This window comes from Wolbachia endosymbiont (group A) of Philonthus cognatus, assembly GCF_947251755.1.
Taxonomy (GTDB): Bacteria; Pseudomonadota; Alphaproteobacteria; order Rickettsiales; family Anaplasmataceae; genus Wolbachia; species Wolbachia pipientis.
In genome coordinates, this window is record NZ_OX366388.1 from 1,730,144 (window position 1) to 1,787,814 (window position 57,671).

General features: G+C 35.1%; 40 protein-coding genes and 15 pseudogenes (2 of these 55 running past the window's edge). 22 read left to right on the forward strand and 33 right to left on the reverse strand.

Annotation, left to right across the window (positions count from 1 at the left end; all coding sequences use genetic code 11):
• Positions 1–920 carry the 3' portion of a pyruvate dehydrogenase complex dihydrolipoamide acetyltransferase gene (locus OPR21_RS08080; protein ID WP_006280214.1) on the forward strand. The gene continues 445 nt to the left of window position 1, outside the view, so the window shows 920 of its 1,365 coding nt (coding positions 446–1,365); its start codon lies beyond the left edge, outside the window; the stop codon is at positions 918–920.
• A gap of 69 nt (positions 921–989) precedes the next feature.
• Complete coding sequence (locus OPR21_RS08085) at positions 990–1,814, forward strand: hypothetical protein (protein WP_007550761.1); 825 nt, start codon at positions 990–992, stop codon at positions 1,812–1,814.
• Positions 1,815–1,859: 45 nt separating this feature from the next.
• Here the strand turns inward: OPR21_RS08085 and OPR21_RS08090 are convergent, their stop codons facing one another.
• Together OPR21_RS08090 and recR are read right to left on the reverse strand one after the other, a co-directional pair.
• Positions 1,860–3,080 carry a KAP family P-loop NTPase fold protein gene (locus OPR21_RS08090; protein ID WP_077190565.1) on the reverse strand — a complete coding sequence of 407 codons (1,221 nt, stop codon included), beginning with the start codon at positions 3,078–3,080 and terminating at the stop codon, positions 1,860–1,862.
• A gap of 3 nt (positions 3,081–3,083) precedes the next feature.
• A complete protein-coding gene (recR, locus tag OPR21_RS08095) occupies positions 3,084–3,689 on the reverse strand; it encodes a recombination mediator RecR (RefSeq protein ID WP_010963080.1) in 606 nt (201 codons plus the stop codon).
• Positions 3,690–4,046: 357 nt separating this feature from the next.
• On the opposite strand from recR, the pseudogene OPR21_RS08100 reads away from it, so the two are divergent.
• Positions 4,047–4,898 (forward strand): annotated as a pseudogene (locus tag OPR21_RS08100) (IS630 family transposase).
• 28 nt (positions 4,899–4,926) lie between these two features.
• Here OPR21_RS08100 and OPR21_RS08105 read toward each other — a convergent pair.
• From OPR21_RS08105 to OPR21_RS08120, 4 genes and pseudogenes are all read right to left on the reverse strand, one after another.
• Positions 4,927–5,310: pseudogene (locus OPR21_RS08105) on the reverse strand (IS66 family transposase); the annotation flags it as partial.
• 205 nt (positions 5,311–5,515) lie between these two features.
• Positions 5,516–7,789, reverse strand: coding sequence for a polyribonucleotide nucleotidyltransferase (pnp, locus tag OPR21_RS08110; RefSeq protein ID WP_077188412.1), 2,274 nt, complete (start codon positions 7,787–7,789; stop codon positions 5,516–5,518).
• 14 nt (positions 7,790–7,803) lie between these two features.
• Entirely contained in the window at positions 7,804–8,076 is a 273-nt protein-coding gene (gene rpsO / locus OPR21_RS08115; protein WP_006279944.1) for a 30S ribosomal protein S15, read from the reverse strand.
• Between the two features lie 12 nt (positions 8,077–8,088).
• Positions 8,089–8,382: a hypothetical protein gene (locus OPR21_RS08120; protein WP_236718489.1), complete on the reverse strand. Its 294-nt coding sequence runs from the start codon at positions 8,380–8,382 to the stop codon at positions 8,089–8,091.
• Positions 8,383–8,490: 108 nt separating this feature from the next.
• Between OPR21_RS08120 and OPR21_RS08125 the strand changes: the two are divergent.
• Positions 8,491–9,472, forward strand: a pseudogene (locus tag OPR21_RS08125) (IS4 family transposase); the annotation flags it as partial.
• Between the two features lie 208 nt (positions 9,473–9,680).
• Here OPR21_RS08125 and OPR21_RS08130 read toward each other — a convergent pair.
• The gene (locus OPR21_RS08130) at positions 9,681–10,628 is read right to left on the reverse strand and encodes an IS110 family RNA-guided transposase (protein WP_209472550.1); all 948 of its coding nucleotides are present in this window, start codon (positions 10,626–10,628) and stop codon (positions 9,681–9,683) included.
• Between the two features lie 216 nt (positions 10,629–10,844).
• Here OPR21_RS08130 and OPR21_RS08135 point away from each other — a divergent pair.
• Positions 10,845–11,252 (forward strand): annotated as a pseudogene (locus tag OPR21_RS08135) (IS4 family transposase); the annotation flags it as partial.
• Between the two features lie 283 nt (positions 11,253–11,535).
• Here OPR21_RS08135 and OPR21_RS08140 read toward each other — a convergent pair.
• Positions 11,536–12,368, reverse strand: a protein-coding gene (locus OPR21_RS08140) for an IS5-like element ISWpi1 family transposase (protein ID WP_236514306.1) whose coding sequence is annotated in 2 segments (ribosomal slippage) — positions 11,536–11,999 and positions 11,999–12,368 — 834 coding nt in all. Because the reading frame shifts where the segments join, the coding sequence is not laid out codon by codon here.
• A 41-nt stretch (positions 12,369–12,409) separates the two neighbouring features.
• Between OPR21_RS08140 and OPR21_RS08145 the strand changes: the two genes are divergently transcribed.
• From OPR21_RS08145 to OPR21_RS08155, 3 genes are all read left to right on the forward strand, one after another.
• Positions 12,410–13,942 carry a hypothetical protein gene (locus OPR21_RS08145; protein WP_265029940.1) on the forward strand — a complete coding sequence of 511 codons (1,533 nt, stop codon included), beginning with the start codon at positions 12,410–12,412 and terminating at the stop codon, positions 13,940–13,942.
• Positions 13,943–14,119: 177 nt separating this feature from the next.
• The gene (locus OPR21_RS08150) at positions 14,120–14,467 is read left to right on the forward strand and encodes an IS630 transposase-related protein (protein WP_022626382.1); all 348 of its coding nucleotides are present in this window, start codon (positions 14,120–14,122) and stop codon (positions 14,465–14,467) included.
• A 167-nt stretch (positions 14,468–14,634) separates the two neighbouring features.
• Positions 14,635–14,970 carry a transposase gene (locus tag OPR21_RS08155; RefSeq protein WP_049973597.1) on the forward strand — a complete coding sequence of 112 codons (336 nt, stop codon included), beginning with the start codon at positions 14,635–14,637 and terminating at the stop codon, positions 14,968–14,970.
• Positions 14,971–15,386: 416 nt separating this feature from the next.
• Here OPR21_RS08155 and ubiB read toward each other — a convergent pair whose 3' ends face one another.
• Complete coding sequence (ubiB, locus tag OPR21_RS08160) at positions 15,387–16,817, reverse strand: 2-polyprenylphenol 6-hydroxylase (RefSeq protein ID WP_236514429.1); 1,431 nt, start codon at positions 16,815–16,817, stop codon at positions 15,387–15,389.
• Positions 16,814–17,554 carry a metal ABC transporter ATP-binding protein gene (locus OPR21_RS08165; protein WP_006279528.1) on the reverse strand — a complete coding sequence of 247 codons (741 nt, stop codon included), beginning with the start codon at positions 17,552–17,554 and terminating at the stop codon, positions 16,814–16,816. The genes ubiB and OPR21_RS08165 overlap by 4 nt, the downstream gene beginning before the upstream one ends.
• On the opposite strand from OPR21_RS08165, the gene OPR21_RS08170 reads away from it, so the two are divergent.
• Positions 17,546–18,427, forward strand: a complete 882-nt coding sequence (locus OPR21_RS08170) for a zinc ABC transporter substrate-binding protein (RefSeq protein WP_265029941.1) — start codon at positions 17,546–17,548, stop codon at positions 18,425–18,427. The two genes, OPR21_RS08165 and OPR21_RS08170, sit on opposite strands and share 9 nt — an antisense overlap.
• Before the next feature lie 56 nt (positions 18,428–18,483).
• Here the strand turns inward: OPR21_RS08170 and OPR21_RS08175 are convergent, their stop codons facing one another.
• Both OPR21_RS08175 and rpmG read right to left on the reverse strand, forming a co-directional pair.
• Positions 18,484–18,759 carry a helix-turn-helix domain-containing protein gene (locus OPR21_RS08175; RefSeq protein WP_236514428.1) on the reverse strand — a complete coding sequence of 92 codons (276 nt, stop codon included), beginning with the start codon at positions 18,757–18,759 and terminating at the stop codon, positions 18,484–18,486.
• Between the two features lie 25 nt (positions 18,760–18,784).
• Complete coding sequence (gene rpmG, locus OPR21_RS08180) at positions 18,785–18,985, reverse strand: 50S ribosomal protein L33 (protein ID WP_006279743.1); 201 nt, start codon at positions 18,983–18,985, stop codon at positions 18,785–18,787.
• A 149-nt stretch (positions 18,986–19,134) separates the two neighbouring features.
• Between rpmG and OPR21_RS08185 the strand changes: the two genes are divergently transcribed.
• From OPR21_RS08185 to murE, 5 genes and pseudogenes are all read left to right on the forward strand, one after another.
• Positions 19,135–20,898 carry an Rne/Rng family ribonuclease gene (locus tag OPR21_RS08185; RefSeq protein ID WP_077188334.1) on the forward strand — a complete coding sequence of 588 codons (1,764 nt, stop codon included), beginning with the start codon at positions 19,135–19,137 and terminating at the stop codon, positions 20,896–20,898.
• Between the two features lie 86 nt (positions 20,899–20,984).
• Entirely contained in the window at positions 20,985–22,907 is a 1,923-nt protein-coding gene (dnaK, locus tag OPR21_RS08190; protein WP_077188333.1) for a molecular chaperone DnaK, read from the forward strand.
• 70 nt (positions 22,908–22,977) lie between these two features.
• Positions 22,978–23,262: a BolA family protein gene (locus OPR21_RS08195; RefSeq protein WP_077188332.1), complete on the forward strand. Its 285-nt coding sequence runs from the start codon at positions 22,978–22,980 to the stop codon at positions 23,260–23,262.
• A 7-nt stretch (positions 23,263–23,269) separates the two neighbouring features.
• Positions 23,270–24,503: pseudogene (metC, locus tag OPR21_RS08200) on the forward strand (cystathionine beta-lyase).
• Positions 24,478–26,022: a UDP-N-acetylmuramoyl-L-alanyl-D-glutamate--2,6-diaminopimelate ligase gene (murE, locus tag OPR21_RS08205; protein WP_236515210.1), complete on the forward strand. Its 1,545-nt coding sequence runs from the start codon at positions 24,478–24,480 to the stop codon at positions 26,020–26,022. Before metC ends, murE begins: the two are co-directional and overlap by 26 nt.
• A gap of 1 nt (position 26,023) precedes the next feature.
• Here the strand turns inward: murE and OPR21_RS08210 are convergent, their stop codons facing one another.
• The 8 genes and pseudogenes from OPR21_RS08210 to OPR21_RS08700 all read right to left on the reverse strand — a co-directional run bounded on the left by OPR21_RS08210 (position 26,024) and on the right by OPR21_RS08700 (position 36,359).
• Positions 26,024–26,917, reverse strand: coding sequence for an ankyrin repeat domain-containing protein (locus OPR21_RS08210; RefSeq protein WP_265029942.1), 894 nt, complete (start codon positions 26,915–26,917; stop codon positions 26,024–26,026).
• 64 nt (positions 26,918–26,981) lie between these two features.
• Positions 26,982–27,449 (reverse strand): annotated as a pseudogene (locus tag OPR21_RS08215) (ComF family protein); the annotation flags it as partial.
• Positions 27,450–27,472: 23 nt separating this feature from the next.
• Positions 27,473–28,305, reverse strand: a protein-coding gene (locus OPR21_RS08220; RefSeq protein ID WP_236514306.1) for an IS5-like element ISWpi1 family transposase whose coding sequence is annotated in 2 segments (ribosomal slippage) — positions 27,473–27,936 and positions 27,936–28,305 — 834 coding nt in all. Because the reading frame shifts where the segments join, the coding sequence is not laid out codon by codon here.
• A gap of 60 nt (positions 28,306–28,365) precedes the next feature.
• Positions 28,366–28,626: pseudogene (locus tag OPR21_RS08225) on the reverse strand (double zinc ribbon domain-containing protein); the annotation flags it as partial.
• A 227-nt stretch (positions 28,627–28,853) separates the two neighbouring features.
• Entirely contained in the window at positions 28,854–29,168 is a 315-nt protein-coding gene (locus tag OPR21_RS08230; RefSeq protein ID WP_010082388.1) for a hypothetical protein, read from the reverse strand.
• Between the two features lie 54 nt (positions 29,169–29,222).
• Positions 29,223–32,018: an excinuclease ABC subunit UvrA gene (gene uvrA, locus OPR21_RS08235; RefSeq protein ID WP_006279734.1), complete on the reverse strand. Its 2,796-nt coding sequence runs from the start codon at positions 32,016–32,018 to the stop codon at positions 29,223–29,225.
• Between the two features lie 425 nt (positions 32,019–32,443).
• Positions 32,444–32,593, reverse strand: a complete 150-nt coding sequence (locus OPR21_RS08240) for a hypothetical protein (RefSeq protein WP_186809131.1) — start codon at positions 32,591–32,593, stop codon at positions 32,444–32,446.
• A gap of 658 nt (positions 32,594–33,251) precedes the next feature.
• Entirely contained in the window at positions 33,252–36,359 is a 3,108-nt protein-coding gene (locus OPR21_RS08700; protein ID WP_236514424.1) for an AIR synthase-related protein, read from the reverse strand.
• Between the two features lie 108 nt (positions 36,360–36,467).
• Between OPR21_RS08700 and OPR21_RS08250 the strand changes: the two are divergent.
• Positions 36,468–37,232 (forward strand): annotated as a pseudogene (locus tag OPR21_RS08250) (recombinase RecB); the annotation flags it as partial.
• A gap of 145 nt (positions 37,233–37,377) precedes the next feature.
• Here OPR21_RS08250 and OPR21_RS08255 read toward each other — a convergent pair.
• On the reverse strand, positions 37,378–38,334 hold the full coding sequence (locus OPR21_RS08255) for an IS5 family transposase (protein WP_265029893.1): 957 nt from the start codon (positions 38,332–38,334) through the stop codon (positions 37,378–37,380).
• Between the two features lie 147 nt (positions 38,335–38,481).
• Here OPR21_RS08255 and OPR21_RS08260 point away from each other — a divergent pair.
• Positions 38,482–40,383: pseudogene (locus OPR21_RS08260) on the forward strand (PD-(D/E)XK nuclease family protein); the annotation flags it as partial.
• 116 nt (positions 40,384–40,499) lie between these two features.
• Here OPR21_RS08260 and OPR21_RS08265 read toward each other — a convergent pair.
• Positions 40,500–40,858, reverse strand: a pseudogene (locus OPR21_RS08265) (IS5 family transposase); the annotation flags it as partial.
• Positions 40,859–40,938: 80 nt separating this feature from the next.
• Between OPR21_RS08265 and OPR21_RS08270 the strand changes: the two are divergent.
• Positions 40,939–42,225, forward strand: a pseudogene (locus OPR21_RS08270) (IS4 family transposase).
• Here the strand turns inward: OPR21_RS08270 and OPR21_RS08275 are convergent.
• The 3 genes and pseudogenes from OPR21_RS08275 to OPR21_RS08285 form a co-directional block, all read right to left on the reverse strand.
• Positions 42,221–42,517 (reverse strand): annotated as a pseudogene (locus OPR21_RS08275) (transposase); the annotation flags it as partial. The pseudogenes OPR21_RS08270 and OPR21_RS08275 overlap by 5 nt on opposite strands.
• A 22-nt stretch (positions 42,518–42,539) precedes the next feature.
• Positions 42,540–43,372 (reverse strand): IS5-like element ISWpi1 family transposase gene (locus OPR21_RS08280; RefSeq protein WP_236514306.1). Its coding sequence is split into 2 segments (ribosomal slippage): positions 42,540–43,003 and positions 43,003–43,372, totalling 834 coding nucleotides; the frame shifts between segments, so codons are not numbered across the junction.
• Positions 43,373–43,458: 86 nt separating this feature from the next.
• Positions 43,459–44,290, reverse strand: a pseudogene (locus OPR21_RS08285) (IS5 family transposase).
• 144 nt (positions 44,291–44,434) lie between these two features.
• Here OPR21_RS08285 and OPR21_RS08290 point away from each other — a divergent pair.
• The 3 genes and pseudogenes from OPR21_RS08290 to OPR21_RS08300 all read left to right on the forward strand — a co-directional run bounded on the left by OPR21_RS08290 (position 44,435) and on the right by OPR21_RS08300 (position 46,476).
• Positions 44,435–45,446 (forward strand): IS630 family transposase gene (locus OPR21_RS08290; RefSeq protein WP_265029945.1). Its coding sequence is split into 2 segments (ribosomal slippage): positions 44,435–44,896 and positions 44,898–45,446, totalling 1,011 coding nucleotides; the frame shifts between segments, so codons are not numbered across the junction.
• Positions 45,447–45,824: pseudogene (locus OPR21_RS08295) on the forward strand (phospholipase D family nuclease); the annotation flags it as partial. It abuts the gene before it with no gap.
• 109 nt (positions 45,825–45,933) lie between these two features.
• The gene (locus OPR21_RS08300) at positions 45,934–46,476 is read left to right on the forward strand and encodes a hypothetical protein (protein ID WP_006279913.1); all 543 of its coding nucleotides are present in this window, start codon (positions 45,934–45,936) and stop codon (positions 46,474–46,476) included.
• A gap of 153 nt (positions 46,477–46,629) precedes the next feature.
• On the opposite strand, the gene tnpC is transcribed toward OPR21_RS08300, so the two are convergent.
• From tnpC to OPR21_RS08665, 4 genes are all read right to left on the reverse strand, one after another.
• Positions 46,630–47,973, reverse strand: a complete 1,344-nt coding sequence (gene tnpC, locus OPR21_RS08305; protein WP_265022247.1) for an IS66 family transposase — start codon at positions 47,971–47,973, stop codon at positions 46,630–46,632.
• A 234-nt stretch (positions 47,974–48,207) separates the two neighbouring features.
• A complete protein-coding gene (locus tag OPR21_RS08310) occupies positions 48,208–50,232 on the reverse strand; it encodes a recombinase family protein (protein WP_265029946.1) in 2,025 nt (674 codons plus the stop codon).
• A complete protein-coding gene (locus OPR21_RS08315; RefSeq protein WP_265029628.1) occupies positions 50,186–50,359 on the reverse strand; it encodes a hypothetical protein in 174 nt (57 codons plus the stop codon). Before OPR21_RS08315 ends, OPR21_RS08310 begins: the two co-directional genes overlap by 47 nt.
• 91 nt (positions 50,360–50,450) lie before the next feature.
• Entirely contained in the window at positions 50,451–50,711 is a 261-nt protein-coding gene (locus OPR21_RS08665) for a Y4bD/Y4pK family protein (RefSeq protein ID WP_264329837.1), read from the reverse strand.
• 180 nt (positions 50,712–50,891) lie between these two features.
• Here OPR21_RS08665 and OPR21_RS08320 point away from each other — a divergent pair, with 180 nt between their 5' ends.
• A complete protein-coding gene (locus tag OPR21_RS08320; protein WP_077188389.1) occupies positions 50,892–51,599 on the forward strand; it encodes a uroporphyrinogen-III synthase in 708 nt (235 codons plus the stop codon).
• On the forward strand, positions 51,599–52,378 hold the full coding sequence (locus OPR21_RS08325; RefSeq protein ID WP_006279450.1) for an exodeoxyribonuclease III: 780 nt from the start codon (positions 51,599–51,601) through the stop codon (positions 52,376–52,378). Before OPR21_RS08320 ends, OPR21_RS08325 begins: the two co-directional genes overlap by 1 nt.
• Before the next feature lie 20 nt (positions 52,379–52,398).
• Here the strand turns inward: OPR21_RS08325 and OPR21_RS08330 are convergent, their stop codons facing one another.
• The 4 genes and pseudogenes from OPR21_RS08330 to OPR21_RS08360 all read right to left on the reverse strand — a co-directional run.
• Entirely contained in the window at positions 52,399–53,442 is a 1,044-nt protein-coding gene (locus tag OPR21_RS08330; RefSeq protein ID WP_077188387.1) for a hypothetical protein, read from the reverse strand.
• Positions 53,443–53,491: 49 nt separating this feature from the next.
• On the reverse strand, positions 53,492–56,068 hold the full coding sequence (polA, locus tag OPR21_RS08335; protein ID WP_236514385.1) for a DNA polymerase I: 2,577 nt from the start codon (positions 56,066–56,068) through the stop codon (positions 53,492–53,494).
• A 171-nt stretch (positions 56,069–56,239) separates the two neighbouring features.
• Positions 56,240–57,342 (reverse strand): annotated as a pseudogene (locus OPR21_RS08805) (IS3 family transposase).
• A gap of 232 nt (positions 57,343–57,574) precedes the next feature.
• Positions 57,575–57,671, reverse strand: the 3' portion of a protein-coding gene (locus OPR21_RS08360; protein WP_265029947.1) for an SDR family oxidoreductase. The gene runs 719 nt beyond the window's last position; only the last 97 of its 816 coding nucleotides appear in the window; its start codon lies beyond the right edge, outside the window; the stop codon is at positions 57,575–57,577.

Sequence of the window (57,671 nt, forward strand, 5' to 3'; positions counted from 1 at the left end):
CGCTGGGATCTAGAAAAGAAGAATGGATCCCAGTGTCAGCTACTCAGATGACAGAGGGTTATGCAGAAGGTAGAACAAAAATAAGCCCATTAGCTAAGAAAATAGCTCAAAATGAAGGGGTTAATGTGCAGCAATTAAAAGGTACAGGACCATATGGTCGCATAATTAAGGCTGATGTGTTGGAGTTTTTAGGCAGTGGTATACATACTGAAAGTCCTGAGAAAGATACCATAGTTGAAGTAAGCAACATGCGCCAAGTGATAGCACAGCGCCTGACTGAATCAAAACAGAATGTTCCACATTTTTATTTAACTGTAGATTGCCAGGTTGATAAGTTAATATCGTTAAAAAACGAGATTAACTCAGCAGATGAAAACAATAAAGTAACAATTAATGATCTAATCATAAAAGCTGCAGCTTTCAGCATGAAAAAATTTCCTGATATAAATTCTTCGTGGATAGATAATAAAATACTGAGATATTCAAATATAGATATTTCAATCGCTGTGGCACTTGAAGATGGGCTAATTACTCCTATAGTAAAAAATGCTGATAAAAAGGGTATTTTATCTATATCAAAAGAAGTGAAAGATTTAGTAAGCAGAGCAAGATCTGGAAAATTGAAACCTGAAGAGTTTCAAGGAGGAGGGTTTACTATCTCCAACTTAGGGATGTTTGGTATAAAAGCCTTCAGTGCTATAATCAATCCGCCGCAATCTTGCATTATGGCAGTTGGTGCATCTAAAAAACAACCAATTGTTATGAATGAGAAAATAGAAATAGCAGAAATAATGACAGTAACGCTCTCTGTTGACCATAGAGCAGTTGATGGGGCACTCGGAGCAAAGTTTTTAAATGCCTTTAAGCATTATATAGAGAATCCTCTGGTGATGCTTATTGAAACTGCGGTAATCTATTAGCATTGTTATTACAAAATTAATACCTCTAAGTTTATACTTTTATTAGTTAATAGGTTTAGAGGTAAAAAAATGAATACTACAGTAGAAAAAAATAATCCAAAAATTTTTCCTCAAAATGAAGGAAAGATTAACTCAAAAGGCATGGTTGCCCCACCTGTTCCTCCGAAATCTTCCCAAGCTAAATTTGCTGGAATAAAAGCAATTTTTGAGCGAAATGTACCTCATTCTCAAGCAAATGATAGTAATAAAACAGTGAGTAGCAATCTTGGAAGAACATTTGGCCCAACAATGCAAAAACTCATGGAAGACAACATTCATAGCACTCCTAACAAACAACGCCGCAATTCAGGGGATAGTGGTATCAGTGATATTAGTAGCAGCACTTCTGATGATGAGGATAGAACAATAAAAGATAAAATGATGGAAAATGTTAAGCAGGATAACCATCAAAAAAGCTTTGATTTACATAAAGTACAAGCAACTGATGAATTAGAAACCGTAAAATTTCTCAAAACGCTAAGCAAGAAAGAAAGAGAAAAACTTGGTTTTTCTCCTAAACAGCAAAATAACCAAAAGGTTGAGACTAGCAAAAAAACTTATAATCCACTTGATTGGAATCCAATCTATCAAGGTAAAAAGCTCTTTAGCTTAGGCAATATGTCGAGTAATTCGTCTTCATGTAGTGAAAAAAGCAATATTTCAGATGTAAGCGATAAGTCTAATAATTCAAACATTGTTAGATGTAATATTACTAGGAGTAACAGTAAGGAAGACCTTCGTAAACCTGATGCTTCACATAATGACAAATCTGCAGGTAAAAAATTATCTAATGTCAATGTAAGCGAATTAATCAGAAAGTTTGAACAAGGTAATGACATAGTAAAAGGGCGTTAATCAAATGTTACCCTATCTTTGTATATGTAAAGGTAGGGTATCTTTTCAAAATAGTATATCCTTTATAGCTTTGTTAATTTTTGACTCCCTCTCTGCAAAAGCAGTTTCTAGAGAGGTTTTAAGTTTTTCCCATTCTTCTTGACCATTTAGAACTAAAGATTTATATTCATTTTCAATTTTTTCCAATGCTCTTTGATATGAAAAACCTAATTCCTCATATATATCAATATTTATCGATTGCAGTATTACCAAAAATGAAAACAAATTCGGATCAGGTAATTCTTCTCTTGTGTGATTCAGAAGACACAGCTTTATTTTTTTTACGCAGTATTCTATTGTTTTTAACGATAGTGACAGGCTTTCTGTATAAAATATAAAACTATCTACAATCAAATTTTTTGACTTTTTCGGTAATTTAATATTTTCAAATAGTTCTTTTGTAAATTTTTCTATCGGTTGTTTTGGCAAATGTAAAGAGAGATCAGTAAAAGATTTTAGGTCAAAATTTGGTCCAAGTATTGTGCTGATTGCTCTTTGTACATTACTCTTATCTTTACTTACAGAAATAATGAAAACCAGCCCCTCCACATCAAGCATATACTTTATAGATTCCAAAAAATCGACAACGAATTTAGGACGGCACACATCAAGATTATCCACCATTATATAAATGTTTTTGTCTTTTCTGATTTTATTAACCACATCCGCTAACTGTGTTTTAAAATCTCTAGTACTCTCTTTTCTTCTTTGGAGAAGACTTAATTCACTCAAGACAAAACCTATGTCTTTTTTATCAGCCTCTTTTGCAGCATCAAGAAATACTGAAAGCATAGCAAGTGGAGATTTACTGATCAGCTTTCCTAGTGTGTTTAGAGAAAATAGCTCTTGGTTTATGTTCTTGAACTGTTGTATAACACTTCTTTTTACTTTATACGATACAAATAAATCTTCAAATAGGAAATTTAAAAAAGAAGGCAGTGGTTGGTCCAATGCATTGATATCCCATGCACTATAATAAGCTGCAATTTCATTTTGCTGTTTTAACTCTTTTACCCATTCTTTCAAAAAAAACGTCTTGCCCCATCCATCATATCCTTCCAAAGATATTATTGTAAAAGACTGATCAATTGTTTTAATTATAGTGTTGAATTTACCTGAAAATTGCTTATAGTTTAGGTGGTCATTTTCCCAAGCCACCACTTTAAGTGGTGGCACTATTTTTTTCTTTTTGAATGTTATTAGCGATATAAGTTTTTTTAAGCACATGTCTTATTTTATATTTAACTCATATTCTTGTCTTGAAGTAAGTGCTATCCTCAGCGTTCCTTCATCAAGATAGTCAATTTCTCCGCCCATTGGTATGCCGCAAGCAAGGCGTGATATTTTCACATCCAAATTTTTTAGCAATTCAATTATATATTGTGCAGTAACTTGGCCCTCTAATGTCGGATTAATTGCGATAATTATCTCTTCAATTTTAGACTCTGTCACTCTTTTCAGAATAGTGTCAAGGTTGAGTTCTTTTGGACCTATGCCATTTATTGCAGACAATCTGCCACCCAAAACATGGTATAAACCTGAATATATATTTCCTTTTTCAAACGCCCATAGATCACCTAATTCTTCTACTACACACAGTAACTTAGTGTCACGTTTTGGGTTAGTACAAATAGAACAAGGTGACTTAGTATCTAGATTTCCGCAAACTTCACACTCTATTATAAGATCTGCTAGCTCTTTAATCAAAGATGCAAGTGGTAGCATAACTTTTTCTTTGTTTTGGAGTAAATGTATAACTAACCTGCGTGATGATGATGGCCCTAAACTTGGCAATTTAGAGAAAGCATGAACTAGATTCTTTATGTTAACGTTCATTCAATAAATTCAGAATAGGCAGTCAAATGGTAACATCAAACCCTTTGTAAAGAAAGTGGTAAGTTTCTCTTGATCCCACTTTGATCAGCTATAGAAAAAATTTTTTACTTTAACGAAAAAAATTACTTCCGCACACTTAAAGCCTGATTATAATAGACTTCTTGCATAACCCAAACTAAGTAGAAAAAAGGTATCATCCAAGTAGCTGACACTGGTTCCTTTATGACGGCAGTACCTTCTCCTGTCATCCGAATAGCCGACTACTTGGATCCAGGAAATTTAACTCTACCAAGTATAGCTCTTTCCATAAAAGTCCGGATGTGATAGGATAAGGGTAGATGATGATAAGGAGGTTGAATGCCAGCAGCATATAGTTATGATTTAAGAAAAAAAGCAATGGAAGCGCTAGACGAAGGAGAAAGCAGAGAAACAGTGGCAGCAAGATTTAAGATTGGACGAACTACTTTATGGGAGTGGCAGCAAAGAAGAAAAGAAACAGGAGACTTTCAATCAAAAAAACTTGGAAATGGGGGTTACAATCACAAAATTACCGACTGGGATACCTTTGCCAAATTTGCCAGAGAACACGGAGGAAAGACTCTATCGGAAATGGCTAAACTTTGGAACAACGTTAGTATCCAAACGATCTATCGAGCCCTTAAAAAAATTGGATTTACGCGCAAAAAAAGACATATGGATACAAGGAAAGAAACGAAGGAAAACGTGCTGAATTTTTGAAAATTATAGCGACAAAAGAACCTAAAAACTTAGTGTATATAGATGAGTCTGGCATTGATAACACCGAAGACTACCCCTACGGATATTGCCAGAAAGGACAGCGGTTTTATGCCTTAAAATCTGGAAAGAAAACTCAACGAATCAGTATGGTTGCAGCCTTAAGTGGAAGAAAGATAGTTGTTCCGTTAACCTTTGAAGGCCACTGTAATATGGATGTTTTTAATGGATGGTTTGAGCAATTTTTGACACCGATCTTGGAACCTGGACAGACTGTCATTCTTGACAATGCTACTTTTCATAAGTCTGATAAAGCTTGCTAAAGGGGTTGGTGCAGAAATTTTGTATCTGCCGCCTTATTCTCCAGATTTCAACAAAATTGAGCATCATTGGTTTGCTATAAAAAACAGAGCCAGGAAAAACATTCCTCTATTCGAATCCTTTCGTCGTGCTGTTGATTCTGCCTTCCTATGACCTGTTCGGACTATTATGAGAAATGCTATACTACATAAGGCCTAATTTCCGGAAGATCAACTTTTTGGTGAACATAAGGTTTTTCGCATATTACAAGCTCTCCTCCGCATTCGCAAATATTAGGCAACTCTATTTTTACTACTTTATCCGCTTCCATTGTAGCATGAAAATTTCCTTTATGCCCAACCTGATCGCCAACATTCCTTTCGCTTTTTGGCTTGTCCTTTTTTGTTTTGTACAATTCTTTAGAGCTCGGTAGAGATGAATTTTTCGAGTTTAAACCAAGCCTTTCCTTTAATTCAGCGTTCTCTATCTTTAAAGCTTTATTTTCTGCTTTTAAGTTTTCTATCTCTGCTTTCAGTTTTTCTATTTTTTGCTGTAAATTTTTGCAAAGTTCTAAAAGGTTTACCACATTACCTCACTTTTGCTCTATGATTATCTTTTTAGATCACTTTGTCTACCTTATTCTACCACTCCGCTGAACGGATACCTTGGGTTAGCTATAGCTAACACCACAATTGTACTAACATTGTGATTTGAGAACAACCTTCACCAGAAAGGGTGTCATTCCAGTGTTAAGCACTGGAATGACGAGAGGTAACGCAAGAAGTTTACTCTTAATAAAAACCTGATGATGAATCATTATTACCAAATTTCGGCCTATTTCTATTGCTGAAACCAGAACGAGGACGAGGAGGCCTCTTATGGTGACTTCCTCCAGGTTTTCTACTAAATGAATTATTGTAATAATTATCCCTGTCATTTGGACCATCTTTCCTTTCCTCGTTGTAAAGCTCACCTTCAAAAAACTCTCCCGTCTCTTGATCAACCCGACGTCTTGACAACTTTGGACACCCACCTTTTTCGAAGTCAATTACTAGTGCTTTGAAAGTATCATCTTGTTTAAGTACGCTCTCTATAGAATCTATATGTTCATTAGCTACTTCACTTATGTGCATTTTTCCTTTTCTGCCATTAAGAAATTCAAGCTCTACAATAGACTTCTCTATTCTTACAACCTTGACATCAACTATAGAACCTTGTTCTAGTTCTGTTATTGAATCAATCATCATACTCTTTGCAATTTCAGCTTCAGTGCCACTCGTAGCAAAAACAGAAACTTTACCATCATCTCCTATTTCAATTTTTGCATTACTTCTTTCACACACACTGCGTATATTTTTCCCCTTAGAACCTATAGCAGCAGAAATTTTGTCTTTATCTATGTAAAATGATAACATCCTTGGTGCATGGTCTTTGACATCATCACTGTGTTCTGAAATCACTGCATTCATTTTTTCTAAAATATGTAATCTTCCAGCTTTTGCCTGTTCTAAAGATTTTTCAACAATTTCAAAGCTTATACCAGAAATTTTCATGTCCATTTGTAGCGCCGTAACCCCTTCACTAGTTCCTGCTACTTTAAAGTCCATATCACCAAGATAATCTTCATCACCAAGTATATCGGAAAGTATTACATACTCGTCTTTATCTTTGATGAGACCCATAGCAATTCCAGCAACAGGGGCCTTTATTGGCACACCCGTATCCATTAAAGCAAGAGAAGTCCCACAAACTGTTGCCATAGAAGAAGAACCATCAGACTCCAAAATTTCGGACACTACTCTTATTGTATAAGGAAATTCAGACTTATCGGGTAAAACAGGATGAATTGCTTTCCAAGCAAGTTTGCCATGACCGATTTCTCTTCTTCCTGGTGCACGCGCAGCAGAAGTTTCTCCAACAGCAAATGAGGGAAAGTTATAATGCAACATGAAATGCTCACGTCTATCCCCTTCAATATCATCCACAATTTGCTCATCTTGAGTGGTGCCAAGAGCAGTAACAACCAGTGCCTGAGTATTGCCTCTTGTAAATAGTGCAGAACCGTGAGTTTTGGACAGAATATCAACTTCAACTTCTATCTGACGTATCTCATCATGCTTACGACCGTCTATCCTTACACTTTTCTTCCTAATTATTTCACGTACTAAAGATCTTTCAAAGTTTTTTACTGCATACGTAATTAACTTTTCGTCTTTTCCAGTTTCTTTAAGAGTATTCAATATATTCTCTCTGATCGCTTCTAGAGCTTGAACTCGCTCTTGTTTTACTGTTTGCGAATATGCTTTTTCAAAATCTTTACCGTATTTTTCGAGCTCTTGTGTTATATCTGATGCATCAATAGGGGCAAAGCTCTCAGGTTTATTGCCAATTGTATCAGCAAACTCTTTTATGAGCTTAATGACAGGCTTAAGGTGTTCATGGCCAAATTTTATTGCATTAAAAACATTTTCTTCAGAGAGCTCTTTCACTTCTGATTCAACCATTAAAATTGAATTTTCATCACCAGACAAAAACAGATCCAAGCTGCTTGCTTTCATCTCTTGAACAGAAGGGTTGAGTATATAGTTATTATTTTCATCACAACCAACCATCACTCCAGCTATAGTAAAGTGAAAGGGAACACCAGAAATTGCAAGAGCTGCAACAGCACCAATCAATGCTGGCACTTCAGGAGGATTGACTGTATCATAAGTTAATAGATTGCACACCACACTAATTTCATCATGAAATCCTTCTGGGAATAGTGGTCTTATACTTCTATCTATTACTCTTGAGATTAAAGTTTCTCTATCAGATGGCTTGCCTTCTCTTTTAAAAAACCCGCCAGGGATCTTACCCATGGCATAGCTTTTTGCGATAAACTGCACATTTAAAGGTAGGAAATCAACGCTTTCTTCCTTCTTTTTACGTACAACAGTTACTAAAACAGAAGTATCACCGTAATTTACAACTACTGAACCATGAGCTTGGCGTGCTATTTTTCCTGTTTCTAAAGATAAGGGACGACCACCCCACTCTATAGATTTTTTTATAATTTTAAACATATTAAATTCCTCGATTATTTTCTAATGCCTAACTTCTCTATTAATTCCTGATAGGCTTCATTACCAAATTTACGCTTTATATAATTTAAGTGCTTGCGTCTTCTACCTATCAATATAAGTAAACCACGCTTAGAGTGATGGTCATGCTTGTGCACTTTAAAATGCTCAGTTAAGTTACTGATCCTCTCGGTCAAAATTGCACATTGTACAAAAGATGAGCCTGTATCATCTTCTTTAATTGCATATATATTTATCAAACTCTTTTTCTTTTCGGATGTTATCGACATCTAAACCTCATTTTAAATATTAAAAACACGAATAGGTTTCACACAACCATAAATAAAACTGCAGATTGCAATAGGTACACTACCCACCACCGCACAACAAATATCATGATTCTTTAAATTACGCAAGTTATTTAATACAACTTCCTGACCTTTTCTGATTTTTCCCGCATCTTCTAGGGAAATTTCAACTTTGAACATCGATTTTAAAGCCGATTCAATGGGGATGACGAAACTTTTTGTATTACTCCCTGTCACTCCATCATCTTCTGTCATCCCACCCCCCTCTGTCATGAAAGTAGCTGACACTGGTTTCCATCCAAGACGGTGTCATTCCTTACTATTACCCACAAATATAAATGTACTTATAAATAAAGTATTACAATATTAGAGTTTGCAAATATTGAGGGTATAAAAATGGCAAACGAGAGTAATGAATGGGCTAAAAATGAATTTGGAGATGCTGTACTTGGAGATAAAAGATTAACTGACCGATTAGTAAATATTGCTGACAGTTTGATAAGTTTACCTGAAAGCTCAATTAATGAGGCATGCGGAAGTTGGTCAGAAGCAAAAGCAGCATATCGTTTTTTTTAAAATGAGAACGTAAAAGAAGTCGATATTCTAGCTTCACACATTGATAAAACAGTTGAGAGAACAAAAGCTCACAAGAGGGTTCTTGTCATTCAAGATACCAGTTACATTGTATATAATAACCATAAAAAAACAAGCGGATTAGCAAATTTGTCCAGTTATGATACTGCAAAAGGTATTATAATGCATACAGCTCTTGCCGTTAGTATAGAAAGTTGGTACTAGGGATACTAGATCAAAAAGTTTATTCAAGACCTGAAGAAACTGAGAACCTTAAAAAAAAGAGCGATCGCATTGAAAATAAAGAAAGCGTAAAGTGGTTGGAAACTTTAAGAAAAACAAATAATATTATTGATCCAACTCAAACTGAGACTATAACTGTATGCGATAGAGAAGCAGATATATATGACTTTTTTGAGCTTGCACATAGTCTTAATTCGGCAGTGCTAGTTAGAGCATGCAGAGATAGAGCAGTAAATAGAAAATCTCGATATCCTGAAAAAGGTGAGCAGAAGTTATGGGCATTTATTAAATCCTCTCATTGTGCAGGTACGGTAGAAGTTGAAGTTCCTGTAAAAGATAATAAGCCAAAAAGAACAGCACGTTTGGAAGTTAGATTTGGAAAGTTTATGATGAATCCATCTAAGAATAATATTAGGCATAAGACGGAAGAACTACCTAAATTACCACTTTATGCAGTTTATGTTGTTGAGAAAACTCCCCTTCCCTTAAAAAAAAACCGCTAGAATGGATGCTATTAACGAATCTTTCAGTTAATACTTTCGATGAAGCTGTTGAAAAAATTAGTTGATATCAACTATGTTTTTTAAAAATTTTTTTATTTGTGTAATTTTGCAAATTATATGGGCAATAAAAACCCGTTTGTCATAGAAATAGAATTTTATATCAAACAGCTACCACAGCAATTTCTGCTTAAGCTAATGAATATGTGCTTTAAGTCTGTGTGGACGCACATATTCATTAGCCAATTTCAGTTACCGTTGTGAAGATTTTTAAGTATGCAAATTAATTGCTTCTTTAAGTCTTGTATTAGCAATTACTATAATTTTACGCATTAGGGCTGTTATAGCCACCATCTTCTTCTTACCACTTTCAACAAGCTTAGAATAAAAGGCGCCAAGTATAGATTTTGACCTTGTAGCAGCCATAGCGGCTGTAAAGAGCTTTGAACGAACGTTACTTCTACCACCTGTAATCCTTCGGTAACCAACAGCTTTACCACTTTCTTTTGGATGCGGTGCAACTCCGGCAAGACTTGCTACTTCTTTTCTATTTAAGTAACCAAGCTCTGGCATTAAACACAAAAAATCTTGTGATAACTTTTTACCTATTCCAGGAACTGTTTTAAGAATTTTTTGGCGTTGTTGTAATTCGCGGCTTTCATCAATAATCTTTTGTATAGTATCATTGAGTTCGTTTATTTGACTATCGAAAAACTCAATGGTCTTTTGACAGCTTTCTTTTATATGATCATTTTCCGGTGCTTCAAGTCTGCATTTTTCTTGAGTTCTCATTTGCGTAATATCATCACGACGTTGACAAAGTGCAGCCAAAGTTGATTGTTCTGTAGAGGTAGGTACAAATAGAGAGATAGTTCTATGGCGTTCAAATCCATATTGAGCAAGAGCTCTTGCATCTGATCTATCAGACTTTGCTAAAGTTCCGTGAGATAAAATAAAGCTTTTTACTTTACGAGTATTAGCTCGATGCACGGCAATATTTTTGTCGGTAAGAAAATGTGATAAGCCAAGCTCATATTTCCCTGTATTTTCTAAAGTCACTAAAGCATTAGGTAGAATATCTGAAAACTCTTGAAATAATTGTTGCCAACCAGAAGCATTATTATCAAATTCGACAGCATTCTTCTGTTTGTGAATTGCAACGACATTTTTAAATTTTCCGATGTCAATGCCAATAAAATTTTGATAAGATGTAACCATAATAAACCTCGATAGTTTTAGTTAATTTAAGATTGTAAACGGGTGCATATATATGTCCCAAGCAACTATTCAAACGTATCGAGAGATAGGGCTAGCGTACCTTGATACCAACGGTTGTAATACCAATTTCCTTTCGGTCGCGCACGCCCGCTATTCCTAGTGAGCAGGGTTATCTTTCTCTCTTATCTCTTTTATATCACGTTTTTAACTTACAATTGCCTTAGATGGAAAATAGAGATATTACATAAAATTTTAAATCCGGTCTCAAAGTTGAGGAATGTAGACTTGGAACAGCAGAAAGATTAATGAGGTATTTAACAGTCATGAGCATTATTGCTTGGAGAATTTGCTTTATTACATCAATTGCAAGAACTAACCCAACATTACCATGTACTGCCTTATTAGCTGAGGAAGAATGGAAAGTTTTATATGTTAAAATACACAGGAAACCATGTCCAAATATAGCCCCTACTATAAAAGAAGCCGTTTCGTGAACTTGGAGGTCATTTAGCAAGAAAAAGCGACCCAAAACCAGGACCAATTACTCTTTGGAAAGGATATAAACGTCTCTTTGATTTAGCAGAAGGATGGCGACTTGCTCACGAACCTCATATTTGTTGGTAATAGTAAGTTGTTAGCGGTATCTGGAGATACCGCGGCGGTATGACGTAGGGAAATCTTACTTATTATAGCTATAGTTCTACATGAATTACAAAAGTAACATTTACTAGATCTTAATATTTTAGATCTATATTTTAATAAATAATGAGCTGTAATTAGTATGAATAATCCATTTAAAAGTGAGAACTATAAAAAAAATCTCGATTCTCTGATCAAAGCTGTAAAGCTAGGAAATGCAGAGAAACAATATAACAAAACGTTAGAGGTTGTCCGGAAACTAGTAAATTCAAGCATATTCCCTCTTTAACATAACCCTACTCATAGCTAGGTATATGAAATTCTCAGTGGATGTTGTGAGTAAATCATACTCCTTCGATAGCCTTCTATTCCTATTAACCCAAGCAAAAGTCCTTTCTACAACCCATCTTCTTGGCTGTACTTTAAACCCTTGTTCTCTTGTTGGTAGTAGCTCAGGTGGCGTATCTTTGTGCACCCAAAATCTACATGGAGGCCTTGTAACAATTTCAATATCTATGTCATATTCTTCCTTTATGTGATTCTTTAAATTTCTTCCTTGGTATCCCATGTCAGCCCACATTTTTTTAACTTTAGTATATTTTGTTCTCATATTGTTTAATGCTATTTTAATACCATCTCTATCATTTTCGTTAGCAGCGCCTACGTAACAACCTAGTATAAAACCCTGAGTGTCTGTAATTATATGCCTTTTTCTACCCTTTACTTTTTTACTTCCATCATAGCCTTTGATCCCCCCTTTTCTGTAGTCTTTACAGATTGACTATCTACTATACAGGCACTCGGCTGCTCATTCCTTCCTATTTTTCTTCTACTATATTTTGTAATTTCATAATTCATTTTCTCAAAAATTCCCTGCTTCTTCCATTGCCTGAACTGCTCATACACAGTCTTCCATAGCGGAAAATCATTTGGTAAATACCGCCATTGACACCCTGTACGCAATACATAGAAAATTGCTTCTAATATTTCTCTTTTGCTATACTTTGGCGGCCTTCCTCCTTTCTTGTATGATACTCTGAAGTGTTTTTCTATTCTTGCCCATTCCCTTTCGCTTAGATCTGTTGGATACTTTTTTCTCATCTTTACCCCGTACTAAAATTTCAGATATTATAGCCTTTTACTTGTTTCCGGACAACCTCTTAAGGGATTTATCTCATGCATTAGAAGGTTTTACAGGTGAGGCAAAAGGTATAGCTGAGTTTGTTATATATACTGACTTGAACAATTATGTAGAACAGCCATTAGGTCTTTTTAAAACATTAATGAATAGAATTTTGGGAAAAAATTTTCCAACCAAGAACAGTAGTATAAGTAATTTTGTAAATGATGAGTTGTCAAGTTTCACTTTAGAAACAGCAGCTAAGTATACAAGAATTTTAAAAAAAATTGATCTCTTGGAACAATTAGAAAAAGATTTCAGAAAAAATAATATTTTAAAAGATTCTTTAAATTTAGAACAAAGTGAAAAGAGTCAAGGAAAAGATAGATCACACGAAGTGAGTTTGGAAGGTAGAAAGCAAAAGGAAGGTACTTTTGAGCTGCGAAAAGAAGAACAGCCGAAAGAAAAATTAGGTGGTAATCGCATGAGGCAAATAAAGCGACCAACAACAGCACCTCCGGCTGCTCCAGATTCGAGGAAGGTACGCTTTAAATCAGAAATATCCTCAGATGGAGAAAGCAAGGCAAAGTCTACATCTTCTTTACTAAAAGGAGCTAATAGTTTTAGTATGCCTGATGCTAAGGAAAATCCTTCTGAGGATTCAGGCTATGAAAGTTCATTAGATCAGGGGTCTGAATATGAAGACATATCAAATTATCAAGAGAAAAAGCAAAAGGAAAATCCTTTATATGAGCAGAGAGAAGATTCAGGCTATGGAAGTTCATTAAATGAAGAGTCTGTATACAAAGAGATATCAAATTATCAAGAGAAGAGGAGTAAAATTTTAATAGAAAATTCGCAGAGTTCAAAATCGCCCAAAGAAGAGCCAATTTATGCAACAGTTCCTAAAGAACATATAGAAGCAAAAAGAGAACGTAAGCAGAAACAACAACCTCAATCCCTCGTACCACCAAAACCACCGCAAGTGCCAAAAAAAATGTTTACTACTGGTCAAGAAGTTAGACAAGAATCGAAAGTGGTAATCAAAGATAAACCTGCAGTACCGCCAAAGCCTAAAAATCTAAGCCGTGCTAATCAAAAAGTAAGCACAGAGCCAAAAGTAGTAGGAGTAATTCTTAAAAAATCAGCTGAAAGAGTACCACTAAAATCTGAAAATCAAGACAATAGGAAATCAGCACAAAAAGCTGCTGGTAAGGCGATACCAAAAGTAGCAGCAGCTACTATGAAAGGAGGAGCTAATCGCGAGATGGGCAGTAAAGTAAAGGCATTAAAAGAAAAATTTGAGCAAAATCAAGCAAAAGGAAATGCTAATGTACAGCTTGCTGAAAGCAAAACCACTCCAGCAGCACAAGCGGATATCGGTGTGAAGAAAAAACAATCTCATTCATTTCTAACAGAGAATAAAAGATCTGCAACGAAACACGTAACAGCAAAATCTGATCCAAAATCTCATGTCAGCAAAAATTCCCTTCTCACGCATGCAAATGTAAAGGAAATGGTTGCACAAATTGAGAAAGGAAAAGGAGGAAGATAGTAACATTTGGGAAAAAAACATATGTGTCAAGTCAAGAGATTGTGAGCAAATTTAGGAAATTATAGCTAAACTGACTTAGATTTACCGACAATTTGAAAAACCGTCATTCCGCTAACTATAGTATTTTCGAAAGCGAATGATAAAGGTATAATATGTTTTTTTAAAGTAGGGAAAGCGATGGTATATAGTGTAGATTTAAGGGAAAAAGCAGTGTCTTTGGTAGAAAAAGGAAAGTCAAAGGTTGAAGTTGCAGAGGTTTTTGAGATAGGGATAGCAACACTATATAGATGGCTAAAAAAGAAAGCTACTGGCCAAGGTCTCAAAGCGGTAAAAAGTACTGGTTTTATTCGAAAAATAGATCCAGAAATACTCAAAGAATATGTCAAAAAACACCCAGATCACACACTAGCAGAAATGAAACAAAACCTTGGCTTTGGGATAAGTGCAATTTGGTATAGATTAAGACAGCTAAAAATAACCTTTAAAAAAAGTCACATTCTATCAAGAGCGCAATCAAGAAGATAGGCAGCAATTTATCGATAAAGTCTCAAAAATAGACCACTGTAGCATTTTATATATAGATGAAGCAGGAGTTGATAATAGACTATACCGAGAATATGCACGAGCTCCAAGAGGAGAAAAAATATATGCTGATGTTCCAGGAAAAAAGCGGGAAAGAGTGAGTATAATAGGTGGATGAGAAGTTTATTGCACCAATGACCTTCACAGGAGGGTGTAATAAAGATATATTTAATGTATGGTTAGAGCGAAGATTACTTCCACAATTACAGCGTGATACAACCATAGTTATGGATAATGCTACATTCCATAAAACTCCCAAAACAAAGTCATTAATAGAGTCTTTTGGCTGTCATTTGCTTTATCTTCCAACATATTCACCTGATCTAAATCCGATAGAGCATTGTTGGCACACCATCAAAAGTTGCCTCAGACCTCTAATGCATCAATGTACAGACTTACACCTTTTAGTTGGTAATACCATTTTAGACGTTTATCATTCGTTTTAGAAAATACTATAGTTGAAATAGCACAGTTACTCACCCCATAAATTTGGTGCTCTCTTTCAATCAAAGGTGTCTTGCTGCTTGAAATGTTTTCTTTGTAAAAATTTGGCTTATCTTTATATCATCTCATTCAAACAGCATTAACATAACTTATGCCTTTTTTAGATGTAGAAATTTTCTAGGAATTGTCTTTTTGAATTCTATGGTATTTTGTTTAACATTGAAACAAGAGGCCAGTGTCACGCACTGGCATGACACCCATTTGTTCCTATAGTTGTCTTTTCTCGTCTACCTTATTTTGCCACTCTGCTGAACAGATACATAAAGAAAGTGGAAAATTGGACATTCTCAACTCGGCTCCTGCAGATTAAAAATTAAGTTGAATAAAAATTGGATTTGACGCAGTTTTTTCCCATAGTTTAAGAAATTAAAAGTTTAACGATTAGAATTATAATTACAAACCACAATAAAAAATAGACTTTTCCATTTGATTTATTTTTAATTTGGATGTTTTCTAATTTTTTATCAGCTATTAGGTTTAATTTTTCTATAAGGCTAAATATCCCTTGGATTGTTTTTACAGGATAAGAACTTCTAATTTTTTCCCTATACCCTATTTTACTTTCATGTTGACTGCTTATCCACGCTTCAACTACTTTCCACATATTGATTTCTGGGTAGATCTTTCTACATGTCCCTTCCAGTAAAATCATAGTTTTCTGCAGCAATAACAATTGTGTTTGAACTTTCATATCAAAATCACCAGTTATTTTTAATAGCTGAGCAAGTAAACTAGCAAATGAAATCTTCTGTATAGGCTGCCCAATAATGGGTTCACCTATTGCCCTGCAAGCTGTGACAAAATTTCTATGCTGTGATGAAACGTAACCAGCTTTAAAGTGCATTTTTGCAACGTGATCATAATCCCGATTTAAAAAGCCTTTGAGTATCTCTATAACGTAATAGCATGTCTCACGATCTATTCTACCCATGATTCCACAATCCAGAGCAATAATATTGTTATTACTATCAACCATTAGATTTCCAGGATGCATATCAGCATGAAAAAAACAATCCCTGTATACCTGATTACAAAACGATTCTATAAGATTGATAGCTATTTGCTTATGATTATTCAGTTTTTCAACTTCGTATATTGGCGTTGCTTCTATCCATTCTAATGTTAAAACCTTTTTTGCAGTTCTATTCCAATCTATTTCAGGTACATAAAAACCTCTGTCATTTTTTGTGTTTTTCTTTAGTTCCGAAGAGTGAGCAGCTTCAAAACGTAGATCTAACTCTAATCGGCAAATTTCAGCAAAAGTTTTAACTAATTCAATTGGCCTCAGCCTTTTTGATTGTTCGCTAAATTTTTCTGCAATTTCTGCAAGCCAAGAAAGCATTTTTATATCTCTTGAGAATGTTTTCTCAATATTTGGCCTTAAAACCTTCACAGCAACTTCCTTACCCTCAGTTGTAACCGCTCTATGCACCTGAGAAATCGATGCTGCTGCAATTGGCTTTTCAGAAAAGCTTGAAAAAATGTCGCTCAATTTACAATTAAACTCACTTTCTATAGTTTTAACTGCTATTTTATGTGAAAATGATGGCAATCTATCACATATCAATAACAAGTTATTTGTTATATCTTCATTTAAAACATCAGTACGTGATGAGATAGACTGCCCAAACTTAATGAACACCGGACCTAATTTTTCAAGAGCACACTTTAGCTTGTGGCCTTGTATTTTATTTATTGATTTTTTTGATGGTGGAAGTAAATAAGGTAATATATTGTAACGCGTCAGCACCGTAGTTATGTGCAGAAGACGCAAAATATTTTGAATCATTTCGCTGCGTAACTGCTAAATATTTCATTTAGGGTTCTATTTTTCATAATCTCATCAGGCTTGCCTTGGCAATAGATAGTATTATTTATACAAATTATGTAATCTGAGGATGGTAGAGCAGAGTTAAGATCATGAGAAGTCATAAGAATCGATACCAATCGTTTTTTTGCTATTTTATTTATAATATCATAAAATTTAGCCCGCGCGTTAATATCCATTGCACTAACTGGTTCATCTAGAATGATCAAGTCAGGCTCTGCAATTAAACAACGTGCAAGTAGCAATAATTGTGTTTGCCCTGCAGAAATTTCTAACACTTGATTCTTCAAAATGTTACCGATACCAACCAACTCTATCGTTTCTGTAATAATGGATTGATTTTTCTTTAGTCTTTTCAAGGAGCTATTTAAAAGGAAATATTCAACTGTTATTGGCATCAAATTACTAATACTAAAATTTTGCGGCATATAGCCAATTTTTATGTTGTCAGCAAATACGATATTACCGGTACAGCTTTTATTTATGCCAGCAATTGCTTTCACTAAAGAGGTTTTACCTCCACCATTTGGACCAAGTATTGTAATTATGTCTCCTCTTTCCATGAACATATTGATATTGTCAAGGATTCTTTTACCATCATATGTGAGAGCAAGATTTTCTATTTTTAGAACACGATTATTGACATTATTCAATTTATTGACAAAATTTAACTTCTTCTCAACGTTTATATGAGACATTTACTGACTTTTTTTCTATTACTTTCATTTACACTATACTATAATATCGCCTTTTCATCCAATTTAAAAGTTGTAGCTACAATCAAACCTATCCACTCACTTGTAGCTTCTATTACAGAAGGGATTTTAGAACCGGAATTGCTTGGCTATGCAACATCTGCGCATAATTATATATTAAAGCCATCTGATGCGAGTAATTTAGAATCAAGTGACGTTATATTTTATGTTGACGATAACTTAGAGACGTTTGTTCAAACTTTCGCCAAAAATAATAAAGAACTAGTGCAATTGTCAAAGGCAATCAACCTACTTCCTACTCGGCCACATTCATTTTCTAGAAAAATTACTCACATTAAAGATGAAAAAGATTTACACATTTGGCTGAGTCCCGAAAATGCAAAGAGCATGATACTTTCTGTAAGTGCAACATTGTCTAACATAGATAAAGAAAATTCCCATCGATACAACTCTAATGCAACAAAAGCTATAAAAAAAATAGACCAAGAAGTAAAAGAAATCATGAAAGAACTGAATGATTTTAAAAATCAAAAATATATCGTCACTCACGATGCTTATCAATATTTTGAAAAATATTTTGGTTTAAATCACTCAAGCGCCATTCTTTCCATAGAAGAGGATTCTTACATAGGTATGAGGAGTTTAATGAAGCTAAAAAAGATAATGAAGGAAGAAAACGTTAAATGTATATTTGCTCATTCACAGGAAGACAGCATAAAGCCTAATGCTCTTTCTAATGACGCAAAAATGGTAGTTCTTGATCCTATTGGATCAGACATAGAGCCTGGAAAAGATGCATATCTAGCTATAATCAATAACATTGCACAAAATTTTAAGTCTTGTTTTGTTGAGTAATAAGTTCCCTTTTAGCTTACTGTTTTATTGTTCTGCATTTATTTGTCCTTTACATATTATGCAGGTTTAGAATTATGCTTTATTCTTACGTTTATGTCTTGGCCCAATACAATCAATAAGTTAAGCAAGTATTCTAAGGAGAACCCTTCGATTTTTGACCTATTGATTTGAGATACTTTAGGCTGATCAATCTTTAGAGCGTTTGCTGCTTTTTTCTGTGTTGTGTATCTCTTACCTATTAATTGTGCAATGACCTTTATTAATTTCAGTTTTGTATCCTTTACATTGTCCAACTCTATTATTACAGGATAACTTAATTGTAAATTTTGCATAATAATAAACTTTCCTATAAAAAAACTACTTTAATTTTTCTTCTTTAAATAGCACATGCCTTCTGACTACTGGGTCATACTTTCTAAACTCCAGTTTTCTGGTGAGCTTTTTTGGATTACGCTTTTTTACATAAAAATAGCCTGTTGATTTTTCTTCACCAGCTCTTGTTGTCTTGATTGCAGTGCTGACTAACTTAACAAGCAAAGAAGCATTTTTTTTCGCCATACTTATAATGATATAATAAATTCTATGCGAGTTTATTACGCAAAATACTAAAAGTCAATCGAATAATGCAGATTGCAAAATCCTTGACAATCAACAGTGCATTAAGTAGCATAAAGTTAACTTCAGAATAAAAAGCAAACGGTAAATAAGTGATAAATAGTGGTAAAAGGGTATTATTGATAGAAAATTCTATCTGTTCTAATGAGGTAAGAGTTGCCTTGTCAATTAATAACAAGGTTGTAGAATTTGAACAAGAATTCAAGGAAAAAAAACAATTAAGAGGTAATATATACGTTGCTTATATAAAGCGTATAGAGCCTTCTTTGCAAGCCGTATTTATTGAATATGGAAAAAATAAGCAAGGTTTTTTGTCTTTTTCCGAGATATCTCTAGATTACTTCAACATTCCAGAAAAAGAAAAGGAAACTATCTTTGAGGGCTACTCAAATGACGATTGTATAGAAGAAGCCTCAGCAAATGTTTCTTCAGATTCTGCAGCTAGTAAGAATGTCAACGAATCAGGTAGTGGTTTTGTAAGAGAGGTACCTTTATATAAAAAATACAAATTACAAGATGTTATTTCAGTAAATCAAAAAATATTGGTTCAGCTAACTAAAGAGGAACGAGGCAATAAAGGAGCTTCATTTACAACATACATAACTTTAGTGGGTAGATACTGTGTTTTCATGCCAAATTCCATGAGCAAAGGTGGAGTGTCCCGCAGAATTGAAGATGCTAATGTCAGAAAGCAGTTAAAGGATATACTAAATTTAATAAACTTGCCAAAAAGATCAGGTTTAATAGTAAGAACTGTTGGTTCAGGAAAAAGTAAGAAAGAAATTGAGCAAGATTACAATTACTTATCCTCATTATGGCAGAGCATTCAAAAAAATGCCTTCTCTGTAAATGCTCCATCATTAATTTACAACGAAGCAGATGTAATTATGAGATCTGTTCGTGATTTTTGTAGCGATGGTATAGAAGTTATAGTGTCTGGAAAGGAATCTTTTGAAGCAGTTAAGCAATATGCTAACAATGCACTAAAAGGTAGTAAGTTGCGCTATAGATTGTATAGAGGTTATGCTCCGATCTTTACTTACTACGGAATCGAAGATCAAATTTCTGAGTTATATAGCAATAGAGTAGAATTGCCATCTGGTGGGTCTTTGATAATAACTTTAACTGAGGCGTTTGTTTCAATAGACGTAAATTCAGGAAAGATGACAGGAGAAGATAGCATAGAAGAAACAGCTTATAGAACCAACATGGAAGCAGTACCTGAAATATCAAGACAGGTGAATCTTAGGGGCCTATCAGGATTAATAGTAGTCGATTTTATTGATATGTTGAAATATCAGTATTGCAGAGCTGTTGAGTCTGCTATAAAGCAAGCGTTTAAAGACGATAAAGCTAAAGTTCAATTTAGCTACATAAATGACTTTGGTTTAATGGTATTTTCAAGACAAAGAATTAAACCAAACATACAAGAAATTAATACTACAGAATGTTTACACTGCAAAGGTACTGGAAGAATAAAATCAAACGAAGTAATTGTTTCATCAATACTAAGGGACTTACAACATATTGCTAACAAGAATCGAAATAAGTCTTTTGATTTAGTAGCACACAGTGCAGTTATAGCGCACATTTTTAATAACAAACGCAATACAGTTTCTACAATCGAAAAAGAGTTTAATATTACATTGAACGTTAGTATTGATAACAGTTTAGATGTAAATACATTTGTTTTAAAACAAGGAGATGATGTTAATTTAAACGGTTATAAGCCATTACAGAACTCTGGATACCAAATTGGGGATAGCAGCAATGAAGAAGCTGATAATTCAAATAAACTACGAGGCAATTTTTGGCTGACTAAGTGGCTTTCGCGCCTTTTAAGTTCTAATAACTAATTAGAAACCTAAATTGGGCTTGTAATTAATGAGCCCTATACTTATATATTCTTATATCAGATAATATTTACAATGGGGTACTCATTATGGGAAGAGCAATAGGCATAGATCTCGGAACAACAAATTCTTGTGTTGCAATAATGCAGGGCAAAGATACAAAGGTAATAGAGAATAAAGAAGGAGCAAGAACTACTCCATCTATAGTTGCATTTACTTCTTCAGGAGAAAGGTTGATTGGTGCTCCAGCAAAAAGGCAAGCAACCACCAATGCAAGTAATACCTTTTTTGCTACTAAGAGATTAATAGGCCGTCAATATAGTGATCCTGAGATGAAAAATCTAAGTGTACCATACAAAGTATTTGCAGCAAAAAGTGGTGATGCATGGGTTAAAACAACTGATAATAAAGAATATTCTCCTAGTCAAATTGGTGCATTTATACTACAAAACATGAAAGAGGCAGCAGAAGCTTATCTTGGAGAGGAAGTAAAAGATGCTGTGATAACAGTGCCAGCATACTTCAACGACTCTCAACGTCAAGCAACAAAAGATGCAGGAAAAATTGCCGGATTAAATGTACTCAGAATAGTAAATGAACCGACTGCTGCAGCACTTGCTTATGGTCTTGATAAGAAACATGGGCACACAATAGTAGTATATGACCTTGGTGGTGGTACATTTGACGTTTCAATACTTGAAATAGGTGATGGAGTTTTCGAAGTGAAAGCAACAAACGGTGATACCCATCTTGGAGGTGAAGACTTTGATAATGGAGTAGTGAGTTATTTACTAGATGAATTCAAGAAAAGTAATGGCATTGATTTGAAAAATGATCCAATGGCTATGCAAAGAATCAAAGAAGCTGCTGAAAAAGCGAAAATTGAATTATCAAGTGCAATGGAAACGGAAATAAATCTACCGTTTATTACAGCTGATGCAAGTGGTCCAAAACACTTAAATATGAAATTAACGAGAGCAAAACTTGAAAGCTTAGTGAATGATTTAATCGAAAGAACTATGGCTCCTTGTAAAAAAGCTCTTGAGGATGCTGGTTTATCTGCTAGTCAAATTGGCGAAGTGGTTCTTGTTGGTGGCATGACTCGTATGCCAAAAGTCATAGAGAAAGTTAAAGAATTCTTTGGCAAAGATCCACATAGAGGAGTTAACCCTGATGAAGTTGTAGCAATTGGAGCTGCAATACAGGCGGGGATCATTCAAGGTGATGTAAGAGATGTGTTACTACTTGATGTGACCCCACTTTCTCTTGGTATTGAAACTCTAGGAGGAGTATTCACTCCACTTATTGAGCGTAATACTACAATTCCTACTAAAAAATCTCAGGTGTTTTCAACTGCAGAAGATAACCAAACAGCTGTTACAATTAAGGTGCATCAGGGTGAAAGAAAACTGGCAGTTGATAATAAGCTACTCGGTCAGTTTAGTTTGGAAGGGATACCTCCTGCTCCGCGCGGAAGGCCACAAATTGAAGTGACATTTGATATAGATGCAAATGGAATAGCACACGTTTCTGCAAAAGATAAAGCTACTGGAAAAGAGCAAAAAATACGCATTCAATCTTCAGGTGGTTTATCTGATGATGAAATAAATCGCATGGTAAAAGAAGCTGAAGAAAAAGCGCAAGAAGATGAAAAGCGCAAAAAGTTTATTGAAGTGAAGAATCAAGCGGATAGCTTAGTCCATTCTACAGAAAAGTCTCTGACAGAGTATGGTGATAAAGTTTCACCAGAAGATAGATCTGCTATTGAAAATGCAGTTAACGAATTAAAAGAAGTTAGTAAATCTGATAACATTGATGACGCTGATTCAATACAGCAGAAAGTCACTAATCTTTCTCAATTATCTATGAAACTTGGAGAAGCTATGTATCAAGCATCTCAACAAAATAGTGCTGAAAATGGCTTTTCATCAGAAGGAAATCCAAATGATAAAGAGGAAAAAGTAGTAGATTCTGATTATCAAGACATAGATAATAAAGAAGAGAATAAGTAATTGCGATTGTCATCCAAGTAGCTGATACTGGGATGACAAGAAGAGCATATTGTTGCTTAAAGAAACCATTATGGATATTATTAAAACAATAGAAGAAAAGATACGCGATTCGATAGATGTAATTGATATCAACATTATCGATGAATCAGCAAAGCATGCTGATCATTATTTTGCTTCATCTTCAACATTACCTTCGCACATTAAATTAATATTAATATCTGACGGCTTTATTGGAATGAGCGTTCTAAAAAGACACAAGTTGATTTATGAGTTATTGAAGGGTGAGATAGAGCTAATACATGCAATTTCTCTTCACTTGTATACGCAAGATGAGTACAATTTAAAAAATAAATAATAAAAATGTGAAGGAAGAGTCTATATTAGTTAAAGCAGGAAGAAAATTTAATGACTATAAAGGTTCCATGAACCCGCCAGTTTATCATTCTTCTACCATATTATTCCCTACTTACAAGGACTACTTAAATGCAGCAAATGGAGAAAGTATATACGATGTAATCAACGATGGTGTTGCAAGGGATTATAGCTACAGTAATGTTGGTACTCCTACTGTTCATTATCTTTCAAATGCACTGGCTGAAATTGAAGGGAGTGGACAAGCGCTTATTTATCCTTCCGGACTATTTGCACTTACTTTTGCTATTCTAACTTTCGCTAAAGCAGGCTCGCACGTTTTAATTCAAGATAATAGTTATTATAGGCTTAGGAGGTTTGCAGAAAATGAGCTACCAAAAAGAGGAACAGAAGTAACTTTTTATGATCCAACACAGGATATAACTGATTTAATTCAGAGTAATACTTCATTGATAATGATCGAGACTCCTGGTTCTGTAACGTTTGAGATTTCGAATATAGAGCATATAGTAAAAGTTGCTAAAGAACGTGGAATTGTAACCGTTTGTGACAATTCATGGGCCACTCCTTTGTTATTTAAGCCGCTTGATTATGGAGTTGATGTTGCACTATATGCGGTGACAAAGTATCTAGCCGGTCACTCAGATTTAGTGATGGGAGCTATGGTTGCTGAAGGTGAAACTTTTAAATTGCTTTATGAGAGCTATAAAAATTATGGAGTAACCATTCAATCGCACGACTGCTACCTTGCACATAGGGGACTAAGAACACTGCATGCACGTATGGCAAGGCACCAAAATACAGCAATGGAAGTGGCAAAGTGGCTAGAAAAACATTCAAAAATCAAAAAAGTTTTGTATCCAGCACTTCCCTCCCATCCTCAACACGAATTATGGAAAAGTTACTTCAAAGGAGCAAGTAGCGTATTTAGTATAATACTGGATAGAGAATATTCATGTGAAGAACTAAGCTGCATGGTTGATCATATGAAAATTTTTAGTATTGGTGCTTCTTGGGGAGGGTGTGACAGTTTGATATTACCAATAGATCGTAGATCTATGTCAAGATCTGTAATGAATTCAGATTATGGTGGAAGTTTCATGCGGATATTTTGTGGACTAGAAGATTCTGAGGATTTGATCTCTGATTTAAATGCTGCACTAGCAAGACTGCCATGTTTGAATATCAAAGCTGGCAGATGAAACTGAGAGAATTACTGCATAACATTATTGATGTTAACTTTGATATTGAAATCAAGGGCGTTACATGTAATCCCAAGAGAGTCAAGGAAGGTTATCTTTTTGTTTGTGTGTCAGAAAGGAGTAAAGAATACGCAACATGCGATACTGGAATCCATATCCTTCCTACTGAATCACAGTGTTACGTACACAACTGTGTAGACGTTGTGATACAAGGGGCCAAGAAAGATGTCATCCCAGTGCTTGACTACTTGGATCCAGAAAATTTAATTGTAAATGAACACACTAAGCAATTGTATAATAAAAACTGGATTCCAGTGTCAGCTACTTGCATGACAAATACTCCGGGTTTTGCAGTGCTTGAACACCTAAACCCTCAAGAAATATACAGCGAAATAGTCAGCAGGTTTTATCAATTCAAACAGCCCAAATATGTTGCTGCTGTAACTGGTACAAATGGTAAAACTTCAGTAGTAGAATTTTGCCGCCAGATCTGGCAAAACTCTGGCTATAATGCTGCGTCTATTGGAACACTTGGAACATGCATCAATAATGGCAGAAAAGGTAATAGCAACAGCCTTACCACTCCAGGTGCAGAAGACCTTTACGCAACATTGCGTGGTATAAGTGTAGAACACTTAGTGTTGGAATCATCAAGTCATGGGATTGATCAATACAGAATCCATGGATTAAAGTTGAGTGCTGCAGCTTTTACTAATTTCTCGCAAGATCATTTAGATTACCATAAAAGTCTTGGTGGATATTTAGAAACTAAAAAAAGGTTATTTTACGAAGTATTACCAGAAGGAAAAACAGCGATTTTAAATGCGGATATAGATGAATATGGCGCATTGCTTAAAATAGCTGAAAAACGCAGTAATAAAGTTGTGACTTATGGAAAAAAAGGCTCTGATATTACTTTATTAGAGCAAACATCAACCCCTAATGGTCAACATCTTACAGTAAAAATTGATAACCAAATTTACAATACATTTTTCCCAGTTTTAGGAAAATTTCAAGCATATAATCTGCTATGTGCAATTGGTATATCTGGATTAAATTACAGAGAAATATGCGTAGAAAAACTCGTTTCTCCACCAGGAAGAATGGAAAAAGTGAAACCTTTTGCATTCGTGGATTACGCTCATACTCCAAGTGCGCTTAAACAAGCCCTATTGTCTTTAAAATGGCATATCAACAAAAAAATAATTCTAGTTTTTGGATGCGGTGGAAATCGCGATCAGACGAAACGTTCAGAAATGGGCAAAATAGCACAAATGTATGCAGATAAAGTAATAATTACAGATGATAATTCGCGTGATGAAGATCCGGCAAAAATTCGCCACGATATTTTGCTACATTGCCCTGATGCACTGGAGATAGGAGGTAGGAGAGAAGCTATAGAGAAAGGCGTAGATATTGCCTATAACGAGGGTATGATTCTGCTAGTTGCAGGAAAGGGAAATGAGAAATTTCAAATTATAGGCAACCAAACTTTTGAATTTAGCGATGTTGAGGTTATTAAAAATAAAGTTGCATCTTGACCTATATATTCTGGCCAACTTTCTGCACAAAACTCTCTGTTTCTTCCATTTTAGTGTTAGGTTTTGACATTACGTACGCAATGCAAACAGATACTAATGCAATGGATACAGATATACCAATAGTTACTAGTATAGGTAATTCAACAATGTATCCAATACCCGCCACTATCAATGCAGTTGCAATACCACCTACAGCAATCATTTTTGCTTGCCTTTTTTTCTTACATTCCATTTCTCTCTTATGTTTTTCTTCTTCTGCTTTCTTTAAAGCAGCAGCCTCTTCCTGATGTTTTTTTTCCTCTGCCTCCTTTGCAGCATTTTCCTTAGGCTTCTCTTCTTCTGCTTTCTCCAAGACAGCAATCACCTCTTTGTCTGTAGCAAACATACTGGGAATGGAATTATTATTATCTAGTGCTAAAGGACTAGCTCCTTTATTTAACAGGCACCTCACTGCATTTATATGATTATTAGTAGCAGCAAAATGCAGCGGTGTTGAGCCAAGTTTAGAACATGAGTGAATATATGCTCCTTGCTCCAGTAGTAATTCTATTATTTCCGTATTACCGCTGTTAGCGGCACAATGCAGAGCAGTGTGTCTACCACCATCGCGTGTACTAACCTCTGCACCTTTCTCCAGTAGACGTCTTACTGTTTTTACTAAGCCTTTATGAGCAGCAATATTTAACGCAGTAGTATAATACCTAGAAGCATGGGTAATCTCTTGCCGTATTTCAAATAAATGATCTATGTGAAAATTAAGTCTTTTCCACTGATTGTATGTATCTTGGTTACATACGAGCAGCTTTTGCTTAATTTCTTCAATTATGTCACTTTCTTTTGATTCTTGCTCTATTTCTTGGAATATGGCATCAATTTCTTGCTCTTTTATACTCATAAGCTCTCCAACAACTATTTGCTATAAGTTATTTTATAGATAAAACAAAAACAAGTCAAGATTTTTACGTAATAGTTTCACAATCATTTACCGTTCTTGCAAGTGATAGCACTCTCACTTCTTTTGCACCGGAGTTTAAAATTTCCTGAGAGCAAGATCTTACAGTTGCTCCGGTTGTTACCACATCATCAACTAATATCACGATTTTATTTTTGATAATTTTCTTGTTGCTTGTTTTAAAAGCCTTCTTTAAGTTTTTTTCACGCTGTTTAAGTGAAAGACCAGCTTGAGGCACAGTATGGCGAAGGCGTTTTATTGCAAATGGCGTATAGGATAAATTGGACAACTTACTCAACTCTTTTGCAAGCAACGCTGCTTGATTATATTTACGTTTAAACAAGCGCATTTTATGTAACGGTATAGGAATTATGACCTCTGCGTTCTGAAATGTATCCTGATTAGCTTGGTGTATCCACTTTGCATAGATTTTTACGTAATTCAAATTATCAAAAAATTTGAAATTTATAATCAGAGGTTGTCCGGAAACTAGTAAATTCAAGCATATTCCCTCTTTAACATAACCCTACTCATAGCTAGGTATATGAAATTCTCAGTGGATGTTGTGAGTAAATCATACTCCTTCGATAGCCTTCTATTCCTATTAACCCAAGCAAAAGTCCTTTCTACAACCCATCTTCTTGGCTGTACTTTAAACCCTTGTTCTCTTGTTGGTAGTAGCTCAGGTGGCGTATCTTTGTGCACCCAAAATCTACATGGAGGCCTTGTAACAATTTCAATATCTATGTCATATTCTTCCTTTATGTGATTCTTTAAATTTCTTCCTTGGTATCCCATGTCAGCCCACATTTTTTTAACTTTAGTATATTTTGTTCTCATATTGTTTAATGCTATTTTAATACCATCTCTATCATTTTCGTTAGCAGCGCCTACGTAACAACCTAGTATAAAACCCTGAGTGTCTGTAATTATATGCCTTTTTCTACCCTTTACTTTTTTACTTCCATCATAGCCTTTGATCCCCCCTTTTCTGTAGTCTTTACAGATTGACTATCTACTATACAGGCACTCGGCTGCTCATTCCTTCCTATTTTTCTTCTACTATATTTTGTAATTTCATAATTCATTTTCTCAAAAATTCCCTGCTTCTTCCATTGCCTGAACTGCTCATACACAGTCTTCCATAGCGGAAAATCATTTGGTAAATACCGCCATTGACACCCTGTACGCAATACATAGAAAATTGCTTCTAATATTTCTCTTTTGCTATACTTTGGCGGCCTTCCTCCTTTCTTGTATGATACTCTGAAGTGTTTTTCTATTCTTGCCCATTCCCTTTCGCTTAGATCTGTTGGATACTTTTTTCTCATCTTTACCCCGTACTAAAATTTCAGATATTATAGCCTTTTACTTGTTTCCGGACAACCTCTCATGTTTCTACTATGTTGATCATAAGCAAAAACTGATCTTAATACTTTAAACGGTGGAGGATTGATGATGCACTTACCACACGTATAAATATTGTCTGAGATTACTACGCCACAAACATTGCAGTAATGCTTAGTTAGAAAATTGATTTTTTTGTTGCATTCACTACACAGATTAAGATTTTCATCAATGATACATTCGCAACTTACGCATACGCTTGGAAATATGAGATTTGTAGCTTTTTTTAGTAAGAGAAGGTTCACAACTCATTAAATATATTATAAAATAATTTATATAGTATAGCTAAAGTAACTTAAGCTTACACTCTTTCACTTTTTATTTCATTTCAATATAGTTCAAACTGAGCCACTGCTGAGTGCTGTAGCTAGTGCAAGTCAGGTTTTCCTACGTCATACCGCCGCGGTATCTCTAGATCCCGCTAACAAGCAGCGGGATGACGAATTTGTCGTTTATCAAATCGTCGGTAAACCTAAGTCACTTTAGTTATAGTATCAAACATAAAGGTTGCAATATTATGTTGGCTGCTAAAATAGCACCAAGTGCACACAATGAATACACTTTCTCTGCCCTGTGACCCACGTTTATCATTATCTTGATAATACTTGTTATAATTGTCTTTACTCTCAACTCCACAAATTACATCTTTCACAGGTCCTAGCACATTATCAACGTAACGTACAGATTTATAGAAACTATTTTCTGGAACTAGTGTGTTATCTTCTGCTTTCTTAGCAGGTACAACTCCATATTCAACGTACCTTCTAAAGTATCGATATACTGACATTCTTATCTCCAAATCATAAATATGCAACCTAGCCTAATATAATTAAGAAATAGTTTATAATAAATACGTTTTAAGATACCTGCCTGTAACACTTTCTGGAATTTTTGCCACTTCTCCTGGAGTTCCAGTAGCAATCACTTCTCCGCCTTTTATTCCGCCCTCTGGTCCGATGTCTATTATATAATCTGCAGTTTTTATAACGTGCAAATTGTGCTCGATAACTATAACAGTGTTTCCCAGATCGACTAATCTATGGAGTATTTTTAGTAAGTTATTTATATCTTCAAAGTGTAATCCAGTTGTTGGCTCATCAAGAATATACAATGTTCTTCCGGTAAATCGTTTTGATAGCTCTTTGGACAGCTTTATTCGTTGTGCTTCACCCCCAGACAACGTTGTTGACGACTGTCCGAGTTTTATATAGCCAAGCCCCACTTCCTGCAAAGAAACCAACTTTTCTTTTACCATTGGAAGGTTTTCAAAAAAATCACAAGCTTGATCTATCGTCATATCAAGCACATCAGAGATTGATTTTTCTTTATAAGTAACTTCCAATGTTTCCCGATTATACCTTCGTCCTTTACACTGCTCACACTTCACGTAAACGTCCGGTAGAAAATGCATCTCTATCTTTAAGTGCCCATCACCTTTACAAGCCTCACACCTTCCCCCTCTGGTATTAAATGAAAACCGGCCTATATTATACCCCCTTGCTTTTGACTCCGAAAGACCTGCAAACCAATTTCTTATATGAGTAAACATACCGACATATGTTGCTGGATTTGACGCAGGAGTTCTACCAATTGGCGACTGATCAACTTCTATAACTTTATCTATATATTCAAGGCCTTCTATCTTATCGCATTGGCCATACCGTGCAGACGAATGATGTATCTTATGTGCTGAATATTTATATAACGTTTCTATGACTAAACTTGATTTTCCCCCTCCTGATATTCCAGTAACACAAATAAGATTCCCTATAGGAAATTTAACGTTCACATTTTTTAAGTTATTTTCACATGCATTTATTACTTTTATGAACTGAGTTGCTTGCTTTCTTCTTCTTGGAATTAAAATTTTTTTCTCTCCACTTAAATATTGCCCTGTTATGCTCCCTGAATTTCTTTGCACCTGGTCTGGTGTTCCTTCTGCAACAACTTTTCCACCATTTACGCCAGCTCCAGGACCAATATCAATCGCATAATCAGCAGCCATTATTGTATCTTCATCATGCTCAACAACGATTACAGTGTTACCCATGTCTCTCAAGTTTTTCAGTGTAGCAATTAACCGATCATTATCGCATTGATGAAGGCCTATCGAGGGTTCATCAAGCACGTACAGCACTCCTGTTAAACCAGAGCCAATTTGTGAAGCAAGCCTGATCCTCTGACTCTCGCCACCAGAGAGAGTGCTAGATTCTCGATCAAGCGTTAGGTAATTCAACCCTACATTCTTTAAAAATGCTAGCCTCTTGATTATTTCATTTAATATTTTACTTGAGATTTGCTTCTGTTGTTCTGTGAGCTTGTCTGGCAAATTTTCAAACCATTTAAGGGATTCATCGATGCTGAGCCTTGATATTTCACCTATATGTTTGCTATCAATTTTCACTGTAAGCGCTTCTTTTTTCAATCTATAGCCAGTACATTCTCTGCAGTGAGTGACAGAGCAATATCGCTCAACAAGTGTTTCATCATAATCCATCTGGTTCTCCAAGATACTGATCAAACCTTGAAATTTATTAGAGCCAAAGAGTATCATATCTTTTACTTCTTGATCTATGTTCTTCCACGGAATATCAAGGTTAAATTTGTAGTTTTCAGCCAGTGATAGAATTGCACTTTTTAGAAATCCATAACCTGTGTGCACTTGACGGAACATTGATCCCACTGGCTTTAAAGCACCCTCAGATATTGAAAGAGTTTCATCCGGTACTATTAGCTTTATATCAACACTTAGTTTTTTACCAAGCCCATTACACGAACCACATGCACCGTAAGGGCTGTTAAAAGAAAATAATCTTGGTTCTATTTCCTCAAGAGTGAAACCAGACTCGGGGCATGCAAAATTCTCTGAAAAAGTTAGAATTTGACCATTTTTATACTCGGAATTATGGTTGTCAGGTAGGTTTACTATTTCTACATACATTAGACCATTACCAAGTTTTAGTGCGGATTCTATACTACTTGGCAGTCGATTTCCTATATCGCCCAATATTGATATTCTATCTGCAACCACAAAAACGTCGTGTTTCTTGTTCTTATCGAGTTTAGGCAAGTCATCTACATTGTACACTTCACCATCTATTTTGAACCTTACGTAACCTTGTCTTTTAATTTCCAATATCTCTTTAAGATGTTCTCCCTTTCTACCACGCACAACAGGGGCAAGTATATATATCTTAGTTTCTAAAGGTAACGCAATTATAGTGTCTACAATTTGAGACACCGTTTGTTTTGTTATTGGTAATCCAGTTGCAGGTGAATAAGGAACTCCTATTCGTGCATATACTAAGCGCAAGTAATCGTAAATTTCGGTAACAGTTCCAACTGTTGACCTTGGATTTTTTGAGATCGATTTCTGGTTGATAGATATTGCAGGAGAGAGACCTGTAATCGACTCAACATCTGGTTTATCCTGAATGTTGAGAAATTGACGCGCGTAAGCTGACAGGCTTTCAACGTACCGGCGTTGGCCTTCTGCATAAATCGTATCAAATGCAAGGCTAGACTTGCCAGAACCACTTAGCCCAGTTATAACAACTAGCTTATTTTTCGGTATATTGACGTCTACACCTTGCAGATTATGTTCCCTTGCGCCCTTAACTCTGATAAAATCGTCCATATTATACCATATAGCGTATTAACCATTATAGCCTCAAAATACGTGAATTTATAGTGATATATTGATTTTCTATTGATTTTTTCAACTGTTACGGAAAATTAGGCAGCGTTTGATAAATCGTCATTCCGCTACTTGTTAGCGGCTGAGATACCGCGACGGTATGACGGTTAAGTAGGCCAGTGCCCTGATGATGTCATCCCAGTGTCAAGCACATAGCTGTACGAACGTTGTAGTTTAGGAGCAATTCCCACCAGTGGGCCAGTGCCCAGACACTGGTTCTATGCAACTTAATTAAAAACGTTTGTTTTAGCGTAAGACAACTACCTTTAGCTCATCAGCTCAGTTATAAGCAAAATTTCTGGATTCCAGACTGGAATGACACCATTTGCTGTGCAATTTACCTTCAAAAATGAATGTTCGTACAGCTATGTGTCAAGCACTGGGATGACACCATTCTTTTTTCTGGATTCCAGACTGGAATGACACCCCCCTGATAGGCTCAAATCATAGTGTTTGTACAGTTGTGAGTTTAGGCTACCTATAAATTCTAAACTGTTGTTACGTATTAGGACCACCAAATACACCCCCAGGACCCAAAGTCAGTTTAGCTATATCAGAAAACAGGTTATGTGGAAATCTTAAAATACTTCTTGTTCGCCAAGCAAAATAAATACATTCCTACAAACAAGCAGATGCTCAATACTGACACATAAGAAAACTTAAAAATTAAATCTCTAATGTATATTGATAAGCATTTACCTGCAGAAAATTTGTATAGTAATCCAACACATACAACGGCACTATCAACCACTGATGCTATAATTAAAGTAATGAAATTTGCCATATGAAAATTCAACTTGGACTTCAATTTTTCAAAAATAATTATGCTTGAGAGAAGAGATACTAAAATTGCAGTATATGAAATCAATATCATCAAATTAAAACTTTGCCATTTAAAAACACAACATAGCGCTGTACACACTATTAAGTTGTACGTAGCTTTGCTTCTGCCATAAAATTCAACCATTGAATTTACAACTAAAGCAGCTCCCACAAATAAGGCAGCACATATCATCAATTTATTTGAAGTGTTGAGTAAAGAAAGACTGATAAACAGGAGTATCGATAAAATAGACATAATTACCTACCCAAAATTAATAACATACATTCATTCTAAATAAACATTACATATAGTAAAAGAGTTATTTAGCATAATAAGAAAAATATTTTATATTAGCATGCCACATCTTTCAGATCTACTTTTAAAACATCCTTTATGTTTAGCACCTTTTTCTCTGTTACTTTGCCAATACATGAATAAACTGCACCTTCAAACAATTCTTCAAACCTCTTCTGATTTTGTGGTGCAATAGTAACCAAAATTCTACTTTGCGATTCAGAAAACATTATTATCTTGTTTATTATGTCTGTATTTTGTATTTTTCCTATTGGCACTAGTGAAAGATCGATTTCAGCACCAAGGTCTCCTGCAATTAGCGATTTTGCCAGAGCAATAACTAATCCGCCTAAGTTTGGTGCAATTGCAGAGGCAATTATGCCATCTTTTATTGCCTGGTTGTAACGCTCATACAACTTCCTAGCGCTCTTTGCATCAACTTTTGGTACGTTGTTATTACCTATTCCACTATATAACTGATATTCAGATCTACCAAGTTCATCAAGTGTTTCTCCAAGTACATATATCAAGTCTCCCGGCATTTTCACATCAAGCGATACCGCATTTTCAATATTTTCTATAATTCCAATTGCTGAGATGAGTAATGAAGGTGGTGCGGAGATTATCACTTTCTCGCCATTTTCATCATATCCCTTGAAGTCATTGAACATACTGTCTTTTCCGGATATGAATGGTGTTTTAAATGCAGTTGCAAAGTCGTAACAAGCCTCTGCAGCTCTCTTTAGCTGCCATAGCCTTTCTGGATTATAAGCATCACACCAGCAAAAATTGTCGAGCAACGCTAGATGATTTATATTTCCTCCTGCGGCTACATAGTTGCGTATCGCGGTGTCAATTGCACATGCTGCCATGTGGTAGGTGTCAATTTCTCCATAACTTGAGCCAAATCCTTGCGATTTTACAACACCTTTATTTGAAGAAAGAACAGGCCTTGAGACAATAGCTTCGCTGCACATTCTTCCCTTGCCTTGCAGTGGTTTTAACACTGACGATCCTTGAACCTCATGATCATATTGCACCACTATGAACTCTTTGCTGCAAATGTTTGGTCTGCTCAGCATTTCTTTTAGTTCAGTTTCTTGGCTTGATGTCATGCAAGTAGCTGACACGCAAAGGGTGTCATGCAAGTAGCTGACACTGGAATCCATTTCACATTCAATTCCACCATTAGATGAGTTTTGGCGTAAAATGTTTGCAGGCTTTACCTGCTGGATCCCAGTGTCAAGCACTGGGATGACAGGAAAGGATACAGCAGACTCCTTAGACCACGGCTTTGTCTGTAAATGCACTTTAGGATTACCATCATGCAGAAATTCAGTTCCGATATCCATTATTACTTTCCCTTTAGGACATTTAACAACAGCTTTACCACTCTCATTGAACTCTCCAATCACACAAACCTCCACATCATGTTTTTTCATGATTTGCTTAAACATAGGGAGATTTTCTTCTGGCACTGCTAAGGTCATTCTCTCTTGTGATTCTGATATCCATATTTCCCACGGAGCCATACCATCGTTTTTAAGGAGAACCTTGCTCAAATCAACTTCAAATCCGTCTTTTCCCATTTCACCAATAGATGATGATAGACCGCCTGCTCCATTATCCGTTATTGCATTATAAAGATCAAGATCTCTTGCTTCCAAGGCGGCGTTGGATAATTTTTTTTGTGTTATAGGGTCACCAATTTGCACAATTGTTGAAGGGCTGTTTCCCGACAAAGCCTCTGAGGAAAACGTTGCACCGTGAATTCCGTCCCTTCCAACTCTTCCGCCAATAATTACGATTTTATCGCCGTTTTTAGGCCCTTTGATGTGTGAAGGTGCGTTATTTATGTTGCGTGGAATAATTCCGACACTGCCAACAAAGACTAACGGCTTTCCACAAAATCTATCGTCAAAATATACCGATCCAAGTTGTGTTGGAATACCAGAGCAATTACCAGCAACATTAACACCGTGAATCACTTCTTTCATTATATATTTTGGCGGTAAGATCTCATCAGTGCGCTCTTTATCCCTATAAAACTTGCCTTTTGCTTCTTTGGCAAAGCAAAAGTAATAGGTATTCATTATAGGCTCTGCGCCTTTACCGAAACCAACTATATCACGATTTACTCCAAGCACTCCAGTCATTGCTCCACCAAATGGATCAAGAGCTGAAGGGCTATTGTGAGTTTCAACTTTATCTACAATCAAGTAATCGTCATCAAAAATTATTCCTCCTGCGTTGTCAGAGAAAACTGACACACATATGTCAGAATTTATCTCACGCGTTGCACGCTTGATATAATGTGCGTATAGGCCATCTTTTATTTCATCAATGGGAGAGCAAAAGATATTGTGCTTACAATGTTCAGACCAAGTTTGTGCTAGGGACTCAAGTTCAATATCATATGGATTTCTATTAAGTTTTTTAAAGTAATCCTTTATAGCTTTCATTGCTGCCAGAGAGAGCCCTAAAGTGCCATTACCATCGATTCCATCTCTGCTGATCTTTTCAAGCTCTTGGTCACTTACATTGAGGTCAACGGACTTAGTACTATCCTCTGTCATCCCAACCCTACCTTCTGTCATTCCAGTGCTTGACACTGGAATCCAGTTTTCATTATACAATTGCTTGAAATTTTCTGGATCCCAGTGTCTGGGCACTGGGATGACACCTTTTAATTTACCGTAATGCCTCCAATAGCAATTGCCGTTTTCTTTATAAACAAGAATGCAATACTCAGTGATAGGATTAAATTCTTGTTTTATATCATCTTCAGTTGCTTGACTTAGAATCAATTTTGAACTTCTTGCTTTTATACAAACATTTTCATCAATGTAGTCCTTGTTTATTAAATATTCTCTAACAATTTGTTTCGCTGTGTTGCCTACATTGTCAGTCATGCCAGGTAAAAAGCTTATCTCCAAGCCCCACTTTGCTTGTGGTTCTATGAAGTTATATTGAACTTCTTCAAGGTTTTCATTGTAGGAATAATAACGGCAGTCTTGTATGACTTTATTATAAAATAGCCCACAAATTTCTTCATGTAATTTTGATGGTAATTCTTTGCTTATGTAAATCAAGTAAACATTAACTACCCTTCTGCGGCCAAATTGTTCACATTTATTTAAAACTTCTATTCTGATGTTTGCCATGTAATATTGTGAAAGACTTTAATATATCATAGCATAAGAAACTGCGAGCACATTTATATTTTAAATAATTTCTATACAATAAAAGTATTGTATTAATTGTTACTGTTAGTGGGAAGAGTTTTTACTGTTAATGTGGATGAATCCCTTTTTGATGTGCTGGTTCAGCACATATTTTCTGAATATGAAAGAGAAAAAATTCCCGAGATAAAGGTCATACTTCCTTGCAAGAGGGATGTGATAGCGCTGCTGAGTGCATTCAAGAATTATAACGCTGAAAAATGCATAATTTTGCCAGAGATAGTTTCGCTAGAGAACATTGATGAGGAAGATTTAATATTAAATCTTGATAGAGTTAAAGTTATAAGTCCAATAAAAAGGACGCTGCTACTCATTCAATTCATATTGGAATGGAATAGAAAAAATAATGATAATTTCCCAATTGATTTAGCTTATAGCCTGCCATCATTGCTTGATAAAATTCAATCTACCCAAACAACGGATTGTTATCAATTTGATGAACATTCAAAAAAAATAGAGAATTTCATAAGCTTACTCACTGAGACTTGGAGTAAAACTTTAAAAGATTTAGAAGTAGTAGATATATTAAAACATAAGAGTGATTACATAAACAATATGATAACCTCTTTACAAAAAGACCAACATATAATCTTTGTTGGAATTGGAAAGGATAAGTCGTTAATTAAGGCTATATATGATCTGCCATTTGGAAAAATAATTTTGCCTAACCTGAATTTGAAAATTAAAGAGAAAGACTGGAAATTGCTTGATAAAAAACACTATCAATATTGCCTGAAAGATCTACTCGATTATTTAAAAGTGGATAGAAGGGATGTTAGTTTTCTGCCAGAAGCGTGTTCTGGTGTCATCCCAGTGCCCAGACACTGGGATCCAGAAAACTTAACTTTAAATGAGCGCACCAGGTGGCTGTATAATGAAAACTGGATCCCAGTGGGCTTTGTTGCATCGCTCTTCGGATAGTAGGTAACGTACAATAAATTCATGAAGCTATCTCAAACTTAGCCATGCCTATTTCAGTAAATTTGTTAAGCAAATAACACTTGAGTAGCAGTTCCTTCTCACGATTAATTTCAGATTTGCTCCTAAAACTAAACCCAAATGTCTTTTTTAATCGCGAGAAAAAACCTTCTATATAAGATCTTTTTCCATAACTCATCTCTTTTTTCCACTTCTTTATACCATCTTCATCATATGACTTTATGAGCTTGACTGCAGAATTTCTCTCAGCCATATAGTCTAACTTTGGATGCTCTGCTGCGTTGTTTTTCGGAGGAATTTTCGTTTTTATACCATATTGATTACACAGCTTATAGAGCTTTTCTCTGTCATATGCCCTATCTGCATATAGTACTTTTATGACATACTGAAAATCGACTTCTTTTAGCAAATCACAAGCTCCATAGTGATCAGAGTAGACACCGTTACTGTATTTTACAGCTATGGCTTTTTTGCTGTTTGTATTCAACATTACATGCAATTTTCTTGTCTGTTCATAGCTGCGATACTTTCTATCTTCGCTATTTTCTTTGCTATGACCAGGAGTGTTGTTGTATATACTAATTCCTGTACTGTCTATAGCAATTTCGATATCTTCCATATTATTTTTATCAATTCTGCAATCATTGATCTTAATATTGAGTTTCTTAAACCTTCTTGATGATTGTGAATAGCTGATAACTTGCAAATTTTTCCCAATTTGCTCAAGGTATCCTGCTATAAACCCAACTGTTTGCCTCAGGCCTATTCTAAATAAACAAGTTATTATGTGCACCAAAATTACAACTTTATCGCTATAAATATTGTTGCCACCTGGTATTTTTGGACCATTCTCGTACCACTTTTCTATGGCTTCGTTGATATAATGAAAAATATTTCCTCTTTTTTCTAGAAATTTGTTATATTCGCTATGGTTACTGACCCTCATTTTTTGTGGCATATTTTTTCTTCAACAGTTAAATCGCTATTTATAATGAATTTTGTCAGTAACTGCCAGTTCTTTTCACTTGAGCGATGCAACAAAGCCATCCCAGTGTCAGCTACTTGGATGACAGAAGAAAGGGCTGGGATAACAGGAAGTCCTGAGGAATATCTAGATTACGTCTTTGATACAACTGCCGATCTAAGCAAAGTTAGTAGTGGACATGTTGGCAATATTGAAGTCATCACTTGTGATTCCAGAGAGGAAGAAGCACAAGTGACATCATTAATTATAGAAAATGAAGGTTATGAAAACATTTCTTTGGTCGTCTTTGATAAATTACTTGCAGCTCGTATAGCATGTTTATCAAGGCAACACAGTGCCATACCGGAAAATTACCCTTATATAACGCTTCTGCTTTATAGTATCGAAGTTTTGACCTCAAATTGGAGCAGTGTGTCATTACTTTCGCTCCTTAAACATAGGCTAGTGACTTTTGGTTACACTCAAGAAGAGTACACTCGGATTTTATCTGAATTTGAAATAGAGATATTACGCAACTTTAGTACAAATGGCCTGAGCGATATTATAAATGCTATCAATGCCCATAAAAAGCTAAAATACAAAGAAGATATATTACTTATTATCAGTAAGTTAGAGGTTATATTTAATCCTTTACTTCGTTCTATAAATTGCTCTATTTTTGATGTGGTAGCAACTCATTTGCAGTGTATTAATATATTATCTGGTATAAATTTTTCAGAGCTAAATAGTGAAATAGGTAATTTTACCTGTAATTTTTCAAATGCATGTGAGGGTGTAGAAATTAAATGCTCCTTAGAGTTATATAGCCAAATTCTGACCTTATTTTTAGAGAAAGAGTTTTTCTCTGTAGCAAGTGACTTGAATAAATTCAGCTTATATCACAACAAAGTTGTGATACTTGCTGGATTTAATGAAGCGCCAAGCTTTCAAAGTCCGCTTTTGAATGCACTTACGAGAGAAAAATTTAATCTTCCTTCTGCGCAAGAAGAGCAGGGGTATTTTTTTTATACTTTACACAATTTGTTTTGTGCAAGTAAGGTTTATATTACAAGATCGCTAAGCCATAGAAAACCAATGCTATTGCAGCGTTTGGAAATTCTGTTGCAGGGGTCAAAATATCCTTATCGTGATTGGCTAAGGATATTAAATACGCCTGAATGTACTGTTCCATGTACTCAGCCTATGCCAAAACCTCAAACCGAAGTTAGAAAAGAAAAAATGCAGGTGATGTCTTGCAGTGCAATAGAAAAGCTAATTCGTAATCCTTATTCATTTTACGTTGAGTATATACTGGGCCTTAAACAATTAAGAGACTTGAATTTTAAGCCATCGATATTGGAATTTGGCACTATGGTACACAACATTCTTGCAAGATATTTACGCAACAAAAAATCTCCAATGAGCATTGCACGAGAAGCATTCTCGACTAGTCAGTTTAATTTTTCAAATATGTGGTGGGTAAGACTACAAAAGATAATTCAATCTTTTGTTGAATTTGATGAAACTCGAAGCAATTATGTTGAGTTGGAAAAGAGCTTTTCCTGTCCGATATTTCATATTCCAGCGCGTGACACTGGTTCTTGTGATCAGTATGAAACTGCTTGGATGACGAATAGAGATCTGATCCCACAAGAAATCTTACTGACAGCAAGATGTGATAGAGTTGAGTATCTACCAAGTGGGCAAGTAGCAATTATAGACTATAAGCTTGGTACACCACCTTCCAATGAAGAAGTGATGTCGGGGTTTTTTCCGCAATTAATTTTACAAGCCTTAGCGGTAGAACATATAACAAAAAGAGAAGTCTCAGAACTTGCTTATTGGAAACTTGATTATGATAAAATAAAAGTTATTTCTATACAAAATTATAGATACAAAATGCAAGAATTAAAAAATGATCTGCCTGGTTTTTTATCTAACTATTTAAGTGATTCCACACCCTTTATTGCCTCTCCATATTTTGATAAATTCTTGAGATTTAACAGCTATAAACAGCTAGAAAGGGTAGGAGAGTGGTTGTAAATGGTGTCATCCGAGTACCTGACACTGGTTTCTATCCAAAAGGGTGTCATCCCAGTGCTTGACACTGGGATGGCTTTGTTGCATCACACTTTATGAGATGGTGATTTATGGTAAATTCATGTAACTATCTCAAATTTAGCCATACCAATATCAGTGAATTTATTAAGCAAATAGCATTTAGTTCTTTTTCTCGATTTATCTCAGATTTATTCCTAAAACTAAATCCGAATATTTGCTTTAATCTTGAGAAAAACCCTTCAATATAAGATCTTTTCCCATAATTTACTTCTTTTTTCCATTCTTTCATGCCATCTTCACCGTATAATTTTATTAACCTAATAGCAGCATTCCTGTCAGACATATAATCTATTTCTGGATGTTCTGCCGCATTGTTTATTGGTGGAATTTTTGTCTTTATATCATATTTGTTACACAACTTATAAAACTTGTGCCTATCACATGCTCCATACGCGTCAAGTTAAGGAAATAAAGGTATGAAAGAGATAGAATAATAAGGTATAAGTTCTCCCAGATATACTTTTAGTGAGAGAACCAATGAATAAAATAACTTGCTTATCAAAAAAGCTCAAAGAATTTTTTAATGAAAAAGCAGAGAAAATCTCAATTACAACAAGGTTTATAAAAAGAAAGAGAAAGCTAAAAGGTTCATCATTCGTAAAAGCCATGGTCTTGGGTAATATAGGAGTTGATAATTGTAGCGTAGAAACAATGTGTCAATTACTAAACGAGGACTCGATAGATATAACAAAACAAGGTTTGGATTTTAGATTTACTGAAGAAGCAGTGGAATTTATGAAAAGGATGTATAATGAATCTGTGGTTCTCTTTAAAAATATCTTGCAAGTTGATTGCAAAATCTTACAGCAATTTAATAGTGTTAAATTATTGGACAGTAGCTATATTACTCTACCTAACAGTATGGAAGAGATGTATAAAGGTTATGGTACTAGCTACAGTGGCTATGAAAGCAATACTAAGTCTGGAATAAAGTTACAATTAGTTTTCGATTACATGAATCAGATAATAGACCAACTTAATTTAACGGAGGGAATAAGATCAGACCAGGGATATAGGAAACATTTAAGTAATATATCAAGCAATGATTTGCTAATATCTGATCTCGGTTATTTTGTGCCAAGTTCTTTTAAACAAATCAATGAAATAGGAGCTTATTTCATAAGTCGTCGATACCAACGTATATGATGTAGAAACAAATCAAAAAATGGAGTTATTAGAATGTTTAGAGGATAAGTTATTTTTAGAAAACGAGGTATTGTTAGGAAAAGAAGCAAAAATTAGAGTAAGAATTATATGTCAGAAACTAACTGAAGAACAGTCTATAGCCAGAAGAAGGAAAGCTAATAGATTAGCAAGATCGCAGGATCCTCTAAAAGAAATCAAAAATTGTTGAATTGGTATAACTAATGTTCCAGAAAATAAAATTAGTGCTGAGCAAGTATTACAGAGTAAGGTGGCAAATTATTTAAATTGTATAAAAGTCATATCAGGCTTGATAAGCTAAAAGGAAAGCCATGCAGAGTATTATGTGAACTATATGCTAAATTGTGCGCAATTCTTATATTTTACGGCATAGTTGGTTGCACAGAAGTGAAAAAGAATACAGAACTTAGCTTAACAAAGGCATTTATTGAGCTAAAAAGGCGGGTTAGAGAGTTATTTTTAGTATTAACCAAGATTAATAGTTTAAAAGCATTTCTTAAAAAACTCACTATAACTTGGTCGCGATTTTCATTAAAAGACAAACGTAGAAGGGCTAGAGTATCCACTTTAACCTCTCTAAATTTGCTCACAATCTCTTAACTTGACGCGTATGATCACATGCTCTATCTGCATATAGTGCTTTTATGGCATGCTGAAAATCAACTTCTTTTAGCAAATCACAAGCTCCATAGTGATCAGAGTAGACACCGTTACTGTATTTTACAGCTATGGCTTTTTTGTTGTTTATATTCAACATTACGTGCAATTTTCTCGTTTGCTCATAGCCACGATATTTTCTGTCAGTGCTATTTTCCTTGCTGTGACCAGGAGTGTTGTTGTATATACTAATTCCTGTACTGTCTATAGCAATTTCGATATCTTCCATATTAGAGGTTGTCCGGAAACTAGTAAATTCAAGCATATTCCCTCTTTAACATAACCCTACTCATAGCTAGGTATATGAAATTCTCAGTGGATGTTGTGAGTAAATCATACTCCTTCGATAGCCTTCTATTCCTATTAACCCAAGCAAAAGTCCTTTCTACAACCCATCTTCTTGGCTGTACTTTAAACCCTTGTTCTCTTGTTGGTAGTAGCTCAGGTGGCGTATCTTTGTGCACCCAAAATCTACATGGAGGCCTTGTAACAATTTCAATATCTATGTCATATTCTTCCTTTATGTGATTCTTTAAATTTCTTCCTTGGTATCCCATGTCAGCCCACATTTTTTTAACTTTAGTATATTTTGTTCTCATATTGTTTAATGCTATTTTAATACCATCTCTATCATTTTCGTTAGCAGCGCCTACGTAACAACCTAGTATAAAACCCTGAGTGTCTGTAATTATATGCCTTTTTCTACCCTTTACTTTTTTACTTCCATCATAGCCTTTGATCCCCCCTTTTCTGTAGTCTTTACAGATTGACTATCTACTATACAGGCACTCGGCTGCTCATTCCTTCCTATTTTTCTTCTACTATATTTTGTAATTTCATAATTCATTTTCTCAAAAATTCCCTGCTTCTTCCATTGCCTGAACTGCTCATACACAGTCTTCCATAGCGGAAAATCATTTGGTAAATACCGCCATTGACACCCTGTACGCAATACATAGAAAATTGCTTCTAATATTTCTCTTTTGCTATACTTTGGCGGCCTTCCTCCTTTCTTGTATGATACTCTGAAGTGTTTTTCTATTCTTGCCCATTCCCTTTCGCTTAGATCTGTTGGATACTTTTTTCTCATCTTTACCCCGTACTAAAATTTCAGATATTATAGCCTTTTACTTGTTTCCGGACAACCTCTTAGAGGTTGTCCGGAAACTAGTAAACTTAGGCATATTCCCTCCGTAACATAACCCTACTCATAGCCAGATATATGAAACTTTCAGTAGATGTTGTAAGTAAATCGTACTCTTTTGATAGTCTTCTATTCCTATTGATCCAAGCAAAAGTCCTTTCTACCACCCACCTTCTCGGCTGTACTAAAAATCCAGGATCCCGTTGTGGCAATAGTTCTAGTGGTGTATCTTTATGCACCCAAAACCTACATGGAGGCCTTTTCACAATTTCAATATCTATGCCATATTCTTCCTCTATATGGGTTTTTAAATCTTTTCCTTGGTACCCCATATCAGCCCACATTTTTTTTACTTTAGTATATTTTGTTCTCATATTGTTTAATGCTATTTTAATACCATCTCTATCATTTTCATTAGCAGCTCCTACGTAACAACTTAGTATAAAACCCTGAGTATCTGTAATTATATGTCTTTTTCTCCCCTTTACCTTTTTCGCACCATCATAACCTTTGACCCCCCTTTTTCCGTGGTTTTTACCGACTGACTGTCCACTATGCATGCGCTCGGCTCTTCATTTCTTCCCATTTTTGACCTACTATATTTAGTGATATCATAGTTCATTTTCTCAAAAATCCTCTGTTTCTTCCATTGCCTAAACTGCTCATATACAGTCTTCCATAGCGGAAAATCATTTGGTAAATCCGCCATTGGCACCCTGTACGCAATACATAGAAAATTCCCTCTAACATTTTTCTTTTACTATATTTTGGCGGTCTTCCTCCTTTTTTGTATGATACTCTGAAGTACTTCTCTATTTGTGCCCATTCCCTTTCACTTAGATCTGTTGGATACTTTTTTCTCATCTTTACCCCATACTAAAATTTCAAATATCATAGCCTTTTACCTGTTTCCGGACAACCTCTTATACCAATTCCCATTACAGGGCAAACAGATGGACAATGATGGAAGAAAAGCCATACTGAAGTAAGTAAAATAGCGAGGTTTAAATGGCATTAAGATCAAAATTATTGGATGAAAAAGTAGTAGAATCAGCAAAAGAAATGCTGAAGAAAGTAAGGAATAATGCATATGTTTCAAAAAAACTAAATGCTGTAATTGCAGCAAAAAAGTACAGTATAACGGCTGTAGCAAAAATATATTGCATTTCAAGAAGCGCACTAACTTCGTGGGTAAAACTCTTGAAAATTGGCAGAGAAGAAAAACTGTTTGCTCCTTCACAACGTCGTAGAAAAACTAAATTAAATCAGGCTCAACTACAGCAAATTGAAGAGTGGATAGAAGAAAATCCTAATATCACCATTAAAGAAATGAGAATAAGAATCCAGGAAAAGTTCGGATTAAATATCAGCAAATCTACAGTACACCGCCATATGCAAAAGATGAAATTCTCATATATTACACCAAGACCAGTTCATAATGGACAAGATAAAAGCAAACAAGAGGAATTCAAAAAAAAATCTCAATGGAGCTATTAGCAAGTATCCAGAAAAAGAGCTATTTTTCTTTGATGAATCACGGTTTGGCACACATTCAAAAGTTGGACATGGGTGGTTTAAAAAGGGGATTAGAACACAGGTTAAAACAAAATTAGGTAGGCAAAATTTCTATCTCTATAGTGCAGTTAATCCTAGAAATGGAGAGAGTTCTAGCTTATTTGCACCAAATGTCAACACTGATTGCATGAACATATTTCTTGAGCAAATTTCGCAATATCTAGAAACACGAGAGGCTTTTCTCGTTATGGACTGTGCTAGTTGGCATAGGTCAAAAAATTTAAAGGTACCTAAAAATATCGACATTATATACCTACCTCCATACTCACCTGAGCTAAATCCTGTTGAGAGGCTTTGGTTATATATAAAACAGAACATTTTGCGCAATAAAATATACGATACAATTGCTCTACTTGAGGGTGCTTTGTGCAAATTTATTACTTCTCTTGCCAGCTCCACAACTAAACAACTCTGCAATGTTTCCTATTTGACTGGACAACAATGAGAATTGGTATTAGTTCAAGAATATACATTTACTCTTGGAACAGTTGCAAAATCTTTGATTAATGCTAAAGAACGCGGTGTTGATGTTAAAGTCATCTTAGATAAATCGCAACTCTACTCAAAATATAGTGTTATAAATGAATTATTTTCAGGTGGAGTACCAATTTGGATCGATGATAAGCCAAAGATTGCTCATAATAAGATAATGATTGTTGACAATCAAAAAGTCATCACAGGGTCATTTAACCTTAGTAAGACAGCTAAAAAAGGAAATGCTGAAAATTTATTAATTATTACAGATTATCCTAAATTGATTCAGCAGTATGTGAAAAACTGGGAGGCACGAATGTCACAATCTTACAAATACGCTCCCAACTAATCGAGAGCGCTTGCTCAAAATCAGTTTTAAAAACAGCAAGGGAGAGCTTTTTTGATTGATTGGCATAATGATTATGATATAATGAACTAAAAATTTAAGGAATAAAGTAATGGATTATATAAATGATGCTGCCGGTAGCTACACTGCTATTCATGATTTTTTTCAAAACAACGGTGTTGGAGATTACAAAGTTCAATGCAATTATGGTGGGGTGCCGTATGCTACTGATGAGTACGTGCATTCTGGCGATAAATTTTGGAGTAATAATTTCATAGACTCACATTTTGGCAGGGAAATAAAAATGTATCCTCAAAGTGAACTTTTAGCTAAAGAATATGCTGGAAATACGTTGCCAGTTTCAATATCACTAGATAAGGATTTAATAAAAATGAAGGAATGTCAGAAAAAAACGAAATTTGTGGAACTAGAAAGGGAGTCAGGTGATTTAGTGCATGATAAGCAAAAGTATGTAAAGTGTTACACAACAAAGCTATCATATGATGATGTACATATTTACAATAACGATAAAGTTTCAACATTTAGCATAAAATACGACGTGCCAAATGATCCGAAATACAGTTTAAATATAACATTTACAAAGGTTAATGATAATAAACCAGGATTTTGGCAGAAATTTAAAAATATGTTTTAACGTGACCATTCACTGGTTTTTACTCAATCAACCAACAACAGTTAATATCAAATTTTTATAATTAAAAAATATGCTATTTTTTAAAACTTTCATTCTCCTTGACTCTGTCAACTTCACAAAACAACTCTGTAACCGTTCACGGAATATTCCCAATTAGGCAGGAATAGCGACTAAATTCTGTAGTTTCTGGACAGGATTCTGATCATTCAAACGTGCAGTCAAAAATATCGAAAGCATTCTTTCAATGAACTTTTCTCCACGTTCTGACCAAGTGAAAAAACTATTTTTACGATAAATGACGTACCGTCTAGCCTGACGTTCTGCAAGGTTATTGGTTGTCTCGATCAGATCAGGATTGCGCACGAATCTCCACATCATATCTTCAGAACGTAGTATATTGGCAGCCATTCTCGAGGCCTGAGTTCCTTTTGCAACCCTTGTTATCTCTCGCAAAAAATGTTTCACCCTTTTTCGAATCTTCCTCATTAACCGGAAAAATCTTAAATTGTCTATCAGGTTTTGTTTACGTGCTCTATCTACCACAAATACCCTGTTGCTCAGCGATTTTAATGCTGCGCCAATTCTGCTCACTTCAACATTTTTACTGTAAAAAAACCTTTCAAAGTCCCTTGCTAAATGGGCCCAGCATATCTGTCTGTTTTCACGATTAAAGTAATTATACGCAGCATACCTATCGCTTATAACTATTCCATCATACTCTGGCAATAGCCCTTTTAATATCTTCTTTCCGCGAGATCCAACTAACTTCATAAGTGTTGCTGTTTTATTCGTTACTACCCAACTCCAACCTTTCTTTCCCTGGTTCCTATGGCTTGTTTCATCTATATGTAAATACTTGCTTTTCCGTAGCTCTTCTCTTATTTTTTCGTATTCAGATATACATTTTTCTGATACTCTACCCTCGGTCTTTGATACCAAACCTAGGCTTATATTCAGATTAAATATGCTGCTCAAAATTTGCTGTACTTCCCTTTTTGAATTGATAAAAAATCCACTAAAACTGCTAATTACTGCTTTTGCATTAGCTCCTAAAAGATCCCTTGTCACACCTTCAGGCAGACTAGCTGAGATCCTTTTCTTACACGCCTTACAGTAGCCTTTTTGTAGCCTATATTCAGTCACTATCGGTTTAATTTTTGGCAATTCAACCTTTTGATGCACAGTTTCTTCTTCTAAAATAACTTGGCTTCCACACATGCAAATTGTATCAATTGAACATTTTACCACCTCATCTGCTACCATCAATTCCCGCTTGTGCGCTTCATGTCCTGGCTGCCCGCCTGGTTTTTTATCGCTCTTCTTTTTTGTCTTTTTGCGATATACATCTTGCGATGGTGGCAGCGATGAATTTTTTGAATTTAAACCCAGCTTATCCTCTAGCTCAATTATTTTTGTCCTTAACTTATCATTCTCTGCTTTCAGAGTACCAACTTCTGACTCCAATACCACAATCTTTTCTTGTAGCACCTCTATCATCAACCCCTCATCTATCTAGTTTATTGTTTTTTATACTAATTATGCAATTTTTGTAAACTACTTTCTTATACCGTGAATGGACAAAGTTGATAAGCCTAAACGCCATCATGTCTTTAGGAGAGTCTGCTAATGAAGGCTCTTAAGTTGACGCCATTGCGTGAACGGTTACGATGTAATTAGCGTCAAAAAAGTGTAAGCAGAAATTGTGGGCTTATTGGGGTAGGCACAATGACTTCATAATACACCTCCTTCAATTTGTTTTTGTGATTTTAATCTTGCAATTGCTATTTTAGAAGAGTTCTCAACACGCTTTTTTAACTCTAGTTCTTGTTCTGGACTGATAGATATCCAGAATTGTGGACCAATACGCCGTACATTAATAAACTTATGTTCAATCCAATAACGTACTACGTAATGACTAACATTGAATTTTTCTGCAACTTGCTTCACTGATAACTCTTCTTCAGATTTTTGATTACATAGTGCTGGAATCTTATGTTTAAATCGAATCCATTTTATACTTTTTACAGTAAATGGATTGCCTTTATTTGTTGTAAGTCCCTCTTGGTTTAATAGATTAATAATTTGCACATCAGTCATTGTTGTTGATAGCTGTCTTATCCGATTAACTATATCCTCTGAATGCCGCCATCTGTCATAAGGTTTCTTTGGTAATTGTACTTCTAAGTCCTCTGTAGCATTTGTTTGCCAACGTATATGTAGCACTGCTTTTTGTTCATTACGTAGTTTTTCAACAGTGATATCTTTGATTAGAAGTCGTAAAATACGCTTTCGATCTCTTGCACTCGTTGACTCTGCATTCCATAAGCGTGGTAAGTCTTGAGCTAGTGCCAACACTTGCTCTTTTTGTTGTTTTGTAGCTACAAGTACGTCCTTTTTCTTATATTCATCATATTGATTCTGTGCTTCTTCTAATGCTATTAGAGCTTCGTTCCAACGCCTCTCCAAAGTTGCAGCTACTAGGCGATTCGATGGATCTACTTCTTCATAACGTCTCTGTGCCAATTGTACTTCATAATCTGCTCTTTTTATTTGCATTTGCCATTGCTTGTCAAGCATGTTACCTCGTTGTTCCAGTTCTTCAAATGCTTTTACGGCAATCTCAATTTGCGCAGGTTCCATGACTTCTAATACTCTTTTTGCAATAGCTTTATCCAAAGGATTTCCATGAACAGAAAAACAGCTTTTACTATCTGCTCCCCACTTCTTTTTCCAATTACATTCATAGACAGTAAGAATACCATTTTTTCCTTTATACCTTATACTAAGGCGGCGGCCACAACAACCACAAATCAATAACCCCTGCAATAATCCCAATCCTTCTCGTACTGCTGTAGGTAGCATGTTCTCTTCTCTACTGGTTTGATTATTTGCTAAAATCTTTTTGTTTGCTATATATTCTTCCCATGTTATGTAACCTTCGTGATGGTCTTTTATCATTGTATGCCAGGCTTCTATTGGTAGGCGAACTACTGTTGTTTGGACCTGTCCAGTACTCGATAATTTTTTCTGATATCTATAACGGCCATAAACATAAACTCCAGCATAACAAGGGTTTTTTAATACTGCACATACTCTAGAATGTGTTAATGCTCCCCATATCAGCTTCCCTTTCCAAATACCACCATATGCTCGTTTTGGAAATTGTATTTTGTTTTGGCCAAAATGGTGAACCACTCCATAAGCACTGCCCTTTTCTCTAAATACCCTAAATAATAATTGAACTACACTCCTTACTTGCTCGTTATCGTCAAATCTAGTATTGCCTTCATCATCATAACAAAATCCTACTGGTAGAGGAAACCGAAGCTCTCCTTTCCTAGCCTTATTTATCTTACCTCCCAAAAGTCTAGCACGGATAAAGTGCAACTCTGCTTGTGACATCGTTCCTTTTAACCCTAGCAGCAATTGGTCGTTGAAATCATTAGGACTATAACAACCATCTTCATCGATAATTAGTGTATCGGTTAAAGCGCATAATTCCAGCAATCTGTGCCAATCGCTACAAGATCTAGATAATCGTGATGCTTCTAGTACAAATACTCCCCCTACTTTTCCCATTGACACATCTGCAACTAGCATTTTAAAGTCTTCTCTGTTATTAGCTTGGGTCCCCGACATTCCTAAATCACCGTCTAAAATTTTGATTGCTTCCTGTGACCACCCCAATTGTTGAGCTTTGTCTTGCAGTTTATATTGCCTCTCGGTACTCTCCTGATTTAATCTTACCTGTCCCATTGTCGATTGTCTCAGATAAACATAGGCTGGTTTTGATACATGATGATTCTGAATCTTGTGTGCTGTCATTACTGATATCCTCCGTTTTTATCGATTGTTGTTCTGCTATTAAATACTCGTACAACATATTTGCTACATAAATAGCTGCCTGAGTAGTATTTATGGAGGTCTTTTGTTTCGATTGCATAATCTCTTTTTCACAACTACCTTGAAGTTAATCATTGATCGTCCTCTTTAATAGCTTGATCAAGATTGGTAATTAATTTAACCAATTGTTGAAGATGAGAAAATGATAAAATAGGCGATAAATCAGTAAGGGTCTGATAAGGGTTAGGGTCTGCCTTGTCTGTCCAATCACGTGGAATACCTATTGTACCACACGTTAATGTTCTCAAACTAAATATATCCCGGTTCTTGAAGTTCTTTGTCGATAATATTTGAAAACGTTGCCCATTCCATGGATGAAATGGATGAGTGATAGTAGTATATCCCGAATATTGACTGGACTTGAGTGCAGTCCATTCTGACCGTGGGAGCGCTTAGTACTCCTACTTCCACATCAATTACTTGAATAATTGCTCAAGCTATCAAAATAAAAGTTTTTATTCAGTAATTTGTGTATAAAGGGTACTATTTTACTAGTAGTGAAATAAATCAGAATGAAGTCTATTTTATTAACGAGGCCTTTATTGGACTCGTTCAATACAAGAAATATATTGAGAAAGTATGGATACAAAGTTTTTATAGAACCAGTATTCACAATAAAGTACTTAAATCCTGATATATCTGCGTACGAATTTGACGTTGTGATATCTACAAGTAAAAACAGTGTAAAGGCTTTTAGTCAAATATGCAAAGAGGATGACTTTCCGATTATTACAGTTGGTAATTCAACCATGCAGGCTGCAAAAAATTTGGGATTTTCTGATATAATCTCAGCAGACAGCAACGTTGATGGTCTGATATCATTCATAAAAGCTCATTATTCAAACGCAATAAAGTTCTTGTATATAAGGGGACAAGAAGTATCATGTGACCTAAAAAAGAGATTATCTGAAGAAGATTTTAACGTAAGAGAAGTTGTACTCTATAAAACAATCATTAAAAGGAGTCTAACTAATAGGTGTAAAAATTTACTGTTGGATGGTAAAATTGGTAGTGTTGCTTTTTTTTCCTCACAGACAGCAAGGGTATTTTGTTCATTAGTTCTAAAAAGTGGGCTATCTCATGTGATGAATAATACAGTTGCATATACTATGAGTAAAAACATTGCTGATAGTTTAAAGTTAATCAAATGGAAAAAAATTATAACATCGAGGTTGCCTACTGGGGAGAGTTTAATTGATATAATTAATAAGGATTGTTGATGCTAAAGATTGCAACTTGGAATGTAAACTCCATACGTAAAAGAGTTAACCAACTTTGTAGTTTTATAGTTGATAGTCAGATAGATATAATTTTGCTGCAAGAGATAAAATGTATGGAAGAGCAATTTCCTTATGCAGAGATAGAGAAGCTGGGATATGAATGTGCTGTCTATGGACAAGTTGCAAGAAATGGCGTTTGTGTTTTATCTAAATATCCGATACTGGAGAAGTTTAAGATTGATATCGTAGAAGGTTATCAAGAAGCGCGTTATATAGAGTGCATAATAAAGCACAATAATCAGAAGGTAAGGGTGGGAAGTGTATACGTTCCAAACGGTCAAAGCCCGGACTCTCAAGCATTTGAATATAAACTCAAGTTTTTTGATAATCTATATGAAAGGATGAGCACTTTGTTAAAGAATGAAGAGTTAACTATTATAGCTGGCGATTATAATGTTGCACCGGATGAAATTGATGTCTTTGATTCAAACTTATTGAATGGCCAAGTGTGCTTTCATATAAGAGAACGTGAGAAGTTAAGAGCGATCTTGAATCTTGGGTTTAAAGATGCGTTTAGAATATCTCACCCAAATTTGCAACAATTCACTTGGTGGCATTATCAAGGCAATTCACTCAGAAATAATCAAGGAATGCGAATAGATTATATGCTGTTATCACCACAAGCTGTAGATAAATTGGAAACATGCTACATAGATGATAGATTGCGTAAGCTAGAAAATCCGTCTGACCATACTCCTGTTGTATGTGCTATAGAATAATAGCAGATCTCTTACACAATTCACTTTTGGCAAACCTGAGTAGTCTTACCTTTGCTGCTCTGTGGTTCTTCCCTTCGTTTGTTTTCCTTTCCTGTCCAAGATTGATCGCGCTGCTCACTCTTTTCGTTTTCCCTGTTGTTTCTCTGGGAAATTTGTTCAGGAACAGGCTGTTGTTCACTCTTTTCTTTTCCTTGGGAAATTTGTTCAGAAACAGAGGTGCCTTTCTCAACTTCTGTAACTGGGGTTTTTAAAATATCATCAATGCCCTCGAGAATTTTTCCATTCAGTTTTTCTCTCTTTTCTGTATCATTTTTATCTTGTGAGTTAGGGTCATACAAAGTACCTTTTTTGTTATTTGAAAAAAGAACCTCCACTCCTCCTTTTATGGCAAATATTGTGCCGATAGCAGTAAGAACTACTCCGAGTGTAGTAGGACCAAAAATTAACATTGGAATAGTGGAAAGAAGGACAGGAAAAAAGATCTTGCTTAAGAACGTTGTTACCATCTCTTCATCACTGAGTGGTGGTTCATCCTCTTCTTTTTTATCTTTACCTAAGAATGGTATTTTTTCTTTCATCCCATCCATAAAGGAGCCAGAAATATTTTTCGGGTCTATTTTGATCCCTCCAATTAGCAGCAGCAGCATTTCCAATACAAACTTTATGGATGAATCTTTAGCTTCTGTACCGCGTATATCAGCTACACAGTCATCTACTACTTCTTTTATTTTACCATTTTCTAAATTCTCTTCATTAGCTAATTTTTTCTCTCTAATTTTCTCAAATACGGAAAGTAAAAACTGAGAAAAATTCTCTTCACTGAGTGGTTCTACATCTTCTAGCTTGACATTATTGAATATAATTTGATTCTGACTTAGCATGAAAGCGAGTACTGCCTCGTCATCTTCCTTTAATTCTTTAGGTTGTACTTTGTTTTTTAGCAATTGTATAAAGGCATCATGGATTACCTGATGTTCCTCTTTTTCAAAAATTTTCTCATCTTCGTTAGTTACCTGAGTAGGTAACTTTGGAGGTTTTGAACTTTTTACTTGTGGGCCTGTCATGGCTGACCTATTTGCATTTGCTATGTTTTATTCTAACATATTTTTCGTATTAGTTCAAATGATTTATACTCCTAGAATCCACGATGTTTAAGTCATAATTAAGAGCCCAGTTGTCGCCAACTTTTATTTCTACTTCAAGTGGTACAGAAATTTCTATTGCATTTTCCATTATATCTTTCATAAGTTTTGCTGTTTCTTGTACCTTTTCGTCCTCTACTTCAACCAGTAGTTCATCGTGAACCTGGAGGATTATTTTACCTACTTTCAATTGGTCAAAAAGCTGAATTGTCGCACGTTTTATTATATCAGCAGCGGTTCCTTGCAGTGGTGCGTTTATTGCTGCCCTTTCTGCAAATTGTCTTATATAAGGAATTGTATTGTTTATGTCTCTTACAAAGCATCTCCTGCCAAACAAAGTTTCTACATAACCATGCAATCTTGCGATAGACACTGCTTTTTCCATATAGGCCTTTATTTCTGGGTAACAGGAAAAATAGTAATTAATGTATTCAGCAGCTTCCGCAATGGTAATTCCAAGCCGCTTTGCAAGACCAAATGGGCTAATGCCATATATAATTCCAAAATTGATGGATTTTGCTTTGCGTCTTAATTGCTCATCTATTTCTTGCACTCCAAAAACTTGCCTTGCGGTGATCTCATGAATATCTTGTCCGTTTGCAAAAGCTTCTTTAAATGCTGCAACGTTTGCAACGTGTGCCAGGAGTCTTAATTCTATTTGCGAATAGTCAGCAGAAATTATCTTATGCCCTTTTGGCGCAATAAATGCTTGTCTGATAAGATTTCCCTCTTCGCTTCTGATAGGAATATTCTGTAAATTAGGATTGCTGGAGCTCAGCCTTCCAGTTGCAGTTGCAGTCGTTGAAAAGCTTGTGTGTATTCTACCATCAAGTGGATCAACTTGCTTTATTAATGCATCAGTGTAGGTGCCTTTTAATTTACTTAAATGTCGCCAATTTAAGATTTTACTTGCGATTTCTACCCCTTCTTCTTCGAGTGCCTCTAGAACTTCATAATTGGTGCTATACGATCCAGATTTTTTTGACTTTTTCTTTTTATTAAGCCCCATTTTGTTGAATAAAACATCACTTAATTGTTTTGGCGAAGCAATATTAAATCTTTCTCCTGCCAAATTATATATCTCATCTTCAAGCACGGCAATTACCTGCTGAAATTTATCGGACAGCTCCTGTAATTTTTGTATGTTCAGTAATATCCCATTTTTCTCCATATCAAATATTACTTTCATAAGTGGCTTATCGAAGCGCTCGTAAATTGTGAACAATTTTTCCTGAAATAACCTTTGCTTTAGCTTTTCATGAATTGCTATTAAAGTTTTTGCCGAGAAAATTTCTGCATTTTCACTCAAATTATGCGCAACTATGTTTGGAATACTGTGATCGTGTTTTCCTGTATCCAAGCTATACGACATTATCATCAAATCATCAACTGAATCTAGCATCTTCTCTACTGTAGGGAAGATTTTCCTGATTTCTTTAATGTTATGTATTATTTTAAGCGCCCCATTTGAGAGTAAAGTTGAGTTAATTATAATGAGTGCATCTTGTATGCTGTCTTGCTCTATATAAAAAATATTACTTTCGCTATAAGATAAGGAAATTTTATTTAATAAGTTGTCTTCAAAGTGGCAATGAATTGCAATTCTGCCTTCATATCTACAATGCTCCAAAAATTTCTCTAACTCTTCACTACTATATTCTATTTTCTCTTTTGTGCTAGACCCATTATAGGAAAAAAGCTTTTCCATTTTACCTATTAAAGAATTGAATTCATACTTCTTTAAAAAGGATAATAGTTTTTCCATATTTGGAGGGCGAACTTCACATTTTGCAATATCATGTTGAAGGTCTACTTTTTCGCATAGTGATAAAAGTTCTCTTGAAATTAGCGCTTTTTCCTTATGTTCAGCAAGAATATTACGAATCCTCGTTTGCTCGATGTTATCAATGTTCTCTATAATATTATTCAATGAATCAAATTCATCTAGTAATTTAGCTGCAGTCTTCGGACCTATTCCCGGAACGCCTGGAATGTTGTCAGATGCATCACCAGTTAGAGAAAATAAATCAAGAAGCTTGTGTGAGTTTACGCCAAATTTTTCTATTACTTGTTTTTCATCTATATATATATTTTTAATGGGGTCGAATATTAAAATATTGTGGTTCAAGAGTTGAAATAAATCTTTATCTGATGAAACGACTACCACTTTAAAGTCTTGGTGGTTGGCGTATTTTGCAGCTAGTGTTGCAATTATATCATCTGCTTCATAACCTTCAATCTCTTCATAGCTGAGGTTAAAAGCTTCTACCGCTTCCCTCAGTATGGTGAACTGTGGAGTTAGATCCTCAGGAGGCGTTACTCTGTTCGCTTTGTACTCAGGATATAAATTGTGCCTAAAATTCTTTTTCCCTGCATCAAGTGCTATAGTTAAGTAGTCCGAATGGGCAATGTACTTAAGAACCATATTCAGAAAGCCATATACACCACCTATTGGCATTCCTGTTGTGGTAATTAAGTGAGGTAGTACATAGTAAGCTCTGAAAAGAAAACCATAGCCATCGATGATTGTGAAAGTTTTTTCTTTCATTGTAGATATTTATGCGTGCTTTTGATGGTCCACTATTTAGCTGAGAAAATCAAGTTTTTGTTTTTCTGCTTTTGAGCGTTGTAAGAGATTTTACCGAAAATAGCATTCATGATGGGGATGTACACATATGACCTTACCCAGAAAAAGTGGAGAGAAAGTGTGGAATGTTTTTTACAAAAAGAATGATGCATCAAATTGTTCTGGAATGCAATAGTTAATAGTGACGTTGTTTGTTATAAAAAATTTCTATGTATTCAAATATTGCAGTTCTAGTTTGTTGAGCAGAGTGTTGTGAAGTATCAATAAGTATTTCTCTTTTCAATGAGCTAAAGAAGCTTTCTGCAACAGAATTGTCGTAACAACAGCCTTTATTACTCATCTATATTCTTTACAGCTAAGAGATATTGATACCCTTGCGCAGTATATTGTGAACCTTGGTCACTGTGCAGCAGTAGATTTTTAACAGGTTTACGCCTATTAATGGCCATTAATAAAGAGTTCATAACCAATTGTTTATTTATTGCACTACTCATTAACTACCATACGTGAGAATTATTGCTGCCAAATATAGCCATCCCTCCTTGGTTTTGATGTAAGTAATCCCATACTTTATTTGGTTGATCAACAATAAAGTTTTGATCTAGTATATTGGGAGCTACAGCTCTATTATCTGTTTGTTGTTTTTTAATTTTAAACTTTCTTCTCAGTATAGCCCTGATGTCATTTTTCTGCATAATACTTTGCACCGTTTTCAAATTGCAACTTTTACCCAAAGCCTTCAATTCAGCATGAATTTTAGGAGCTCCATATCTACATTTAGAAACTTGATATATTTTTTGAATAGCTTCGAGTAGCTCTTTATTTGCTGATTCTCTACTGCTTATTTTTCTTGTGGTCCACTTATAGTAGCCACTAGCAGAAAATCCTACATAATTCCTGTACTTTATAGCAGTTACTATGCTCTTTTATAAAAAAATATTTTACTCTTTTTGACTGGCCAGGGCTTTTTTTTAAATGTCTCTTTCCCTTGTTACTCTTGCTAACTCTCTTTGTAAATCAAACCTCTCTTTGTCGTAAGGAGCCATGTTACCTCTACCTGGAAATGCATTTGCCGCTGACTTTTTTTCGTTATATTTCTTCATCCATTTTCCTAATACACTATCTCTTATTCCTAGATCTCTTGCTACTTTTGCAACTGGTTGACCTACCTTTCTTTGTTCATTTGCCAGCTTAACAGCTTCCAATTTGAATTCTGCCGTATATTCTCTTACCATTTCTAATCCTCCAAAATTTTATTTTACCCAAAAAAACTCTTTTCTTTCTCTCCACTTTTTCTGGGTAAGGTCACTATTTCTTAAGTAATTTACACTTCAGAGTTTATCTGCTTTAAAGTTTACTCTATTCTGTTTCAGCATTTGTCATAAATCCTTAATTATTTCTGACTTTTTAGTTCAGTTTTTAACCATTCTTTCCTTAACTTAATGGCAGTGACAATAAGCCTATCTATCATTCTGATGTGATTTCAGTTTTTTTTACATGCAAACTTTCTAATCCCACCTTGTAGTTAGGGTAAATTAGAGAGACATTAAGATCTTTTTTAATT

Coding starts and splice junctions, on each gene's coding strand:
- OPR21_RS08085 (WP_007550761.1), top strand. CDS start 990: ATGAATACTACAGTAGAAAAAAATAATCCAAAAATTTTTCCTCAAAAT.
- OPR21_RS08090 (WP_077190565.1), bottom strand. CDS start 3,080: ATGTGCTTAAAAAAACTTATATCGCTAATAACATTCAAAAAGAAAAAA.
- recR (WP_010963080.1), bottom strand. CDS start 3,689: ATGAACGTTAACATAAAGAATCTAGTTCATGCTTTCTCTAAATTGCCA.
- pnp (WP_077188412.1), bottom strand. CDS start 7,789: ATGTTTAAAATTATAAAAAAATCTATAGAGTGGGGTGGTCGTCCCTTA.
- rpsO (WP_006279944.1), bottom strand. CDS start 8,076: ATGTCGATAACATCCGAAAAGAAAAAGAGTTTGATAAATATATATGCA.
- OPR21_RS08130 (WP_209472550.1), bottom strand. CDS start 10,628: ATGGTTACATCTTATCAAAATTTTATTGGCATTGACATCGGAAAATTT.
- OPR21_RS08150 (WP_022626382.1), top strand. CDS start 14,120: ATGGTATATAGTGTAGATTTAAGGGAAAAAGCAGTGTCTTTGGTAGAA.
- ubiB (WP_236514429.1), bottom strand. CDS start 16,817: ATGATTCAAAATATTTTGCGTCTTCTGCACATAACTACGGTGCTGACG.
- OPR21_RS08170 (WP_265029941.1), top strand. CDS start 17,546: ATGAGACATTTACTGACTTTTTTTCTATTACTTTCATTTACACTATAC.
- OPR21_RS08165 (WP_006279528.1), bottom strand. CDS start 17,554: ATGTCTCATATAAACGTTGAGAAGAAGTTAAATTTTGTCAATAAATTG.
- OPR21_RS08175 (WP_236514428.1), bottom strand. CDS start 18,759: ATGCAAAATTTACAATTAAGTTATCCTGTAATAATAGAGTTGGACAAT.
- rpmG (WP_006279743.1), bottom strand. CDS start 18,985: ATGGCGAAAAAAAATGCTTCTTTGCTTGTTAAGTTAGTCAGCACTGCA.
- dnaK (WP_077188333.1), top strand. CDS start 20,985: ATGGGAAGAGCAATAGGCATAGATCTCGGAACAACAAATTCTTGTGTT.
- OPR21_RS08195 (WP_077188332.1), top strand. CDS start 22,978: ATGGATATTATTAAAACAATAGAAGAAAAGATACGCGATTCGATAGAT.
- murE (WP_236515210.1), top strand. CDS start 24,478: ATGAAACTGAGAGAATTACTGCATAACATTATTGATGTTAACTTTGAT.
- OPR21_RS08210 (WP_265029942.1), bottom strand. CDS start 26,917: ATGAGTATAAAAGAGCAAGAAATTGATGCCATATTCCAAGAAATAGAG.
- OPR21_RS08230 (WP_010082388.1), bottom strand. CDS start 29,168: ATGTCAGTATATCGATACTTTAGAAGGTACGTTGAATATGGAGTTGTA.
- uvrA (WP_006279734.1), bottom strand. CDS start 32,018: ATGGACGATTTTATCAGAGTTAAGGGCGCAAGGGAACATAATCTGCAA.
- OPR21_RS08700 (WP_236514424.1), bottom strand. CDS start 36,359: ATGGCAAACATCAGAATAGAAGTTTTAAATAAATGTGAACAATTTGGC.
- OPR21_RS08255 (WP_265029893.1), bottom strand. CDS start 38,334: ATGCCACAAAAAATGAGGGTCAGTAACCATAGCGAATATAACAAATTT.
- OPR21_RS08300 (WP_006279913.1), top strand. CDS start 45,934: ATGGATTATATAAATGATGCTGCCGGTAGCTACACTGCTATTCATGAT.
- tnpC (WP_265022247.1), bottom strand. CDS start 47,973: ATGATAGAGGTGCTACAAGAAAAGATTGTGGTATTGGAGTCAGAAGTT.
- OPR21_RS08310 (WP_265029946.1), bottom strand. CDS start 50,232: ATGGGACAGGTAAGATTAAATCAGGAGAGTACCGAGAGGCAATATAAA.
- OPR21_RS08315 (WP_265029628.1), bottom strand. CDS start 50,359: ATGTTGTACGAGTATTTAATAGCAGAACAACAATCGATAAAAACGGAG.
- OPR21_RS08320 (WP_077188389.1), top strand. CDS start 50,892: ATGAAGTCTATTTTATTAACGAGGCCTTTATTGGACTCGTTCAATACA.
- OPR21_RS08325 (WP_006279450.1), top strand. CDS start 51,599: ATGCTAAAGATTGCAACTTGGAATGTAAACTCCATACGTAAAAGAGTT.
- OPR21_RS08330 (WP_077188387.1), bottom strand. CDS start 53,442: ATGACAGGCCCACAAGTAAAAAGTTCAAAACCTCCAAAGTTACCTACT.
- polA (WP_236514385.1), bottom strand. CDS start 56,068: ATGAAAGAAAAAACTTTCACAATCATCGATGGCTATGGTTTTCTTTTC.